Here is a 57,671-nt window from a genome sequence, read left to right as displayed (position 1 = left end):
TACCCGCGCGCCTCGACGATCAGCCACGACTACGACGCGCCGGTGGCCGACGAGGGCCTGCTCTCGATCGTCGCGGTACCGATCGTGGTCCGCCGCAACGTCCGGGGCGTCCTGTACGGGGCGCTGCGCGAGCCGCTCTCGCTCGCCGACCGGGTGGTGTCCATGGCCATGCAGGCGGCCCGCGACCTGGAACAGGACCTCGCCGTACGCGACGAGGCCGATCAGGCCCTCGCCCGCCTGCCCGTCCCGGCCGCAGGCCCTGCCTCGCGCTCCGGCTCGGCCCGCTGGGAGGAGGTCCGGGCCGTCCACGCCGAGCTGCGCGGCCTCGCCGACCAGATCACCGACCCCGGCGTACGGGCCCGGCTCCTGCACGCCTCGTCCCGCCTGGCCGCCGCCGGCCGCGAGGGCACCCCGGCTCCCTCAGGCCGCGAGGGCGCCCCGGCTCCTTCCGGGCCGCCGCTCTCCCCGCGCGAGCTGGACGTCCTCTCGTACGTGGCGATCGGCTGCACCAACGCCGAGGCCGCCCAGCGGCTCGGCCTGCTGCCCGCCACGGTGAAGAGCTACCTGAAGTCGGCCATGCGCAAGCTGAACAGCCACACCCGCATGGAAGCCGTTGCCGACGCCCGCCGAGCCGGCCTGCTCCCCTGAGCACTCCTAGACCATCGGCTGGACCATCAGAACCAGGTCCTGATGAGGTCGACCACGACCGGGCATTCCGCGTCCGCGTCGTCCACGACGGGGATCAGCGTCCATTTGTCGAAGGCCGTGCAGGGGTGGGACAGGCCGAGCCGCACGATGTCGCCTACCTCGACGTCCGCGTCCCTGAGGAACGCGTGCTGGTCGTTGAGGGCCGTCACGCGCGCGCTTGCGACAGGGCTCGGACCGGCACCGCGTACGAGTTGGGGCTCCGGCATCCCCTCGTCGAAGGGAAGGTCGCGTTTGCCCGCGTCCAGGAGCGCCAGCTTGGGCTCGGGCCTAGAGACCACACGCGCCCAGCCATGCATCGCGGACCGCAATCGCGCATCGTCGTCGCCACTGGGGGCGGCGCCACGGACGAAGGGGGAGATCTGCCGGTAGAAGCCGTCGTCATGCGCGATGTAGGCACCCGAGCGGAGCACCACCTGGCCGCCGAAGTCGCCCAGTATCTCGACGACCTGGTCGAAGAACGCGCTACCGCCCGCCGTCACGATCGGCTCGTCCGTCTCGTACGGGAGGCGGCCGTGCAGGTCCGCCAAGCGGCGCAGGTACGTGTCGACCGCCGCGAGCCCTTCCTTGGACGAGTCGTGCGCGAGCGCGCCCTCGTAACCTCCTGACCCCACCAGGCGTAGCGTCGGGGCCTTGCGGACGGCTTCGGCTACGGCTACGGCTTCGCTCTTGTCTCGGGCGCCCGTACGGCCATGGGGCCCACCGAGTTCTACGCAGACGTCCACCTGACGCTGCGCGCGCGCCGCCCGCAGTGCCTCGTCCATCAGTTCAGCGGAACGGACGGAGTCCACCCAGGAGATGAACTCGAATTCCGGGTGCTCTTCAAGCTCTGTGGACAGCCAGGCCAAACCGGCCGGGTCGAGCAGCGCGTTGGCGAGCAGTACGCGGCGTACACCGAAGGCACGCGCCACACGCAACTGCGGAAGGTTGGCCAGCGTGATGGCCCAGCACCCCGCCTCCAACTGCCGGCGCCACAACTGCGGGGCCATGGTGGTCTTGCCGTGCGGCGCGAGCCGTACACCGGCAGCCTCGGTCCACCCGGCCATCACGCGCAGGTTGTGTTCGAGCGCGCCCGCGTCGAGCGTCATCAGCGGCGTGCCGTACTCGTCGAGCGGCCGCCTGGCCCGCGCGTGCTCCCGTACGGTCGAGCCGTGCGCGGAAGCCGGGACGGACTTGAAGCGCCAGTCGAGGATCTCCTCGCCGAGCGCGTCGACGGCCTCGTCATCGATCACTGGAATGACCTCCTACGTTGCAGATGTGACTCACCAGACGATGGTCGGACTCACTAGGCGATGGTCACACGCGATCGCGGGTATCGGCCATCCGGCGATCGCGGCCTCAAGCCTCATCGGCCTCATGCGGGGGCGCCGCCGTTCAGCCGTCCGGTCGCCACCAGTTCCAGCGTGATGAGCGCGGCGGTCGACTGGATCGCCAGCAGCCCGACCAGGACCAGCAGCTGGGTCGCCCCCGCCTCGACCGGGTCGGCGCCGCCCAGCAGCACGCCCACGAACGCGCCGGGCAGCGTGACGAGCCCGACCGTACGGGTCTGGTCCACGATCGGGATCAGCGCCAGCGCGGCCGCCGGGCGGCACACCTCCAGCGCGGCGTCCCGGGGCATCAGGCCGAGCGCCAGACCGCCCTCGTACTCGCCGCGCCGCGTGCGCAGCTCGTCCAGCGCGCGGCGGCCGGTCAGCGCGGTCGCGGTCATCGCGCCGCCGATGAAGATCCCGGCGATCGGCAGCACCGCGACGGGACGCGCCGGGACGAGCGTCGTGGCCATCAGCAGAGCCATCACCGGTACCACCCCGGCGACGATCGGCGCCGCCGTCCACCAGGCGCGGCGCCGTACGGTACCGGTGATGCGGCGGCCGGACGTACCGGACGCGACCACGACCATCACGGCGATGAACGCGGCGGTCCAGCCCGCGCTGCGCAGCACCGCCGCGATGAGCAGCGACACCACCGCCAGCTGCACGGTCGCCCGCGCCGCCGCGACCAGCATCTCCCGCGACAGGCCGAACCCGCCGAGCCGTACGAGCAGGGCCGCGGCGGAGGCGAGGGCGAGCAGGACCAGGCCCAGCGTCGGGCCGACGGCGGGAGCCGCGTTCATGTCCTGGTTCTCCCCCGTTCCCTGTCGATCTCCCCGGATCCCCGCCGATCTCCCGGGTCCGTGTCGATCTTCCGGGCCGGCCCCTGTCGATCTTCGCGGGCCCCTGCCGGTCTCCCGGAACCCTGTGATCATCCCGGTTCACCGGATCAGCGACGACAATTCAACGGATTGTGATCGTTTTGGCCGCGTTGGCCCCGTCAGCCCCGATAGCGTGGGGCTTGTGGGGGAAATCGATTCGAGCCTCGCGTCCCGCCGCAAGGCTCTCTGGTTGATAGGCGCGGCCGGTCTCGTCGCGCTGGGCGCCGACAGCGCGGGTGCGGCGACCACGCCCCGTACGGCTCCTCCCGGGACGCCGCTGCGGCTGCGTCCCGCCGTGCTTCCGGCACCCAAGCCGACGCCCAAGCCCACACCGAAACCCCGTCCGGCGCCGTGGAGCCCGGCCCCCCTCACCGCGCTGAAGCCCGGCGAGCCCATCCGCCATCTAGCGGAACTCGTCCCGCCGGCGCCGCCGAACACGATCGCGCTGACGATCGACGACGGCCCGCACCCCGAGTACACGCCGAGGGTCCTGGACCTCCTGGCCGAGCACCAGGTGCACGCGACGTTCTTCATCATCGGCGAGCAGATCAAGGACAACGCCAAGCTCGTCGAGCGGATCGCGGCGGACGGCCACCAGATCTGCAACCACACGATGACGCATCCGATCGCGTTCGACGACGTGTCGAAGAAGCGGCTGAAGACGGAGATCGCCGAGCCGCACGACCTGATCGCGCAGACCACGCAGATCGTCCCGACGCTCTTCCGCGCGCCGGGCGGCGCCTGGTCGCCCGCCGTCCTGGACGCCGTCGCCGAGCACGACATGCTGCCCATCGACTGGGCGGTCGACCCGCGCGACTGGGCCCGGCCGGGCGCCGCCAGGATCCGCAAGGCGCTCACCAAGAGCAAGGCCGGCGACATCCTCCTCGTCCACGACGGCGGCGGCGACCGTGCCCAGACCGTCAGTGCCCTCCGCGCCGCCATCCCCAGGCTGAAGAAGAAGGGCCTGTCCTTCGTCGCCCTCTAGGGGCGCTCGCGGCCCTCGCCGGTGACATGGCGATGGTGTAGCCAGCTACACCCCCGTTCCGGGTTCCGGGCACACTGTGCTCGGCACGGATCCGCCGGAGACTGGAGTCCGTACGATGGACGAGGTACGGAGGCACCGGTGAATGGCGAACCGACCAGGCAGAACTGGCTGATGGAACGGGTCCGGGCACCCTGGCGCGGGCTGGGCCTGTGGCTGCTCTCGATCCCGGCGATCTTCGTGGCCGGGCTGCTCAACAGCACGCTGTCGATGGTCAGCATCGGTTTCGGCGTGCTGCTGGTGCCGATGGTGATGCCCCTGGTGCGGAAGATGACCGACGCGTACCGGAGCCGGATCACCGAGTGGACCGGCCACCGGATCGAGCGTCCCTACCTGCCGGAAGCACCGGAGGAGGCCACCGAGACAGGGTCGGCGCTGCAGTTGCGGCGGTTCCAGCGGCTCATCGCCGATCCGGCCACCTGGCGCGATCTCGGCTGGCTGGTGGCCGACCCGATCGTGTCGGTGTTCACCGCGGCGCTGCCCGGGCTAATGATCCTGTACGGATTCTGGGGCTGGAACCTGACTCTGTGGGCCGGCGGTGTCATCGGTGACCTCGGCGGTAACGAGTGGTACACGTTCATCCAAGTGAACGAGGACTACACGAGCCATCCGGCGCGGATGGTCGGGACCGCGGTGCTCGGCACGGTGTTCATGGTGGCCGGCTTCCTGCTCGGCCCGACGATGCTGGACGTGTACGGGAAATGGGGCCGTACGCTGCTCGGCCCCACCGAGAAGTCGCGGCTGGCACTGCGCGTCCGGCACCTCACCGAGAGCCGTTCCGAGGCCGTGGACGCGTCGGCCGCCGAGCTGCGCCGGATCGAGCGCGACCTGCACGACGGCGCGCAGGCCCGGCTGGTCGCGATGGGCATGAGCCTCGGCGCGATCGAGCACCTGCTGGACAAGGACCCGGCCAAGGCCCGGCTGCTGCTGGCCGAGACCCGCGCGTCGTCCGCCAAGGCACTGGCCGAGCTGCGCGACCTGGTCCGCGGCATCCACCCGCCGGTGCTCGCCGACCGCGGCATCGGCGACGCGGTACGGGCCCTCGCGCTCGACCATCCGCTTCCGGTCGAGGTGACCGTCGACCTGCCGAGCCGTCCCGAACCTCCGGTGGAGTCGGCCGTGTACTTCGCGGTGTGCGAGATGCTCACCAACACGGCCAAGCACTCCGGCGCGCAGCGGGTCTGGGTCGACCTCGGCCACCGCGGCGACATGATCCAGGTCAGCGTCACCGACGACGGGCAGGGCGGCGCCACCCTGGAAGGCGGTACGGGGCTGCGCGGGATCGAGCGGCGCATCGGTACATTCGACGGCGTGCTCGCCCTGAGCTCTCCCCCGGGCGGCCCGACCATCGTGACCATGGAGGTTCCGTGCCTGCTGCCCTCGTCCCCCCAGGTGTGAGTTCGGAACGGGCCCGCTGATGCGCGTCGTCTTGGCCGAGGACCTGGCCCTCCTTCGGGAGGGCCTGGTCAGTCTCCTGGAGGCGAACGACTTCCAGATCGCGGCGGCCGTCGACAACGGGCCCTCCCTGCTGAAGGCGTTGCTCGACCACCGCCCGGACGTGGCGGTGGTCGATGTACGTCTGCCGCCCTCGTTCACCGACGAGGGCCTGCAAGCGGCACTGGAGGCACGCCGCCAGGTGCCGGGGCTACCCGTACTGGTGCTGTCGCAGTACGTGGAGCAGCTGTACGCCCAGGAACTGCTGGCCGACGGCACCGGCGGGATCGGCTACCTGCTGAAGGACCGGGTCTTCGACGCCGCGCAGTTCGTGGACGCGATACGCCGGGTCGCGGCCGGCGGTACCGCGATGGACCCGGAGGTGATCTCGCGACTCGTGGCACGGAACACGAAACAGGAACCGCTGGGACGGCTCACCCCACGCGAACTGGAAGTGCTGGAGCTGATGGCCCAGGGACGTACCAACGCGGCCATCGCCCAGCAGCTCGTCGTCACCGAACGGGCGATCACCAAGCACACCGCCAACATCTTCGGAAAGCTCGGCTTGGCGGTCTCGGACGACGACAACCGCCGCGTTCTCGCCGTACTGGCCTACCTCAACCGCTGAGCCCCCAGAACGCGCCCTTGAGCCCCACCTCACGGAAGTACTCGGCGGCCTCGGCCGGCTCCCTGCGGCGGTAGCCATGGTCGAGACGTCCGGCGTACCAGTGCCGTGCCATGCGCCAGAGTGTGGGCAGGTCCATGACGTAGCCGCGCTCGTTGCCCGTACGCAGGAGCCAGCCCTCCACGCACGCCTCGTCGCAGAACAACCGCTGGTGCCCGCACGTGTGGACGACGTCGTCCCACATATGGGCGACCGGGACGAGGAAGTGCGCGACCTGCTTCCCATCTGGTGGCGCCTCCCGGGTGACGTTCCATGCGTGCGGGGTGCCGCAGCCAGGGCAACGCGTGGAAACGAGCACCTCGGGCTCGTCCGGCAACAGATGCGGTAGGGCGAAGGAGTCCCAAGCACACCCGCCCCACCACAGCGTGGACGCCCCCATGACCGCGAAGCCCAACGGCACGGACGTGAACGGATGCGCCATGAGCACCCGGTCGTCGTCATCGAGCGCGACATGCCGCTGCCGATGAAGCTCTCGCAGCCCGCCCCGAATGTCCCCGTCGCTCGCCCCGAACCGTTCCGTCAGCTCCGCCACATCGGGAGCCCGCCCCGTACGTGCGAACGACCCGTAGACCGCGACCCGAAGATCCTCAACGTCCATCTCAGAGTCCTTTCACACAACCCACCCCTCCACAAGCCTTCTTCGCGGAAAGTACTTGCCGAACTGGAAAGTAGTTGCCACACTCGCAAGAAGCACCTACGACGGAAGGCCACCATGGACAACACAAGCGCGGCGGCGGCGCTGGCCAGAGCAGCGAACCTGCGGGCCTCGGTGGAGCACGGCTCGCGCTGGCTGATCCGCTACCAGCTCGTGTACGGGGCCGCCGCGTTCATCAGCGTGCTGCTGCTCGGCCTCATCAGCGGCCCGGCCGGCGTCGCGGTCAGCACCGGAGTGTGGGTGGTCACGATCATCCTGCTGTCGGTCTACGCCGTACGGCAGCCGGTCGCGCACCGCGGCATGGGCCTCCGGCACGGCATCATGATCGGCTCCTGGGCCCTGATCTACTCGGCCGTGCTCGTCCCCGGCATCACCTGGTTCGAGGGCGAGCTCGCCTGGTGGCTCCCGGGAGCGGTGGCCGTCGCCGTACCGGCCCTGCTGATGGCCTACCTGACCGCACGCCGGGCGGCCCGGCGATGAACCACCCCCGCCATGGCCTGGACGAGGTCATCCACGCACCGGTCAGGTTCTCCATCATGGCGACGCTGGCCGCCGCCGAGAAGGCCGAGTTCGCCTACGTCCGCGACACCATCGAGGTCAGCGACTCGGTCCTGTCCAAGCAGACCGCCACGCTGGAGAAGGCCGGCTACGTCAAGGTGAGCAAGGGATACGTGGGCAAACGCCCCCGCACCTGGCTCTCACTCACCGCACCGGGACGCCGCGCGTTCGAGGCCCACTGCAATGCACTCCGCACCATCGCCGAGCAGGCCACCACGACCCGCGACACCGCCTGACGTCGGCCTGACACCGTCCTTGTCCCAGCCGTGGGCTTCGCCATCGTCCGCGATCCGCCCGCCGGCCCTGGCCCGAGTCATCGAAGCCCGAGTGATCGACCCCCGCTGCAGCCGGGGCGGCACCGTGGACAAGTCGCGGTATCACTCTTGCCAAAACGCGATTTCGGGCTATCACGGTCCGCAGATGGTGAATTATCTTGCCTGGCAAGATAAGCCCTTCTGGAGGGCCGCCATGACGTGGATCTTGGTTCTGCTGTGCCTGGCGATCGCGGGCCGGGAGCTCTACCTGGCGTTCGACCGCAAGCGCCCGGCCGGTTCGGCCCCCGAGCTCGACGACATCCGCACCCGGCTGAGCGCGCTGACGAGCACCCGCGACGAGCTCGAGCGATTCCGCTCCCTCCACCGCGAGCAGGCCGAGCGGCTCGCGACCACCCAGGCCGAGCAGGCCGAGTCGCTCGGCGAGACCGACGCCCGGATCCGGTCGCTGATCACGCAGATCAACGACCGGATGCTCCCCGAGGTCAACACCCGGCTCTCCCAGCAGCGCGAGGCCGCCGACCACCTGACCACCGAGGTCGCCCAACTCCGCGACCACCTCATCGGCCGGCTCGACCAGGCCGTCGCGACCTCCCTCGGCTCCGTCCCGGTCGACACCATCGCCGGCGCCCTCAGCCCCGGCCCCCTTACCCCGACCCCACCCAGCACAGGCACTCACAGCACAGGCTCGTCCAACACGGGCCGGCCCAACGCGGACCCGCCCAGCACAGGCTCGTTCACCACGGGCGACCGGACCGGCGAGCCGCGCACCGACCTCGCTTACGCGTACGAACTGTTCGCAGGCCGATACGGGCTACGCGTCGAACTGACCGACCCCGCCGCGTACAAGGTGGCCCCCAGTGACGAACCGGAGTCCGGCCAGCTGCGCTACTACCTCTCCGGCGCAAGCCCCCGAAGCCTCGAAAGCGACTTCCTCGCCCTGCTCCACCAGCTGAGCACGATCCGCCGGGACCACCCGGAGACCCGGCTGGACGACCTGGGTACCGAGATCGAGGCCGCCGGAGTCCTGCTGGACGCCCTCCACCAGACGGAACGAGCCGGCGCACAGATCGGCCCACTCGTCATCGTCCGTACAGCCGACGCCCTCCTCTGCGGCGTCCTGCCCCTTGCCGAACTACGCAAGACCGAACCCGCCGCCCTGGTAGCCGACCCCTCCAGCACAGCCGCCCGTCTGCGCACCCTCCCCCCAAGCCGCTTCCACGACGCGACCCGCCACGCCCCGCCCTGAAACAGGCTCGGAGTGCAGCAAAGGCCGAGCGGAAGGAACGCGTCGTCCATATGAAGTCGGAGTCGAGTTAGGGCCTGTCTCACAGCGGCCTCAGCCACCGCGCGAGCGCGTTACCTGGCCGGTGAGGCGATGCCGAAGGCGAGCCTCACCGGCCAGATCGCGAAGCGATGCCGCGCTCGCCAAGGCACGGTCAGGGGTGCGAGCCGCCAGGCGAGTGCCCCTGAGCCGGGTCTTAGAAACGAGGCGCCCGGCGTTCCAGGAAGGCGGTCACTCCCTCGTCCATGTCGCCGTCGGCGGCGTGCGCCTTGTCGAGCCAGGTGCGGATCTTCGGGTCCGCGTCGGCACCGGCCACGAGGGTGTCGACGATGTCCTTCGTGGCCTGCTGGGTGAGCAGCGAGCGGGTGGCCAGGGTCGCGGCGAAGGCGGTGACGCGGTCGGTCAGGTCGCCCGGCGGGACGATCTCGTCCAGCAGGCGAATCCGCAGTGCGTGGTGGGCATCGATGAGGTCTGCGGAGTAGAGAAGGTACTTGGCGGCCGACCCGCCGACCTGGCGGACCAGCCGCCGCGTGGCCGAGCCGGGGTAGACGATGCCGAGCCGGGCGGGGGTGATCCCGAAGCGGGCGTCCTCGGCGGCGAACCGCAGGTCGCAGGCCAGGGCGAGCTGGCAGCCGCCGCCGACGCAGAAGCCCTCGATCGCGGCGATGGTGGGCTTGGGGAACGCGGCCAGGGCCTCTTCCGCGATCGTGGAGGGGTGGCTCTGGCCGCGCCGGCGGATCTCCTCGAGTTCGCCGATGTCCGCCCCGGCGGAGAAGGTGCCGCCCGCGCCGGTGAGCACCACGGTCCGGACGCCGGGGTCGGCGGTGAACGTGTCGAGCAGCTCCGGAAGCCGCCGCCACATGGCCTCGCTCATGGCGTTGCGCTTGTCCGGCCGGTCGATCGTGATCGTTCCGACGCCGCCGGCGACCTCACCGCGCAGCCACTGCTCAGCGGCCATCCCGCCCCCTTATTGTCGATGCGCCGTCATCGTACGAGGGGCGTGCCCGGCGAACCGACGCCGCCCCGCCGGTCGATCGCCCCGAACCCTGGGATGGCGGCGTGGTTCCGGGCCCTGGGATGGCGGCGTGGTTCCGGCCGGACGGTTCGCCGGGTGGTGTCCGCGAGTGCAGGCTTCGTCGCGGTACGGGTCATCGGAGACCGTGCTGGATGTCGTACGGCGTCCGTACGATGCCGGTGATGTTCAAGGTCTCGGCCACCCCGGCGGGAACCCCGGCCGTCGATCGGGAGTCATACGGGGTGTCAGAGAACGGACCGGGGGCTCTTCGAGGGGGATCGTTCAATGGACGACCGGCGGGTACGGATCGCCGGACGGCGGGAATGCGGAACGGCCGTTGTGTGCTGTACTGTCGTGGTAGCGCCTTGTTGTTTCCGCCACCTATCGATTGGGCGGTGAGGGGCGTTTCTACCCCGCCCGGGCCATCTGAGCGCCCGGTGAATGTTCGAGTTCCCCCATTCGACCATGCCCGGGGGACGCGCGGATTCGCGTACCGGGCCATCGCACCAAGGGAGCCGTCGACAGCCCGGTGAGCGGAGCTGCATACCTCTCGTTCCTTCCACGTGCGTGCACGTATCGGCGAGCCGTACGCGGAAACCGACTCCCGGGCACCGCGCGACAGCGCGCGACCGCCTGAGAAGGGATCTTCATGACCACCACCACCCCCGAACGCGCGGCGCTGCCGAAGCAGGCCGCGCGCCGCCGGACGGCGCGGGCCTCGCGGCCGGCGCAGCAGCCGGAGCAGGAGGCTCCGGCCGGCCGTCCGGAACAGCGGGCCGCCGAACCGCCGGCCGTCCCGTTCCAGGGCGTCCTCTGCGTCCAGGACAAGCACGCGTTCGTCCGGACCGAGAGCTACCTGCCCGGTTCCTCGGACGTCTACCTGACGCTCGCCCAGGTGAAGGCGAGCCACCTGCGGCCCGGCGACATCGTGGCCGGCACCGCGCGGCCGCCCCGTTCCAACCGGGAGAAGCACAGCGCGCTCGACGCGATCGAGGCCGTCAACGGCGGCAAGCCCGAGGACGCGGCCGACCGGCCGGAGTTCGGCAAGCTGACCCCGCTGTTCCCGGAGGAGCGGCTGCGGCTCGACAGCGGCGCGCTCGCGCCCCGCATCATCGATCTGGTCGCCCCCATCGGCAAGGGCCAGCGCGGCCTCATCGTCTCCCCGCCCAAGGTCGGCAAGACGATGATCCTGCAGGCGCTCGCCAACGCGATCAGCATCAACAACCCCGAATGCCACCTCATGGTCGTGCTCATCGACGAGCGCCCCGAAGAGGTCACCGACATGCAGCGTTCGGTGAACGGCGAGGTCATCCACTCGACGTTCGACCGTCCCGCCGAGGAGCACATCACGCTGGCCGAGATGGCCATCGAGCGTGCCAAGCGGCTGGTCGAGCAGGGCCGCGACGTGGTCATCCTGCTGGACTCCATCACCCGGCTGGGCCGCGCGTACAACATCGCGGCGCCGTCCAGCAGCCGGATCCTGGCGGGCGGTGTGGCGACGACCGCGCTGTACCCGCCCAAGAAGTTCTTCGGTGCCGCGCGCAACATCGAGAACGGCGGTTCGCTGACGATCCTCGCCACCGCGCTGGTGGAGACCGGGTCCCGGATGGACGACGTGTTCTTCGAGGAGTTCAAGGGCACCGGCAACATGGAGCTCAAGCTCGACCGCGGCCTGGCCGACCGGCGGACGTTCCCCGCCGTCGACATCGAGGCTTCCGGTACGCGCCGCGAGGAACTGCTCATGTCGGACGAGGAACTGAAGCTCAACTGGCGGTTGCGCCGCGCCCTGCACGGCCTCGAGCGGCAGCAGGCCGTCGAGATGCTGCTCGAGCGGATGAAGGGCACCTCCTCCAACGCCGAGTTCCTGCTCAAGGTCCAGCAGACGACCTGAGTCTCACCATCACCGTCGCGCCGGCGCGCGGAACGACCCCCTCGGGACATTTAGACGACGTGAGCCGTCAAAGCATCGTTGCCATTGTGCCGATGCGCGCGATATCCCTCTCGGGACGACGAGTAGGCGGCCTCCAGTGCCGCCGCCGTGCCGGGGAGCCGATATGTACATGCGTGGCTCGATGACCTATCGGTAAGGCCGCGGTCGTTCAGAGCAGCGTCGCCACCGGGCCGATGTACGGGCGGGGATCGTCCAGCATCAGGCCGATACGTACGGGCCACGGCTTGGGCAGCAGCCGGCGGCGCCAGGGCGGGGAACGGGGATCGCCCGGAGGATCGGGCGGGCGTCCCGCCTCGCGCAGCAGCCGGGCCGCCTCGGCGGCGCGCAGCCGCTCGCCGGGATCCTGGCGCAGCAGGCCCTCGATCACCGGGGCCAGCCGGCCGGCACGGACGGGCGGATCGTACTCCCCCAGCAGAACGGCCACCATCGACGCCAGCGCATGGCAGCGCAGGAACGGCGACACGCCCTCGACCGCCGCGTAGATCGTGGCCCCCAGCGACCACAGGTCCGATTCCTGGCGGCCGGGCTCGCCGCGGACGCGTTCGGGCGAGAGGTACGCGGGCGAGCCCTCGATGCCGGCGATGAGCGTCTCCTCCGGTTCCTGGGCCTGGTCCATGTGCACGGCCAGGCCGAAGTCGGTGAGCAGGATCCGGCCGTCGTTGCAGAGCAGCACGTTGCTGGGCTTGACGTCGCGGTGCAGGATCCCGGCGTCGTGCGCGGCGGTCAGCACGGACAGGACGGATTGCCCGATGCGCGCGGCGCGTTCGACGCGGAGCGGTCCGTCCTCGGCGATCTCCTGGTGCAGCGAACGGGCGCGCAGCAACTCCATGACGATCCAGGGCCGCCCGTCCTCGATGACCACGTCGTGCACGTCGACCACGCCGGGATGGCGCAGCGCCGCGGTGGCGCGCGCCTCCTCGATGAGCCTGCGGCACAGGAGCCGGCGTTCGCCGCGCGTGCGCCGGTCGGGGAGGCGGACCTCCTTGACCGCCACGTCGCGGGCGAGCATGTCGTCGTGGGCCCGCCAGACGGTTCCCATGCCGCCGCGGCCGACCACCGAGAGCAGGTGATACCGCTCCGCCAGCGGAATCAGCCGATCTCTCCCCATGAGGTGGTTATGCGCGCGAACCACCCCAAGGCATGCTCGGGGACACCAAATGGATTCTTGACCGTGCCGGGAGGGTTACCGGGATCTGGCGATCCGGGCAGACTCTGGGGGGTGACAGGCTCTGGAGGGTTACGAGGCGAAGACCGCCTTGGCCCACTTGTAGTCGGACTTGCCCACGGCCGTGCGCTGGACCTCGTCCACGATCTGGATCTCGCGCGGCAGCTTGTAGCCGGCCAGCCGCCCGCGGCAGTGGTCGGTGAGGTCCTCCAGCGTGAGGCTCGCACCGGGACGGAGCGCGACGACCGCGGCGACGCGCTGTCCGAAACGCTCGTCCGGCAGCCCGATCACGACGACGTCGTACACGTCCGGGTGGTCCTTGAGGGCCACCTCGACCTCTTCGGGATAGACCTTCTCGCCGCCGGTGTTGATCATCAGGGAGCCGCGGCCGAGCAGCGTGATCGTGCCGTCCTCCTCCAGCGCCGCGAAGTCGCCGGGGACCGACCAGCGGACGCCGTCGGCGTCGGTGTAGAACGTGGTCGCGGTCTTCGCCGGGTCGTTGTAGTAGCCGATCGGGATGTGACCGCTGCGCGCGAGCTTGCCGACCTCGCCGGGCCGTACGACCTTGAGGTCGTCGTCCAGGACGGTGATGCCCGGCTTCATCATGAAGCGCGCGGTGCCCTCCCTGGAGTCGATCGAGGGGCCGCAGGTGCCTGTTTCGGACGCACCGTAATTGTCGAGGAACATGATGGCGGGCAGGTGCTTCTTGAGCCCGGCCTTGGCTCCCTCGGTCAGCGGCGCGCCACCCGACGCGATCGCGAACAGCGACGACATGTCGTACTCGCCGGAGGCCAGTTCCTTGGCGACCGGGCGGGCCATGACGTCACCGACCAGCATCATGACGTTGGCCTGCTCCTCCACCATGATCCTCAGCGCCTTGGCCGCGTCGAACCCGTGGTCGGTGTACAGGACGACCTTGGCGCCGCTGAACAGCCCCATGAACGCCACCCACTGGCCGGCCCCGTGCATGACGGGCGCGCAGTCCAGCACGCACATCGGCGCGGCGTCGGCGTTCACGGCGATGGCCTCGGGGCTCTCGATCGGGTCGCCCAGGACGTTCCCGCCGCCGAGCGCGGCGAAGAAGATGTCCTCGCAGCGCCATTCGACGCCCTTGGGATAGCCGGTCGTACCGCCGGTGTACATGATGTAGCGGTCGTCGCTGGAACGCTTCGGGAAGTCGTCGCCGGACGAGGCCGCTGCCAGCGCCTTCTCGTACTCGACGCCGCCGGGGATGTCGGCCTGGGCACCGTCCTCCAGGACGACCACGTGCCGCAGCTTCGGCAGGTCCGCCCGGACCTCCTCGACCTTCTCCAGCAGTGACCGTTCACCGATCAGCGCCACCGAGTCGGAGTCGGACAGCACGTGGTGCAGCTCGGCGGCCACGTACCGGAAGTTCACCGGGATCGGGACGGCCCGGATCTTGAAGACGCCGAGGATGCTCTCCAGCCACTCGGCCCGGTTGTAGGCCAGGATCGCCACGTGCTCGCCCGGCTCGACGCCCGCGGCGGCGAGGTGGTGGCCGACACGGCTCGCGCGCTCGTTCAGCTCGCGGTACGTGCGGCGCTCCTCCCCGGCGACCAGGGCCGGGCGGTCCGGACCGGCGGCGGCCAGGATTTCGAGCAGGTCGGCCAGGTTGTAGCTTCGCGCCATGCCACGTCCTCAGGTACGGGGGTGGAGGTTCCCCCGATCATCCCGGCCGGAGCGCGGCGGCTCAATCCTTGCTGACAGATCGTCCAATGAGATCGGTCACACGGCCCGGCCGGTGAGTGATCGGTCACAACCCTGTGAACCGACCCTACCCAACGGAGGGCGTTTCGTCCGACAAATCCCCTGATCAGGCGACTTGTGACTCGCAAACCCCCGGAAAGGCGTCTGCCGTTTCCGGCCACGGCCCGGCGTTCTTACACGGCTCTTATCTGGGTACCGGCATGCTTGGCCGTAACGATTTCGTATCAGACGGGGGTAGCGGTGAGCGCAGGCGCGATGGCGTGGACGCCTCCGACATGGGAAGAGATCGTCAGCGAGCACTCCACCAGGGTGTTCCGGCTGGCGTACCGCCTGACCGGCAACCGGCACGACGCCGAAGACCTGACCCAGGACGTCTTCGTGCGGGTCTTCCGGTCCTTGTCCTCTTACACACCCGGCACGTTCGAAGGCTGGCTGCATCGGATCACCACCAACCTGTTCCTTGACCGCGCCCGCCGCAAGCAGCGCATCCGGTTCGACTCGCTGGGCGACGACGCCGCCGACCGCCTGCAGGGCCGCGAACCGACGCCCGCGCAGCTGTACGACGACCGGCATCTCGACGCCGACATCCAGAAGGCCCTGGACGAGCTGGCACCCGAGTACCGCGCCGCCGTCGTGCTGTGCGACATCGAGGGCCTGACGTACGAGGAGATCGGCGCCACCCTCGGCGTCAAGCTCGGTACCGTCCGCAGCCGCATCCACCGCGGCCGCGCGCAACTCCGCGCCGCCCTGGAACACCGCCGCCCGGTGGACGCCGCCATCACTCTCTGACTCCGACCGCCCCGCCCGACGACCCGGCCACCCGGCGCGCGCCCCGACTACGCGGCCGAGGGTGGCGCCGCCTGGAGGCGTGGCCCCGGCGCACGCGACGGCCTGCCCGGCCTCGACCCCGGACTCGATGGGCGGGATTCGCTGTGATGACCATCACACGTGACTGGCCGGTAACTTGTGCCCTACTCTCGCGGCGTGGACATCGACTTCGAGCGCCGCGGCGACGGACCGCCGCTGGTGCTGCTGCACGGGATCGGACATCGCCGCCAGGGCTGGACGCCCGTCATGGACCGGCTGGCGGCCGAGCGCGATGTCATCGCCGTCGACCTGCCCGGGTTCGGTGCCTCCGCGCCACTGCCGCCCGGTACTCCCTACACGGTCGACGCCACCATCAAGGTCCTGGAGCGGCTCTTCACGGACCTCGGGATCGAGCGCCCGCACATCGCGGGGAACTCGCTCGGCGGGCTGTTCTCGCTGGTAGCCGCCGACCGCGGCCTGGTGAGCTCGGCCACCGTCTTCTCGCCGGCCGGCTTCTTCACCGCACGCGAGCTGACCTGGGCCGCCACGGTCCTGCGCGCCTCCCGGCTGGCCGCCGGCGTACCCGAGCAGTTCATGGCCCGGCTGGCCGCCAACCCCAAGCTCCGGATGGCCATGTTCGGCATGATCTACGGCCGTCCCGACCGGCTGGACTGGGCGGACCTGGCCGGCGACACCCGGGCCCTGCGCGGTGCCGTGGGCTTCGAGCCGACGCTGCGGGCCGGACGGAACGTACGGTTCCGCGGCTCCTGCGCCGACGTACCGGTGACCATCGCCTGGGGCACCAGGGACCGCCTGCTCCGTTCGAGCCAGGCCATCCGCGCCCAGCGCGCGCTGCCCAACGCTCGTTTCGTGTGGCTGGAGGGATGCGGTCACGTTCCGATGGGCGACGACCCCGAACTGGTGGCCAGGATCCTCCTCGAAGGCAGCGCCGAGACCGGCGCCCAGGCCGCGGAGACCAAGGCCAGCGCCTAGCGGCATCAGCGCCCAACGTGCCTGCACCGGACCACCGGAACCAGGGTCGGCGCCCACATTTGACAAGTGCTTGAATCCTCAACTAACCTGGCGCAGGTCTGGTTGTTGAAACTTCAAGCACTTGGAGACACCATGAGCATCGCCACCGCCGCTCCCGGCCTGACCGCCGGCACCTGGAACATCGACCCCGGGCACTCCGAGATCACGTTCACGATCCGGCACCTGATGACCAAGGTACGGGGCAGCTTCACCGAGTTCTCCGGCGCCGTGCAGATCGCCGAGGACGTCGCCGCCTCGACCGCCGTCGCCGAGATCACGATGGCCTCGCTGGACACCCGCAACGCCGACCGCGACGCCCACGTCCGCACGGCCGACGTGCTGGACGTCGAGAACCACCCCACCATGAGCTTCGCCACCAAGGGCGTCCGCGCCGAGGGCGGCGGCCACTTCCTGGACGGTGAGCTGACCATCAAGGGCGTCTCCCGCCCGATCAGCCTCGAGGTCGAGTTCAACGGCGTCGGCGACGACCCGTGGGGCGGCTTCCGCGCCGGTTTCTCCGCCTCCACCACGATCAACCGCAAGGACTGGGGCATCGAGTTCAACGTCCCGCTGAAGGGCGACAAGGCCCTGCTCGGCGACAAGGTCGACATCCAGCTCGAGATCCAGGCCGTCCGCGCCTGACACCTCCAGACCCCACGCGATGCCGAAGGGCCGCCCACCGACCAGGTGGGCGGCCCTTCGGCTTTCCCGTCCGGGACTGTGACGGTCCGCGGGCGTCCGGGCTCGCTGCGCGCCCTGTGGATGCGTACGGCGGAACCCGGCCACGCAGGCGGAACACACGCACATCCGATCACTCCCGTACCGCGAGGCCACCTCTCTGTGACCGCGGCAGCAGGCCGATGCATCCTCCGCTGTGTTGCCGTCCAGGCCTGCCGCACATAAAGATGATGACAAAGAGTAGTCAAACAAGCACAGAGAGGAGCCGTTCATGCGTCGGCTCGTGATCACGCTCGCCGCCCTTGCAGCAGGCCTGCTGCTGCCGGCCGGCGTCGCCCAGGCCGCCGTCCACTCGGCGAACGGCCTGGCCCCCCAGACCGTGACCACCCAGACCGGCGACGGCTGGGACGACGACGATGAGTGCGACGGCTGGTTCGACGAGTTCTTCGGCAACTGCGACGACGACTGGGACGAGGGAGGCCCGGACATCGAGGTCCTCAACGAGTTGCTGTAACCCCGCCACTTCCTGAGCTCAGCCAGGCGGCCGAAGCGCGATCGGCCGCCTGGCTTCGGCGTCGGCCGCATCAGCGTCGTTCCACCTCGCCGTCGGCCGCAGGCCGGCGAGCGCCGCAGAGGTCGGAGGCCCAGCGGGGTGAGGTCACGGAGGGGTGGTGGGGAGGGTCAGGGCGAAGCGGGCGCCTTGGGGGTGGTCTTCTATGGTCAGGGTGCCGCCGTGGGCGTGCGCTATCTCGCGGGCTATGGCCAGGCCCAGTCCGGTGCCGCCGGCGCCCCGGCTGCGGGCGGAGTCGAGGCGGGTGAAGCGCTGGAAGACGCGTTCGCGGTCGGCTTCGGGGATGCCGGTGCCGTCGTCGGTGACGGTCAGGCGGGCGCCGGTGCCGTTCTGGGAGACCGCTATCTCCACCTTGCCGCCCGCGTAGCGCTCGGCGTTGTCCAGGAGGTTGCCCAAAAGGCGGACCAGCTGCATGCGGACGCCCCGTACGAGAACGCCTTCGGACAGGCGGGTGTCGATCGCCAGGCGGGACGTCCGGCGCTGGATCTCGGCCTCGGCCAGCGCGCCCAGGTCGATGTCCTCCTCGGCGCCGGTGGAGCCGGTGCCGATGCGGGCCAGCAGGAGCAGATCGGTGACGATCGACTCCAGTCGGTCGGTGTCGCGCAGCGCCGAGTGGACCGTCCGCTCCAGGTCGGTGTCCTCGGGGTGCATCGAGGCGTCTTCGAGGTTGGCGCGCAGGCCCGCGATGGGCGTCCGCAGTTCGTGCGAGGCATCGGAGGCGAACTGGCGCTGGCGGGCGACGGCGCCTTCCAGCCGGTCCAGCGTGGCGTTGGCGGTACGGGCCAGCTGGGCGATCTCGTCCTCACCGGGAGGCTCGGGGACGCGGCGGCTCAGGTCGCTGGCGCTGATCTCGGCGAGCTGGGCGCGGATCTGCTCGACCGGGCGGAGCGTACGGCCGACGATCTGCCAGGTGATCCAGGCGACCAGGGCCGACAGCAGCAGCACCGTGACGGCGAGGAGGGCTTCCAGCAGCCCGGTCACCAGGATGGCGGGCATCGGCTTGCCCGCGTACACCACGACGGAGTCGGGGGCCGTGGTGGTACGGATGACCTCGACGGCCATGCACCGGCCGCCGGGGCCCCGGCCGTCGCACTCGACCAGGTCCTGGATGCGCTTGTCGCGGGACGGCCACAGGGTGCTCAGCGGGGGGCGGCCGGCGGCCGCGGGGGTCGCGCCGAGGACCTCGCCGCCCGGCCCCACCACCTGGATCAGTATCCGGCCGCGGGAGTCGTCGGGGATGACCGGGCCCCGGAGCGAGCCGTCCCGGACGTTGGCGCTGACCCGGCGGGCGGCGAGCTGGGTGTCCTCCAGCAGGCGGGCGCCGACGGCGGCGCGGACGGCGAGATCGACGCCGACGGCGATGCCGCCGAAGACCAGCGCGGCCAGCACCGCCGCGATCAGGGTGTCCCGTGCCCGGATCGACCGTGGTCGAAGCCGCATCGATCGTCCTCCTCGACGGACAGGTCGTGCTGAAGAGAATGAGGGGGGTCAGAGCGCAGGTGGGCGCTCGTGGCTCATGGCGCACCGTGTCATGACGCGCGGTGCGGCACCAAACTTACCCGCAGGTAATAAATAGGGTGCCGGGTTCATGCTGGTCATCCGGCATCGGACGGTCCGAAACCGGCCTGGGGGTTTCGCCGCCCGGCAGGAGGACATCCGTCCCATATGGGCAGAGATGTGACCCCCATCGCCATCAGTGGCGAGGACCGGCGCCGGTACCGGGAGAAGGTACGGCGCTGTCTGGACGTGCTCGCCCGGATGCTGGGCGAGTCGCAGTTCGATTTCGAGCGCCCGCACATCGGCCTGGAGATCGAGCTCAACCTGATCGACGCCATGGGCGATCCGCTGATGCGCAACGCGGACGTGCTCAAGGCGATCGCGGATCCGGCCTGGGCCACCGAGCTGGGCCAGTTCAATCTGGAGATCAACATCCCGCCCCGGGAGCTGGGCGGCGCCGGCACGGGCGAGCTGGAGGCGGAGATCCGCGACCATCTCAACCTGGCCGACGCGCGAGCCCGCGAGGTCGGGGCCCATCTGGTGATGATCGGCATCCTGCCCACGCTGCGCAGGGGCGACATCGGCGAGGAGTCGCTGTCGGCCAACGCCCGCTACAAGATGCTGAACGACCAGATCTTCGCGGCGCGCGGCGAGGAGATGAAGATCGCGGTGGACGGGCCCGAGCCGCTGCGGATGCACGCCGACACGATCCTGCCCGAGGCCGCCTGCACCAGCGTGCAGTTCCATCTGCAGGTCAGTCCCCATCACTTCGGGGACTACTGGAACGCCGCGCAGGCGATCGCCGGACCGCAGGTGGCGCTGGCCGCCAACTCCCCGTACCTGTTCGGGCACCGGCTCTGGCACGAGACCCGCATCCCGCTGTTCGAGCAGGCCACCGACACCCGGCCGGACGAGCTGAAGTCGCAGGGCGTACGGCCCCGGGTGTGGTTCGGCGAACGCTGGATCACCTCGGTGTTCGACCTTTTCGAGGAGAACACCCGGTACTTCCCGTCGCTGCTGCCGCTGTGCGACGACGAGGACCCGGTCGAGGAGCTGGAACGGGGCCGGATCCCGGAGCTGGGCGAGCTGAGCCTGCACAACGGAACGGTCTACCGCTGGAACCGTCCCATCTACGCCGTCGTGAACGGGCGGCCGCACCTGCGCGTGGAGAACCGCGTCCTGCCGGCAGGCCCGACGGTCGCCGATGTGGTGGCGAACGGCGCGTTCTACTACGGTCTCGTGCGCATGCTGGCCGAGGAGGACCGCCCGGTGTGGACGCGCATGTCGTTCGCGACCGCGGCCGAGAATCTGCACCGTTCCGCCAAGGACGGCCTAGGCGCCGTCTTGTACTGGCCAGGGATCGGTGAGGTCCCCGCCGCCGAACTGGTGCAGCGGACGCTCCTGCCCCTGGCGCACGAAGGCCTGGACCGCTGGGACGTCGATCCGGCCCGCCGCGACCGGCTGCTCGGCATCATCGAGCGCCGCTGCGCCACCGGGCAGACCGGCGCCGCCTGGCAGATCCAGACGGTCGAGGCGATCGAGGAGTCGTTCGGTACGGAACGGCACGAGGCGCTGCGGCTGATGACCCAGAGTTACACCCGCCAGATGCATTCCAACGAACCCGTACACACCTGGCCGATCGGCCCCTGACCTGGACACCGGCCTGGGTCTTGAACCGAGCCTGAGCCGGATCCTGAGCCGGGCGCCAGGAGCCGGGCTTCGAACTGAGCCTTGAGCCGGGCTCTTCACATAATCCGCACATATGCCTCGTACAGTCGGCTCGTGCAACGCATTCTGGTGGTGGAGGACGAGCCGACGATCGCGCGGGCGGTGGCGGACCGGCTGGCGGCCGAGGGCTTCGCGGTCGAGATCGCCGCCGATGGGCCCTCCGCGGTGGAACGGGCGCGCTCGTACGACCCGGAACTGATCGTGCTCGACGTCATGCTCCCCGGCTTCGACGGCCTCGAGGTCTGCCGGCGCGTCCAGGCGGAACGGCCCGTACCGGTCCTGATGCTCACCGCGCGCGACGACGAGACCGACATGCTCGTGGGCCTCGGTGTGGGCGCCGACGACTACATCACCAAGCCGTTCAGCATGCGGGAACTGGCCGCGCGCGTACGAGCCGTACTGCGCCGGGTGGAGCGTTCCGCCGCGCTGCCGGAGACGATGCTGCGGGTGGGGCCGCTGGAGATCGACCACGCCTCGCGGCGGGTACGGCGGGACGGCACCGAGGTGCATCTGACGCCGACCGAGTTCGAGTTGCTCGGCTGCCTGGCGCGCAACCGGGGGACGGTGCTGACCCGTGCCGTACTGCTCGAACAGGTGTGGGACTGGGCCGGCGCCTCGGGCACCCGGGCCGTGGACACCCACGTCAAGGCGCTGCGGCGCAAGCTGGGCTCCGACCTGATCCGTACGGTGCACGGCGTCGGCTACAGCCTGGAGGTACGAGCGTGACCGAACGGCCTCGCCCCGTCGGCCCGACCCGCCCGGTTGCCGAAACCGGCCCTGACCCCCGAACCCGCCCAGCGGCCAAGGCCCGTCCTGTTATCCACAGGGTGTGGATAAAGTTGCCGAGGCCACTCGATCCGCTGCGTTCGATCAAGGTGAAGTTCGGGATCGTGGCGGCGGTGATGGCCTGCACGGCCATCCTCATGGTGCTGTGGGGGTACGTCCTGGACTTCCGGGCCCGGCAGACGCTTCCGGTCGCGGTGCTCGGGTCGCTGGTCGTGGCGCAGCTGCTCGCGCACGGGATGACGGCGCCACTGCGGGAGATGACCGCCGCCGCGAAAGCGATGGCGCGCGGCGACTACAGCCGCCGCGTACGGGCCACATCACGGGACGAAGTGGGCGAGCTGGCACACGCGTTCAACCGGATGGCGACCGACCTGGCCGAGGTGGAACGGCAGCGCCGGGAGTTCGTGGCGAACGTGTCGCACGAGCTGCGGACGCCGATCAGCGCGCTGCGGGCCGTCCTGGAGAACGTGGCGGACGGCGTCACCCCGGCGACCCCGCAGGTACTGGAGTCGGCGCTCGAGCAGACCGAACGGCTCGGCCGGCTGATCACCCAGCTGCTGGACCTGTCGCGGGTGGACGCCGGCGCGGCACGGCTGGACGTCAGCGAGATCGATGTCGCGGCGTTCATCGGCGATGTCACGGCCGAGGCGGGCGCGGGCCGTCCCGGCTGCGAGATCCGGGCCGACGTGATCCCCGGCCTGCACGCGGTCGCCGATCGCGACCGGCTGCACCAGGTGGTGGCGAACCTCCTGGACAACGCGGTCCGGCACAGCCCGCCCGGCGCTCCGGTCACGGTGACCGCGCGCCCGTCCGACGAGGGACTCGTCCTGGAGGTCGCCGACGAGGGCCCCGGCATACCGCCGAGCGAGCGGGCCCGGGTCTTCGAGCGCTTCTCCATGGGGACGGCCACGCAGGCCGCCCGGATCGGTACACCGGGCGGCGGTACGGGCCTCGGGCTCGCCATCGCCCGGTGGGCGGTCGATCTGCACGACGGCGACATCCGCGTACTGAACACGGTCCGGGGCTGCCGGATCCGCGTGACGATCCCGAGAAGACCGTCCACCGAGGCGGACGATCTCCCACAGCCCTGACGCGGCCCCGGGAGGCCGGCCTCCCGTACGACCGGCTCAGCGCCCGGCTCAGCGGCGGAAGGTCACCACCTCGGCCGAGTCGCCGACGGCCTCGCGGGCCGTGGGCAGGACGCGCTCGCCGGCCTGGTCGGTGAGCAGGGCGCGGGCCCGCAGCACGATCTCCAGGTCGAACCGCAGGTCCGGGTCCATCAGCTGGTCGCCGAACAGCTCCTCCAGCTGCCGCAACCGGTAGCGCACGGTCTGCGGGTGCACGTGCAACCGCAGCGCCACCTCGTTGGCGTTGCGGCCGGACTGCAGCCAGGCCAGCAGCGTCTCGGCCAGCCGGTCCTGCTGGCCGGCCCGCAGGTGGCCCAGCGGGGCCAGCCGCAGCTCGGCCAGCGAGGTGATCAGGTCCTCGTCCTGGAACAGGATGAGCGTGGACATGTGCTCGACGCTGCGGATCACTCCGGAGGTGGCCTCGATCACGCCGCGTTCGACCAGGCCGAGGGTCTTGCGGGCCCACTGGATCGAACGGGCCGCCTCCGCGACCGGCACGGTCGGCCCGACGACCGCCAGGCAGCCGCTCAGGGAGCGGTCCACCACGTTGGCCCGGCCGGGGCCGTCCGGGTCGGGGATGATGAGGCTGGGCGTACGGCGGGTGAGGTCGACGAGCACGTCGGGTGGGAACGCGGGCTGCCGGGCGCGCGCGCCCCGGTGGTCACGGCCCAGCGCCACCGCGGCGACCGTACGGGGCACCGGCCACTGCGCCGCCGCGGCCAGATCGGCGATCGCCTCGGAACCGACCGGCGGATCGGCGAACAGCAGGTCCAGCAGCCGCTTGCGGCGGCGCTGCATCTCCCCGGCCACCGCGGCCTTGGCCTGCGCGAAGCCCTCGGCGGCGGCCGAGGCCAGCTCGTCCTGGAACTGCATCATGATCTCGCCGACCGCGCCCAGCGTGCGCGGTGACACCTCGAGCACCATGGCGCCCTCGGTGATCCGCCGCCAGGAGACCATCCCGCCGACCCGGATCGCGGTCTGCACCGCGTCCAGGCTGCGCCCCTCGCCCGCCTCGCCGCGCCCGATCGCGCGGAAGAAGTCGGTCACCGGGCCGGAGTCCTGGCCGGCGTCGCCGACCCGGTCGACGAAGTAGTGCAGTACGCGTTCGACGGCCTGCCGCATGGTGCCGGAGTACGCGCCGTCGCTCGGCCGGTCATACTCGCTGACCCGCGTCCTGATCTCCTGGATCATGTCGTCCGCCACCTCGTCGAGGTGCGGCCGCATGTGATCGGCGAGCTCCCGTGGCAGGTCGTTCCAGGGCCGCCCGTATGGACCGGCGCCGTCTTCGGCCACGCGTTCCTCCCCTCCCCGGCTCCCTCCCGCGTTGTCGCAGGTCGGACACGCGGGGTAATTGCTCACTTATGCGGCTTATGTGGTGAAAATCATGTCCCCTTAGAGCGCTGGACGCAAAGTCCAGTTGGAGATTCGACCAGATTCGGACTGCCCGGATGCAGGGATGTCACACCGGACGCCCCTGGCCCGTCCTGAGGGTGAGTGCGACATTGGAAGGCGCACCACCGATGCGAAGGGTGGTCCGGACAAGGCCACCCGTGTGGGAGGTCCACGTGGCCACACACCAGGACGGCGGCCGGCGTCCGCCGAAGGCTCTGGCCGGCGCCGGCAAGGCGATCGACGACCGGTTCGGCTCCGCCGGCTTCGCCCGCAAGGCTATCCGAAAAGCCTTCCCCGACCACTGGAGCTTCCTGCTGGGCGAGATCGCGATGTACTCGTTCGTGATCATCCTGCTCACCGGGGTGTTCCTCACCCTCTTCTTCAAACCCAGCATGGCCGAGGTCATCTACGACGGCCCGTACGAGCCCCTCCAGGGCCTGAAGATGAGCGAGGCGTACGCCTCCACCCTGCACATCACCTTCGAGGTGCGCGGCGGCCTGCTGATGCGGCAGATCCATCACTGGTCGACGATCATCTTCATGGCGGCGATCACCATCCACCTCCTGCGCAACTTCTTCACCGGAGCGTTCCGCAAGCCGCGCGAGCTCAACTGGCTCATCGGCATCGTGCTGTTCATGCTCGTGATGCTGAACGGGCTGTTCGGCTACTCCCTCCCCGACGACCTGCTGTCGGGCACGGGCCTGCGGATCCTGGAGGGCGTGCTGCTGTCGCTCCCCCTCATCGGTACGTACGCGCAGATGTTCCTGTTCGGCGGGGAGTTCCCGGGCGACCTGATCATCCCCCGGCTCTACGTCATCCACATCCTGCTGATCCCCGGCATCCTGCTGGCGCTGATCCCGCTGCACGCCGTCATCCTGACCTGGCGGCAGACCCACACCCAGTTCCCCGGCAAGGGCAGCGGCAACCGGACCGTGTACGGCTACCAGTTCTTCCCGGTCTTCATCGCCAAGACCACCGCGTTCTTCCTCTGGGTCTTCGGCGTCACCGCCCTGCTGGCGGCGTTCTTCCAGATCAACCCCATCTGGCTGTTCGGCCCCTACGACCCGGGCGCGATCAGTTCCGGCTCCCAGCCCGACTGGTACATGGGCTGGCTGGAGGGCTCGCTGCGGATCATGCCCGCCTGGGAGATCAGCGCGTGGGGCCACACCCTGCCGATGAACGTGATCGTCCCAGCGCTGGTCGTCCCCGGCGTGCTGTTCACCGGCCTGGCCGCCTACCCGTTCCTGGAACGCTGGATCACCGGCGACAGGGAGATCCACCATCTCCTCGACCGCCCCCGCGACGTTCCCGCCCGTACCGGCATCGGCATGGGCGGCGTCGTCTTCTACGGCGTCCTGTGGGCCGCCGGCGGCAACGACGTCATCGCCTTCACGTTCAACATCCCGCTGTTCTGGACGACCTGGTTCTTCCGCGCGGCCATCATCCTCGGGCCAGTACTCGCGTACGTCATCGCGTACCGCGTCTGCCTGGGCCTCCAGCGCCGCGACGCCGGCCTCATCGAGCACGGCCTGGAAACGGGCGTCATCGTCCAATCCCCGGACGGCGAATTCACCGAGGTCGAACGTCCCCTCTCCGCCGAGGACGCCGCCCCGATCACCGACCCCCGCCCGCCCGCCGCCATAGCCCTGGCCCGCCCGTCCCGCGAAGGCGTCGACGCCCCCGAATCCCGTACCCGCCTAGGCAAGGCCCGCCTGGTCCTCAACCGCCGCTTCATGGCCGACCTGGCCGACCGCCCCCACCCCCACAACGGCCACGAAGACCAGAAATCCATCGACCCCTGAACGAACCACTCCATCATTCATTCGGATGCCGAAGACAGGGCGACGAGAAGATCACCGTGACCCGCGGCCGCCCCGCCGGCCCGAGAATCCCGCCGATCTTCCCGCCGTACCCTCGAACCGGTGCCTCGACCATCAGTTCCGGCCCACCGCCCGAGCCGCTTTCCGGCTCGTACACCCGCCATCCACCGGCGGCGAGACGAGCGCCCAGCTCCGCCAAGAACGAAGCGAACCGAATGGGCGCGGCGATGTCGGCATAACCGATGTACATCATGTTGTACGGGCTGTAGTCGACGTACCACGGATCCAGGTAGGGATTTCCGCCTGACGAGGCATACGTGGCCGATACGCTGCGCGACTCGGCCACGTGGTCGCAAGGCTGGGGACTCACATCACCGGGCGCGCGGCTCAACTCACCTCTCCCGGCGAGACCGGCGCCGATGGCCGACACGAACTCCGTGACCCGTTCGGCCGCGGTCCTCGGATGCTCCATCCGCATGGCCATCACTCTCCGCTGCGCCGATCAAGCATTGGGATGCCGATAGCAGCCGCTCTCCACGTCCACGTACACGCTCACACCGGACGGGCGTTCAGGAAAATCATAGGCGTGCAACCTCACGTCACCCTTGCGCCCCTGAATGCCGCCCAAGACCCCATTCTTGGAACGCAGTTCCGTCACCTCCCAGCCACCGACGAGGCGTAGGTGACGCTGCAAGCCCTGATAGATGGGTCGAGCCTTATCGTGCGATTCCACCTTCAAGCCCACACTCGCCCTGAATCTGAAGGGACTGTGCACCACCTTCCAGCGGTCGCCCTCCAGTGGAGCGATCTTCACCGACTCCTCCGAATCTTCACCGCAATATTCATGGTAGGTCCCGGATGCGCCCACCGTGGGGCCGTTGATCCCCCTGGCGACTTCACCACGAAGACGCTCGACCGCATCGCCCACAGGCTGTGGATCTCTCGGCCGTACTCCTGACCACGGGCCGCCACAGGCACACAGACAGCAACTGAAGGCAGCCAGGACAATGCCCCTACTGATCAGAGAAGTCGCTGCCACCATGTTTCCTTGCTCTCTTGCGGTCCGCCCTGCCCATAGCGTATTGGATCATTCGAAAGGTCACCGTCGGCGTGAGTGCCCGCGATGACTCGAGCCTGCTGTTCCAGACTGAGCGAGGGCCTGCCGAAGGTATATCGATCATCCGCGGGATGGCGTGGGTCAGCGTGGTCGACTCTGGGTTTGTCCTTCCAGTAGTCGCTGTGGCCTTGGCCGTCAGTGGCAAGGCGTTGGGCGCCGAAGTCCTCGTCCGACGGCGCGTTCGGCGGCCCGGGAAAGTATCCACCGCCATGCCCCAGGCGGCCTAGCGAAATCGCTTCTCCGCGAGCCTCCTGGACCCATACATGGTCAGAGCCGATCCCCAGATCCGCAGCCTTTTCGACCCGCATACCGGGACTGCCGGCCACGACGATGTCGTCAACGGACAGCCGATCGACCTCGTGACGGGCGGCCTCTCCGATGACCGTAGAACCGTAACTGTGGCCGACCGCCGTCATGTGAGCTCCGCCATTGCCGGCTTCGGACTGCGTTTCGCGGATTCCGTCGACGAAGTCGTTCAGCTTTGCGCCGCCGGCATCCGCGTAGTTTCCGAACGGAGCATCCTTGACCATGTCGTCCGGGGTGTCGTATCCCAGCCACGCGACCGTGGAAACCGATCCGTCTGTGAACATCCCGGTCGCCTCATTGAGATTGAAGGCACGGTTGAGAACGCCACCGAGCTTGTCGATATTGTCCGCCGTTCCAGGCACATACACAGCACTGTGCTTGGCCGTATCGGGGTTTCCGAAGGCAACGATCGCGCGGCCGTCAGAACCCTGGCCATCACGGAGTTCCGCCGGATCCATGGTGGTGATGTCCAAGCCGAGGACGTACATGTCCTTACCTTTGGCCTCGTAGGCGGAGATGGCTTTATCAAGGTCGGTCAGGCGTTTGAGATCTCTCTGTTCGGCCTTACTCAGATAGTCTTCTTTCGCCTGAAGTTCCGCGATCCGAGTGTTCACATGAGTCCTGTTGGCCTCATCACGGTCTTCGGAGGGAATACCGTTCAGCCATCCGATCTTCTCTGGAAACGCGTTCATCAGCAGGTGCCGCTGCTCTTCCGGGAGGCCCTTCCACCAGGACGCGATCGCGCTGGGATCCTTAGCGTTCACCGGTGGAACGTTCGATGCCTCGAAGCCCGCCATCTTCGCCGCCAGTAGGGCGTCCTTATGGACGCCGGCCTGCGGATTCTTGCTGTCGAGGACGTTGGGGCCGAGGTCGCGAAGCGTGTGGGCGATCTGGGTATCGGCCTCAGTCGCCTCCTTGATGGCGAGCTCGAACCGTCCCTGGATCCTGCGAGCCGCCTGCTGAAGCTCCTGCCAACTGGAGTACCGGGGCGGAAGGGCGTCCGGGAAGGAGATGGAGCCGTCGTCGCCGACCCTCAGGTACTCGCTCTGGGCGGAGCTGATCGCGAACGTGAGTTTGAGCTGGGCCCTCTTGAACCTGCGCTGCCCCGTATTGATCACACTCGCGATCGCGGCGGCCTCGGCTGCGGCGACCCTGATGCGGGTCTTCGCGGGAACGAGCGTGCGCAGCGCGGCCTGCGCGTCCTGTCCCTGCCACCCGGAGCCACGTATCCCTTGGAGGAACTTGCCGTTGTAGGCGTCCTCAGCCTGCTCGAGGCGTTCCACGGTCTTCCGCCAGCCTCGCCAGGCGGCATCGAGGTCATCGAGTTTCGCGTCGCGCAACTGGGCGAAGGACACCATCGTCAGCGTGCCCCCGTGCGGATCCTGGAGACCCTTTGTTTGATCTCGTCTTCAGCCCACCTGTTGTTGTCGACACACTTGCGAACCGCGTCGCCGTAGTAGTCGACTTCATCCGCGAGCCGTTTCAGCGCGCAAGACCAGGCGGTCACCGTCTGGTTCAGCGCCGCGGCCGTGGCCCAGCCGCGGCCGAGTGCGGCGGCGGCCCTGTCCGTATCAGCGGGAAACGCCCGTGCTCCGGCGTGAACATGACCCTCCACCTCGACGGTCGACTTCGCGGCATTGCGGAGGGGCGTTCGGCTCATGGCCGCCACGCCTGTCCCGCCGCCTCCCGCTTTTCCGGGCGTAGGTGACGGCGCCGGGGAAGGTCCTGGAGGCGACGAGGGCTGTGGCGGTGGGGTTCCGGGTAGAAGGGGCAGGCCAGGTGCCGGCGCAGAAGGCTGCCTCTGGTTGAGATCAGGATTCAGCAGCCGCTCAAGGTCGTCTTGGCCCATGCTTCCGACCGTCCATCCCGGTAGCGCGAAATCGACGAATATGATGGCGGAGAGTTAATGCATGAGTCAAACACGCCATGGGGATATAAAAGCCCCAAGGCCGCACAAGTATCAGAATCCCGTATCACACATTATCGATCATCGGCTTTATGGCGAGGCCGACAATGAGGTTTGGGAAATCCCAAAAGCGGCACCGAAGGTGCGTGCGCCGACCAGGCAGATGGGGTGATCGGCCCCGACTCCCGGCCTGACCGGCGCCTGGGCTGGCTAGAGTGCTGCGGATCCCGCCTGTCTGGAGGTTGCCCGGTATGGACGAGCCCCCCGGTATGGACGAGCCAGAAGCCCTCGCGGCCGGAATGACGGTCAGTGTCCGCAGCCGCCACGACGTGGTCGTGGTGGACCCCGACCGTTTCCTCGCCGCTGCGCGGCAGGCCTTCCGCGAGTTGAACCCAGAGGTGACCGAAGATGAGGCGGCTCGGACGATCGTGGACCTCTACGATGCCGCGCACGCTCTCCTCGAACGCCACGGCCGTCTCGGGCCGATCCAGCCCGCACCCAGCGTGGGCAGCGGCGCCCGGTCGCCGGGGGAACGCGTCCTGGACGCTCCAGACGGGCTCTCGCCGGCCGGTGAGATCTTCCAGGTCGTCCTCAACGAAGCGATGCCTTTGCAGGATCACGGATGCTTTCTGCCCGAAGACCCGTTCGCCCTGCCGAGGAAACAATCCGGTTCGTGAACATTGCGTGGCGGCACATTGAACGATCTTGACGAGGCGATGCCCGGCCTCTTTTGCGACAGGCGGCTTCGTCGCTGGTCAGGGCCCGCTTTTCAGATACCACTCGGTCTCTTTTGACGCGACATCTGACGGCGAGTCGCCCGGACATCGAAAAAGTTTACGCCACCGCGAAGAGTGTCCGAATCCGGTCACGCCTGCTCTATTTCATTACGTTCCACTTGTGCCGCAATAGGACGTCGCTAGGCTGCGGGCTCATCCTTCTCGTCCGTCCCAACGGTTCTCGTACGGCGAGCGCATCCCATGTCCGCCGCGCCGATGCGCGGCTCCCCCGCCATGGCACAGGCACGCCTCGTACCAGCCGCGAACACGGACAGCCCCGAACAGAGGAAAAAGGAATGCGCGCAACTCGTCTGGCCGCGACAGGACTCGCCGCGGGGGCCATGGTCCTCGGGATGGCGGCACCCGCACTCGCGGCCACGCCCAAGCCGGTCACCCCAGGTGCGTTCTGCTCGCCTGTCGGTGCGACGGGCAAGACCGAAGCCGGCAAGGCCATGGTGTGCTTGAAGAAGGCCGGAGAGGAGCAGGCCCGCTGGCGCGCTGCCGAGCCCGGCGGCGGCACCCCCGACCCCACCCCGACGCCGACGCCGACGCCGACGTTCAAGTTCGGGAACGACAAGGTGCACCTGTCCACCAGCCGCGTCGTTCCCGGCGGTACGACGACCTTCACGGTGACCTGCCCGAGCACGGTGAGCATCACGAGCAACGGCTACACCCGCAACCCGCTGGCGGTGACGAAGGCGGGCAAGAACCGCTGGACCGCCACGGGCAAGTTCCGCAGCAGCCTGCCCAACCCGACGACCGCCACGGTGGTCTGCAAGGGCTACGGCTCGGTGAAGCTCAGCACCAGCCCCGAAAAGGGCGACAACATGACCCCCAAGCAGCCGAAGCTCCCCACCGGGCGGATCGACACCGGTGACGGCAGCATGAGCGAGGGCTCGGCGTCGGCGCTGCCGGCGGCCGGTCTGAGCGCCCTCCTGGCCGCGGGGCTCGGCGCCGTCGCGCTGCGTCGCAGGACCGTGCGGGGGCGGTCGTAAGTTGCCCGGGATCACAGCATCCGCCACCGGTCGCCGCGTCGTCGGCGCGGCGACCGGCGCGCTCCTCACCGGACTGCTGCTCGGCGGCTGCGGAGGTGGTGAGGCCACCGTCAAGGGCACGCCGAAGCCGGCGGCGACCGGCACCACCGCGGCCGTGGCGGCCGTCACGCCGCTGTCCGAGTCCCTGCCGACGAAGATCACCATCTCCAAGATCGGTGTGTCGGCCCCGGTGGGGCAGATCGGGCTGCGGCCCGACGGGCGCATCGAGGAGCCGCCGCTGAGCCGGCCCAACCTGACCGGTTGGTACAAGGAGGGCGTCACGCCGGGCGAGGTGGGCCCGTCGGTCCTGCTCGGGCATGTCGACGCCAAGGGCAAGGCGGCGGTCTTCTACCGGCTGAAGGAGCTGAAGTCCGGCGACAAGATCCAGGTGAGCCGCCAGGACGGTTCTACCGCCACGTTCGCCGTGGAAGGGGCGCAGCGCGTGGACAAGAACGCCTTCCCGCACAAGAAGGTCTTCGGCGAGACGCTGGATCACGCGTCACTCCGGCTCGTCACCTGCGGCGGAGCCTTCGACCCCGCATCCGGCCACTACAAGGACAATCTGATCATCTACGCCCGGCTGGTCAGTTCCTGATCGTCGCCGGTCAGTTGCCGATCCGTCCGAACCCGCCGCCGGTCCGTGGCCCCGACCACGGACCGGCGGCGCCGGATCGGTCGGCGGCCGCCTGCCGTCTCCCGTGGTCGTCAATATGATCGTTCGGTGCTCAGACCTGACTATCCGCTCGAATCGGCTCGGTTGGTACTCCGCCCCTACACCCTCGGCGATTTCGACGTTCTGTACGACCTGCACTCCCGGCCTGAGGTGACGCGCTACCTCCTCTTCGACGTCCGCGATCGTGGTCAGGTGCGGGAATCGCTGCAGGCGAAGATCCAGGCGGCGACGCTGGACGAAGAGGGCGGCAACCTGAACCTGGTGGTGGCCCTGCGGGAGACCGGCGCGATGGTCGGCGACGTCGTGCTCTTCTGGAGGAGTCGAGAGCACCGGCAGGGCGAGATCGGCTACGTCTTCCATCCGGACCATGGCGGTAAGGGGTACGCCACGGAGGCGGCCGAGGTGATGCTGCGCCTGGGGTTCGAGGAACTCGGGCTCCACCGCATCGTCGGGCGTATCGACGCCCGCAACGCCGCGTCCGCGCGAGTTCTGGAACGTCTCGGGATGCGCCGCGAAGCCCACCTCAAGCACAACGAGATCATCAAAGGCGAGTGGGTGGACGGGGTCGTCTACGCAATGCTCGAGGACGAGTGGCGAGCGCGCTGAAGAACGAAACGCCGCCGCCCTCCCACCGTGCCGCCCGCCCCCGTTGACTCGTGGCGTGTTCGCCTCTGAGCCAGGCGTTTTCAGGCGAACACGCCACGAGTCAACACCGCTGGCACGCCGGTGAACGCATGTGGACACTGCACTGGAGCCCGTACTAGAGGAGACCGTCGATACGGCGCGTTCAGGTGGTCGCGGAGGCGACGTCAAGTTTGGACAGGGCGACGTCAACGTGACGCTTGACGTGACGTCGCATTGACGTCATAGTTACGGCATGGATCTGATGCCGTACGTGGAGAACCTGCGCCGCCAGCTCGCCGTCGCCGCCGAGGCGGGCGGGCCGGATGCCCGTGCGCTGGCCGAGCGCCTCAGCAGCGCCCTGGAAGCGGCCACGCGGCTCACCCTGCTGGAAGCGCTGTCGGCCGCGGCGGACGAGATCACCAGCGATCTCGCACCGGGTTCGGTCGATGTGCGGCTGCGCGGCGGGGACCCGGAGTTCGTGGTGACGCCGCCGCAGACCGCGCCGTCCCCCGGAGGCGCGGACGGCGGCAGGGCTGGCGGCGGGGCGGAGACCGCGCTGCCTGCCGGGACGTCGCCCGCCGGGGCGCCGCCTGCCGGACTGCCGTCCGTCGAGGACGGCGGCACTGCGCGCATGACCCTGCGGTTGCCCGAGCACCTCAAGGTGCGTGTGGAGGAGGCGGCCGGCCTGCAGGGGATCTCGGTCAACGCCTGGCTGGTCCGCGCCATCTCCGGCGCGTTCGAGCCGGGCGCCGGGGTTCGTGCCACCGACCGGCAGCAGCCCCAGAGCGGCCGTAGTTACACCGGCTGGGTGCGCTAGCCCCGCTCGGCCCCATCCCTCGTCACCCGCATCGCCCGGCCCCGAGGCCTGGATGTTCCACCGACCCATGAGGAGGGCTCCGCCATGCCTGCTTTCGACACTCCCGAACCGATCACCGCCGACATCGACATCTTCATCGGCCAGGTCCGCATGCACGCCGGCGACCGCGCCGACACGGTGGTGGAGGTACGTCCCAGCGACCCGTCCAACGAGGTGAGCGTGCAGGCCGCCGAGCAGACGATCGTCGAACTCTCCGGCGGACGGCTGCTGGTCAGGGGCCCCAAGCCCAAGGCCCTGGGGTACCTGCGGAACTGGCGCGGCTCCATCGAGGTGACCGTCGACCTGCCAGCCGGATCCCGCGTCGAGGCCAAGGGTGCCGCGGAGTTCATCGCCACCGGCTCGCTCGGCGAGACCGTCCTGCACAGCTCGAACGGCGACCTGCGCCTGGAGGAGACCGGCGCGCTGGAAGCCAAGGCCTCCAACGGCGAGGTCTGGGTGGACCGGGTGACCGGATCCGCCGAGGTGACCGCCTCCACCGGGGCGATCCGGATCGGGGCGATCAACGGCCGCGGCACGGTGAAGAACTCCACCGGTGACATCATCCTCGGCACGGCGACCGGCGACCTGCAGGTGAAGACCGGTACCGGGAGCGTCACCGTCGGCAGCACGTCGGCCGGCCTCAGCGTCAAGTCCGCGCACGGCCGGGTCCGGATCGGCGCGGCGGTGAGCGGCACCGTCCACCTGGAAGGCGGCCACGGCAAGGTCGCCATCGGTATCCCCGAGGGCACGGCCGCCCGGCTGAACCTGCACTCCAAGAACGGCGTGGTGCGCAACACCCTGACCGCCGCCGAAGGTCCCGAGGCCACCGACGCGGTCGTCGAGGTGCACGCGCACACCAACTGGGGCGACATCGACGTCCACCGGTCCTGACCCCGAACACCCCCAGACACCGGCCCCCCGAACACCGGCCCCGGACACCGGCAAGGAGACCCTCATGAGCGACGCGATCACAGCCCAAGGACTGGTCAAGAGATACGGCGAGGTGACCGCCCTGGACGAGCTGAGCTTCTCCGTCCCGCAAGGCACGGTGCTCGCCCTGCTCGGCCCCAACGGCGCAGGAAAGACCACGACGGTACGGGTCCTGACCACGCTGCTGCACCCCGACGGCGGCCGGGCCACCGTCGCCGGATGCGACGTCGTACGGGACGCCCGGCGGCTGCGCGCGCACATCGGCGTCTCCGGCCAGTACGCCGCGGTCGACGAGCACCTGACCGGCGCCGAGAACCTGGAGATGGTCGGGCGCCTCTACCACCTGGGCGCCAAGCGCAGTAAGGCCCGCGCCCGCGAGCTGATCGAACGCTTCGATCTCACCGACGCCGCCGACCGTCCGGTGAAGGGCTACTCCGGTGGCATGCGCCGCCGCATCGACCTGGCCGGGGCGCTGGTCGCCGACCCGCCGGTGCTGTTCCTGGACGAACCCACCACAGGCTTGGACCCCCGCGCCCGTACGGCGCTGTGGGACACCATCTCCGAACTCGTCGCGGCCGGCAGCACGCTGCTGCTGACCACCCAGTACATGGAGGAGGCCGACCGCCTCGCCGACCAGATCATGGTGGTCGACCAGGGCCGCGCCATCGCCCGCGGCACCGCCGACGAGCTCAAGGACCGGGTCGGCGGCAACCGCATCGAGCTGACCGTGTCCGACGCCGCCGAACTGGAGACCGCCCGGCAGGCACTCGCCTGGGTCGCCGTCGGCGCCATGCGGACCGTGCCGGAGTCGCTCCAGATCACCGTTCCGGTCACCGACGGCCCCGAGTCGCTCCGCCACATCCTCGGCCGGCTGGCCGACAGCGGGGTCCGGGTACGGGACGCCGGGCTGCGGCGGCCGACCCTCGACGACGTCTACCTCACCCTGACCGGGCACAAGGCGTCCGGCACCGAGCCGCAGGCCCAGGAGGCCGTCCGATGAACGCGCTCACCATGCCCGTCGCCGACGGCTGGACCATCGCCAAGCGCAACACCCTGAAGATCAGGCGGTCGCCGGACCTGCTCGGTGCCGCGGTCATGTTCCCGATCGTGTTCGTGCTGATGTTCGCCTACGTCTTCGGCAGCGTCATCGAGATCCCGGGGATGTCCTACAAGGAGTTCCTGATCCCGGGCATCTTCGTCCAGGCCGTGATCATCAGCGCGCAGACCACCGGCTACACGCTGACCCTGGACCTGCAGAAGGGCATCTTCGACCGGTTCCGCTCGCTGCCCATGGCCCCGTCCGGCGTGCTGATCGGCCAGACCGTCAGCGATCTGCTGATGAACCTCGCCAGCCTGGTGGTGATGGCGGGAATGGGACTGATCGTCGGCTGGCGCGTGCACACTTCGCCTCTTGAGGCCGTCCTCGGCTTCGGGCTGCTGCTGCTGTTCGCCTACGCGTTCTCCTGGTTCACCGCGACCGTCGCGCTGGCCCTGCGCACCCCGGAGAGCTTCAACAACATCGCCACCATGGTCTCCTTCCCGGTGATGTTCATCTCCAACGCCTTCCTCGACAGCTCCAAGCTGCCCACGCCGCTGCGCGTCATCGCCGAGTGGAACCCCGTCTCGGCCTTCACCCAGGCCGCACGCGAACTCTTCGGCAACACCAGCAGCGCGATGAAGACCTCCGACGCGTGGCCCCTCCAGCACGCCATCCCGGCGTCACTGCTCTGGGTCGCCATCATCCTGATCGTGTTCGTCCCGCTGGCGACCCGCCTCTACAAGAAGGCAGTCAGCTCCTGAACCACCGGCGCGACGCAAGGCGTCCCCTGGCGATCCACGCCGGAGGGACGCCTTCTGCGCGTCGGCGATGACCCGCCCCGCATCCGGCCGTCGACGACCGTGAACGCGACGACCAAGCGCCCAGGAGAGTACGGATCGCCCCGCGCGACCACGCCGGCGGGAGTACATGCACTTGCGCCCAGTGGCGGACGACGACGCCGGAAATCGGCACGGATGATGCCGGTCCCGGTCGTCGACACAGGGAATGCGGTCATGGACGTGATCAGTACCGGCGAGGTCCCGGCGCCCGAGCGGTTCGCCTTCTGGCGTGAGGTGACCTCCAAGACCTGGGTGGCTCTGGACGCACGCTGCGAACCACATCTCGAAGACCGGTTCCAGGCTCAGGTCGGTATCTGCGGACTCGGCCCCGTGCAGGCGACCCTGATGACCGCCACGCCGCACTCGGTCCGCCGCACCCCCAAGCTGATCCGCCAGGCCGACCCCGAAGCGTTCTTGCTCACCTGCGCCGTACGCGGCCTCGGCATGAACGGCGAGCAGGACGGCCGGCGCGCCTACTGCCGCGTCGGAGATCTCAGCCTGTACGACAGCTCGCGTCCCTACCTGGCCGGGCTCGCGCCCGGACTTCCAGCGAGCCGGCTGCTGGTCCTGCAGTTCCCGCGCTCATCGCTGCAACTGCCGGATCGGGACCTGCGGCGCCTGACCGCGGTCCGCATCCCCGGCGACCACGGGGTCGGTGCGCTTTCCTCGCAGTTCCTGCTGCAACTCGCCCATCGCATGGGCGAGCTGACCCCGTCCGACACCATCAGGTTGTCGAGCCTGGCGCTCGACGTACTGACCGTCGCCCTCGCCGGCACGCTGGACGCCCAGAGCACGTTGCCGCCCCAGACCCGGCGGCGGGCGCTGATGGCCCGGATCCACGCCTTCATCCAGGAGAACCTGGGCGATGCGCAACTGACCCCGGGCGCGATCGCCGCGGCGCACCACATCTCCCTGCGTTACCTGCACCGGCTGTTCCACACCGAGGGGCACACGGTCGCCGGCTGGATCCGCGAGCGCCGCCTGGAGCAGTGCCGCCGCGACCTGGCCGACCCTCGGCTGGCCACCCGCCCCATCACCGCGATCGCCGCCCGGTGGGGGTTCACCAGCCCCGCGCACTTCAGCCAGATCTTCCGCAGTACCTACGGCCTCTCACCGCGCCAGTTCCGCCAGCAGTGCACAGGGGCTAAAGACCTGTGCACTCCTGCGTAAGACCCGCCTGGGCCGCGGCTTGCACCCTTGAGCGGAAGGCGAACAAAGCGGGGGATCGACCGCCGGCGCAGCGTCGGCCGTAGGAGCCCCGGCCCCGCTGGCGGCCAGAAGCCGGCGCGGCCGTGCTCTCGCCTCGCGCTCCAGGCTCTGCCCGACCGGGTAGGGCCGCAAGCGAACGGAGAAGCGCTATGTCCAGTACCAGTCCCGGCTTCGCGGACGCTCGGTCGCAGCCGTCCCAGCGTGGAAGGCTCCAGCAGCAGCGGGCGACGGCCGCTCTGGTCGCCCTGCTCGGGTTCCTCGTCGCCCTCGCCCTCGTCGCGACGCCGGGCACCGCGCGCGCATCCCAAGCCGCGAACGGCACGCAGGCCGGCGCGGCCATGACCGCCGCCGAGTTGCAGGCCACCTGCGACTACATGGCGAAGGAGGCGGTCAACGTGCACGTCCGGCCCGACCGGTCGTCCGGCATCATCCGCAGCTACCCGCGAGGCCACCGGTTCACCAACGCCTCGTGCGGCAACACCACAGGAGGCAATTACGCCTCCTGCGGTGGGGGCAACCTGTGGAAGCCGCTGGCCGGAGGCTGGGTCGCAACGAAATGCCTCGTTCGTCTCTGACCCTGCCTAGCAGGGATGGTCGGGACTGCCCCATGCGCCGCGTCGAGCGCGCCGAGTGCAGCCCGGACGACGTCGAGGGCTGACGTACGTTCACCGCCACCGACGGCGACCACCGAGAAGAAAGCCCCGCACCCGGCTCTCCCACGGGTGCGGGGCTTTCGCGATCCCCCGAACGGCATGGCCAGCGACCCTGACGTCAGGACGGCAGACCGTCACCGGCAGGCGCGGGCGGCACTCGGCGACCGCCCCTGCAGGAGGGACGTCAACCCGGGGGGTGAGAGCGGAAAAGGCCCAGGCCAACAACCCTGGGGAGGCTCAGTAGTCCAGCCGGCCGGCCTTGATGGTGCTGACCAGGCTGATCAGCGCCCGGGATAGGCCGGTTGGGGCGGCCATGTCGCTGATTCGGTCGTACCTATCCGCTGAGTTGCCCGGGCTACGGAACCACCCCGACCGCATCTACGTGGTTCCGGCTTCGCGCGCCGTGGTCGTGCGGCTCCGTTCCGGCCCTCGACGGCCGGGGCGGAACATGCTCCACTGAGAGCCCGATCGGACGCCTGGAGGCCGCATGCGTTTCAGCCACTCGCTCTGCGCCGCCGCCCTTCTCGCGGCCGCGTGTTCCGGGCCACCGGTCACGGCGCCGCCGCCCACGGCGACCACCTCGCCGGCGGCCGCCCCCTCGGCCCCTGCCGTCCAGGCTGAGACGCCCTTCTTCGGCTGCCTCCGCTCGCACGGTGTCCGGCTCTCCGAGAAGAACCATGAACCGGTGGGCGACACCGACCACATCAGGAAGGCCATCGAACGGTGCGCCTCCCTCCTCCAGGGACAGGACGTGCGCATTCCGGTGGCCAAGGGCAGCCGTTTCCAGGTCTGCCTGGCGGAACACGGGGTGAAGTTGCCACCCGTCGGCGAATGGCTCAGCATCCATCCGCGCGAGCCCACGATGGCGCAGGCACTCAGCGCCTGTGCGTGACCTCCAGCGAGTCGAGCACGGCACGGTCGGCGTCCCGCCCGAGTCCCAGGCGTCGGTATTCGTCCACCCCGAGGACAGCGATGTCGCCTGCTGCACGGAAGGCCATGGGACGTTCCGGCCTTGTCGGGATCATGCGGGGGACGCGAACGAGCGCACTGGGCTCGTGTCCTACCGACCGTGGCCCGTGCCTAGTGCGTCAGTTGAAGAGATCCTCTGCCGCGTCGATGGTGGCGGCGCGCTGGACGAGGCGTTCGAGCTGGTCGAGGTCCGCACAGTCGGTGACACGGTCACGGATGTCGTTGGGAACCGAGATGCCACGGGCATGCAGGACGAGGAGCACCGACTTGGCCTCGCCCTTGGCCTCGCCCAGGGCCTGGCCTTCTGCCCTGTGACGGATGGCGAACTCCGACTGCCACTCGTAGTCGTCGAGCTTCAAGGTCTCCTCCAGGAGCTTCCGTGCGGCGTCAGAGAACCGCGACATCACATAGTCATGGTACAGAGTGCCGATGTCGTCGCTGAGGGTGTCGAGGGCGGTCGAGAGGCTGTGGATGACCGCTTCGGCGTGCGGTCCGTCGGCGTGAGCGGGGGCACTGAGAACCGCGAGTTCGGGTAGCCGGCGCGCACTGGCCGGGTCGGTGATCGGGGGCAGGCTCTCGGGGGACACGGTCAGGGGCTGGAGGACCCAGCCGGGGTGGCCCATATCGATCGGAGCGGCACAGCCTTTCGCCGTGGCCATGTCGGGACAGAACACCAGAAGGATCACCGGGCACCTGCGGCGCAGGCGCAGCGAGGCCAGGTAGGCGGGCCAGCTGTAGGTCTTCTCCTCTCGCGACCGCAGTTGCGACTCCGCGACTACGCCAAGGGCAGGAGAGTCGGGATCGCCCAGCAGGACGGTGGCGTCGCAGCGCAGTTCGGCCGGGTGCGTATCGGCGTAGGACTCCGATGCCAAGGTGACCTGGCCATGGCCTGACACGTCGACACCGAAGACGCTCCGCAAGAGTTCGGGGACGAGCTGCGGCCGGTTGCGGACCATCTCCAACGGCAGCTCATGATTGCTCGTGGGCATGAACTTAAACTAAGGGTAATCGATTGACCACGTAGTGTTTAAACGAGAATCGAAAACAGAACGCCCTGGTGTCAGTGGGGAGGCCTGGCCAGTAGGCGTTTGCGGTCGGGGGTGTAGTGCCACCAGGGTCGGGCGGGCTTTCCTTCGGCCTGGTCGACGGCGGACATGACGGTGTCGAGGAGGCACGGATCCAGGCGCTCGCCATAGGCGGCTGACATTCGCTCGTACAGCTCCATCGGGTCCTGGTCCACCAGCTGCTCGATCCTGGTGATCCCGATGCGTTCGAAGTAGCGGGCCACGGATCTGCCGACGTTGACCAAGGCGGTGAGGTTCGAGCCTTCGTTCGGGGTCATGACGCGGCTCCCGGCGGGATATTGAAGTTGATCTTGAACATGTTGGCGGGGTCGTAGCGGGCCTTGAGGGTTCTCAGGCGTGCGAAGTCCGATGGGGTGTAGGCGGTACGTACGGTGTCCGGGGCGGTGTCCTCGACGCCGGCGAAGTTGAGGTTCATTCCGCCGGTGCTCCAGGGGCGCAGGGTGTGGGGCCCAGGTCGCGCAGGGGGCGCAGGGGGCGCTCGCCTTCTGCGGCGTCGCCGCTGTAGGCGATGCGGAGGTGCGTGACGAATCGGCCGCGCAGGGGTTCTGGTACGTCGGGGATGTCGGGGATCTGGGCCATGAGGATCGAGGAGGCCATCTCCTCGGGGACGTTCCGGGCCCAGTCGGCGTAAGCGTGCAGTACCTCGGTGGTGGCCTCGGCCGGGAAGTACAGCCCGCCGCCGTACAGGCGTGAGACCGGGAACAGGTCGATTTCCATGCCGACGACCAGGCCGAAGTTGTCGTTGCCGCCGCGTACCGACCAGTACGGCGGCGTCGGCCGGTACGGAGGGGCCGTGGCCGGTGGCCATCACTCCGACGGGGCGTCCTTGGTCTGCCGCGAGCCTCACTGCGGCGACCACGTCTTGGTCTGTGGCCGCGGCGACCACGTAGGCCGGGCGCGATTCGGCCGCCCGGTTCAGTCCCAGCCGCTCTTCGTCGTATCCGGGTTGGCCTGGCCGGGGGATGTTTCCGTTCATGCAGGTCAACGTACGAGAGCCGGGTGGGCTGTGGCTTGCAGGAAACGGCCGTGCACGCGGCGTGCCGTCCTGGACGGCACGCCGCGTACCGGTCAGCGGCGGAAGAGGTTGAGGCGCTTCTCGCCGACCTTGTCCCGGAGGGCCTGGTCGGTGACGCCCTGGCCTTCGGCGGTGGCGCCGCAGAGGACGGCGACCTTGCCGACGTGCTGGTTGGTCTGTACGGCGCGGGTGGCCTCGCCGGCCTCGTCCAGGGGGAAGACGGCCGACAGGGTCGGGTGCAGCATGCCGAGGCTGAACAGGCGGTTGACCTCGACGGCCTCGTGGTAGTTGAAGCCGTGCGAGCCGAGGATGCTCTTGAGGCGCATCCACAGGAAGCGGTTGTCGTACTCGTGCTTGTAGCCCGTGGAGGAGCCGCAGGTGATGATGGTGCCGCCGCGCTTGGCGACGTAGACGGAGGCACCGAACGTCTCGCGGCCGAGGTACTCGAACACGATGCCCGGGTCCTCGCCGACCAGGTTGCGGATGGCCTCGCCGAGGATCCGGCCCGCCTTGCGGTTCAGCATGCCCTCTTCGCCGAGGTTGAGCTCGTTGCGGTTGATGATGTGCTCGCAGCCCTGGGCGCGGGCGAGGGCGGCCTTCTCCTCGGAGGAGACCACGGCGACGGGGATGCCGCCGCCGTTCTTGACCAGCTGGGTCGCGAACGCGCCGAGGCCGCCGGTGGCGCCCCAGATCAGGACGACGTCGCCCTGCTTCATCCGGGCGCCGTGCCGGCCGACGAGCATCCGGTACGCGGTGGCGGCGCAGAGGGTGTTGGAGCCCGCCTCCTCCCAGGTGAGGTGGGCCGGCTTGCGGATCAGCTGGTTGGCCTTGGCGATGCAGAACTCGCCGAGTGAGCCGAAGTTGGTCTCGAAGCCCCAGGCGAGCTGGGTCTCGCTCATCATGCCGTCGTCGTACGAGCCGTGGTCCTCCTCGTCCACGTAGGACGGGGAGATGACGACGCGGTCACCGGGCTTCCAGCTCTTCACCCCGGAGCCGGTACGGACGACGACGCCCGAGCCGTCCGAGCCGAGGATGTGGTACGGCAGGTCGTGCCGGGCGCCGTGCCAGCCCTGCCGGCCGAACTTCTCCAGGAACGCGAACGTCGGGACGGGCTCGAAGATGGCCGACCAGACGGTGTTGAAGTTGATGGCCGCGGACATCACCGCGACGACCACCTCGTCCGGGGCCAGCTCGGGCATGTCGACGTCGCCGACGTGCAGTGAGCGCCGCACGTCCTTGTCGGTCTGGCCGTCGAAGATGCCGACCTCGTCCTTGCGCGTGTACGCGGCGCGGAAGCGGGCCGGCAGTTCGATGTCCAGCAGTTCCTGTCCGGTCGCGCCGGAACGCGCGGCTTCGAGCAGGTCACTGGACGGGGCGGGCAGAGCCATGGATCTCCTCCGGGGGGCGCGGGTCACTGAGCGGGGCGGGCCACTGGAAGACCACGTGCGGCGAGCTGTGCCTCCAGGTGCGCGGCCATCCTCCCGACCCCTGGCGGGTCGAGGAGGTTGAGGTGGTGCACTCCGGGAATCGTGACGATCTCCAGGCCGGAGCAGAGCTCGCCGAAACCGTTGGTCCCGTCGAGCACGTAGCGGGCGTCCTTCACCGACCAGGGCGTCTCCTCCGGCGCGTGGTAGAGGATCACGCGGCCGTCGTACGGGCGCGGCTCGTACGCCTCCAGGGATCGGGTGTCCTGGTGGGAGGTGAGCTGGTGGCTGAGGGCGGCGGGCGGGATGTGGTCGACGAGGGGCGCCGCCCGTTCCATGACCAGGGCGAACTGGGCCTCCTCGTCCAGGCCGGCGAGTTCGTCGTAGGTGAGCGTGACGCCGAGGTCGTACGTCTGGTTGATGTAGTCGGCGAACGCGGCGAAGCGGCGCGCGAGGGTGTCGGACTCGTCCTCCACGGGGAGGGGAAGCCCGGCGTCGAAGAGGGCGACGAACTCGACCTCGCGGCCCGCGGCGGTGAGCTGGCGGGCCGTCTCGTACGCGAGGACTCCGCCGAACGACCAGCCGCCCAGGCGGAACGCGCCTTCTGGCTGGACCTCCAGCAGGTGCTGGACGTAGCGCGCGGCTCGTTCCTCGACCGGGGGCGCGTCCTCGAAGCGTTCGAGGCCGTAGACCGGCTGGTCACCGGACAGGAGATCGGTGAGCTGGCGGTAGCAGGCGGTGGTGCCGCCGGCGGGGTGCGCGATGAAGATCGGCGGGCGGGTGCCGGCCGAGCGCAGGGGGCGGACGGTCTGCCGCGCCGCTTCCTCGTCGGCCGCTCGGATGAAGTCGGCGACGTGTTCGGCGGTGGCGACCTCGAAGAGTTCGCCCCGAGTGATTTCTCTGTTTTCCCCGACCAACCGACCCCGACCGACCTCCCGGCCTAGTTCTGCGGTGATCTTGGCGACGACCTGGTCGGCCTGGTGTTCCTGGCCGCCCAGTTCGGCGAAGAAGTCGGCCGTGACGCCGACGCGGTCGAGGCCCAGGACGTCCTCGAAGATGCGGACGGCGAGGCGTTCGGCGGCATCGCGCGGCATCACGTAGCCGGCTTCGGCGTTCGAGACGGCGGAGACGGGCTCGCCGGCGAGGCCGAGTTCGTTGGACGCCCATTCCTCGAACGCGTTGACGCTGGCGCCCTGCAGCAGCACGGACGCGGGGACGGTGAGCCCGAGGTCGTGCTCGACACCGCTCTTGATCCGTACCGCGACCAGGGAGTCGAGACCGAGGTCGGTGAGCGGGACGGCGGGGTCGAGCCGGTCGGGATCGAAGCCCAGCACCGAGGCGATCCGGAGCCGGATCTGGTTGCCGATCATGCGTCGGGCGGTGACCGGGTCCAGGTCCTTGACCGCGTCGACGCCGGGCCAGTCGCCCGCGTCGCCGAGCGTTCCGGCGGCCTCGGTGAGCGCGGCGAAGTACGGGATGTTCTGGATCTCGGGGAACAGGCCGACGGCGGCGGCCGGGTCGAACCGCAGCACGCCGGTCGAGGGCCGGTCGAAGGCCAGCAGCGCTTCGAGGGCCTCGGCGCCCTCGGCCGGGCTGATCGGGTCGATCACCGCGAGGTCGAGATCGGCGGCGCCGCCGATCTGGGACCAGGCGCCCCAGTTGATCGTCGTACCGGTACGGCCGTGCGCCCGCCGGTGCGTGATCAGCGCGTCGATCGCGGCGTTGGCGGCGGCGTACGCGGCCTGGCCGGGGGAGCCGAGCAGGACGGCGGCCGAGGAGTGCATGACGAACCAGTCGAGTTCGGTGTCCCAGGTGGCCTCGCTCAGCCGCCGGGCGCCCTCGACCTTCGCCCACCAGACCCGGTGCAGGTCGTCCGGGCCCAGGTCGGCGATCAGCCGGTCGTCGATCCCGCCGGCGCCGTGCAGGACGCCGCGCAGCCGGGTACCGCCCTCGCGGGCGACGCCGAGGAGCCGTTCGGCCATGCCGGGGGCGGCGATGTCACCGAGCACGATCCCGACGTCCACGCCGCTCTCGCGGAGCTTGGCGATCACCTTCTCGGCGTCGGGGCCGGGGCCCGAGCGGCCGGACAGCACGATCCGCGCAGCGCCGCGAGCGGCCAGCAGGCGGGCGGTGACCAGGCCGATCCCGCCGTAGCCACCGGTGATCACGTACGCGCCGCCGCGCCGCACGATCCGGCGAGGGGATCCCGCGGCGTGCCGACCCTTGGCAGCGGTCGTACGGGGCGGCACGCCGGGGGGCAGGTGAGCCTGGGACAGCCGGGCCACATGGCGGGCGCCGTCGCGCCAGGCGACCTCGCGCGCGGCGCCGTCGCCCAGGACCTCGGCGATCAGGCCGGCGGGACGGTCGGCGTCCACGAGAGTGGCGCGCTGGGCGGTCCGTTCGAAGGCGAGCACGCGGGTCAGCGCGCGGACGAAGCCCTGGCCGGGCTCGCCAGCCTCGCCGTCGCGTACGGGCAGTACGGCCCGGGTCGCGACCCACAGGCGGGGACCGTCGGGCAGCGAACGGCTGACGCCCGCGACGGTGAGCACGAGCGCCTCGTCCACCAGGTCCGGGGGCGGGACGAGGACGACGGCGTCCGGCGGGTCGCCCATCGGCGGGTGCGCGTCCGGCGGGCGCTCGCTCAGCCGGTGCCGGAAGACGCGGTGGCCGCCGGCTTCGAGGCCGGTGCCGATCTCGATCGCGAACGGGTCGTCGTCCTCGGCGAGCAGCAGGAACGCGCCGCCGGTGATGGACGGTTCCGGTGTTTCGGTCTCGTCCCAGACGACCTCGACGAGCTTGTCGGCGAGCGGGACGGGGACGTCGGAACGCTCGACGTGGCGCAGCACGATCCCGGTGGCCTCGGCAAGGACCGCGCCGTCGGCGCCGACCAGCTGGACCGATCCCAGGGTGCCCTCGTCATCGTGGACGACGCCGACCCTGGCGTGGCCGCCGCGATGCGTCGGCCCGTACACGCGGAGGCTGCCGATCGTGTCGGCCAGCCAGACGCCGGGCTCGCCCGTGACCGCCTCGGCCTCTGTGGACAGCACGTCCAGGCAGCGGCCGAAGACCTCGGGGTGGAAGCGGTAGTGGCGGCTGCCGCGCTCGGCGGCGGCGACCTCGGTGAGGGCGGTGCCGGACGGGACGGCCGGTCCGCGGCGATCTTCGCCCACGTCGGCGCCGGCCAGCCGGATCCAGGTGCCGGCGGGGGTCTGCGCGTGGATCTCGGCGCGCTGCTCGTCCTCGTCGTAGGTGGTCGTGACGACGGTGTGCTCGGCCAGCGCGAGCGGCCGCTCTATCCACAGGCTGTTGACACGGACCGTGTCCGTGCCGAAGACCTCGGAACCTGCGGCGAGGGCCATCTCGGCGAACGCGGCGACCGGCAGCGCGCGGAGCCCGTGGATCCGGGCGTCGGCGGGCCACTCCCACATGGCGGTGCCGAGATCGGCGCGCCAGGCGTGCCGGTCCTCACCGGGCAGTTCGACGTGCGCGCCGAGCAGCGGGTGCTCGTCGCGGCTGCCGGACGGGCGCTTGGAGTGGTCCACCCAGTACGACTCGTGCTGCCAGGGCGCCGGGGGAACGTCGATGACGCCGCCGTCGGCGGGGGTCGCGACCGGGAAGCCGTGCGCTTCCATGACGCCGAGCTGGGCGTGGAACGTGAGGGCGTCGTCGGTCTCCTCGCCCTTGCGCGCCTTCTTCAGCGTGTGGGTGACGAACGCGCCGGTGCCCTCCAGGGTCTCGCCGACGCCGTGCGACAGGATCGGGTGCGCGTTGACCTCGACGAATGTCCGGAAGCCGTCTTCGGCCGCGGCCGAAACAGCGTCGGCGAGCCGGACCGGGTTGCGCAGGTTGGCCGCCCAGTAGTCCGCGTCGAACCGTTCCGGCTCGGCGCGCGGGTCCTCCAGCGCGGTCGTGTAGAGGCGGATGCCGTCGGCGAGCGGCGTGCCCGGCTCGACGCCGACCTCGGCCAGCTCCGCGCGCAGATCGTCCAGGAGGGGGTCGACCTGCGGCGAGTGCCCGGCACCTTCGGCCTGGACCATGCGGGCCAGGCGGCCCTCGGCCTCGGCCCGTTCCACGACGGTCGCGACCTGTGCGGCGTCGCCGGTGACGACGGTCTGCTTCGGCGAGGAGTGCACCGCCGCGTACACCTCGGGCAGGTCGTGCGCGAGCCGCTCGACCTCGGCGGCGGACGCGCCGAGCACGGCCATGGAACCGCCGCCGACCAGCCTGTTCATCAGCCGCGAGCGGCGGCAGATGACCTTGACGCCGTCCTCGGGGTTGAGCGCGCCGGCCACGACGGCGGCGGCGACCTCGCCCATCGAGTGGCCGATCACGGCACCGGGCGTGATGCCGTGCGCCTTCCAGGTACGGGCCAGCGCGAGCTGCACGGCGAACAGCACCGGCATCGTCTCGCCCGGTCCGTCCGGCTTGCGGCCCTGTTCCAGCATGTCCCAGAGCGCCGGGCCGCCTTCCTCCTGGAACAGCGCGTCCAGATCGTCGATGGCCTCGGCGAAAGCGGGCTCCTCCTCCAGCAGGCGCTGCGCCATGCCGGCGCGCTGCGCCCCGTACCCGGAGAAGACCCAGACCGGACGGCCGGGCGCGCCCAGCGCCGTACCGGTGACGACGCCCGGGTGCGGGCGGCCCTCGGCCAGCGCCGTGAAGCCGTCCACGAGCCCGGCGCGGTCGCGTGCCGCCACGGCCGCGCGGGCGCGGCCTCGCGCGCCGCGCCGGTGCAGCGTGAGGGCGAGGTCGGAGAGCCGTACGTCGTCGTTCTCGGCGAGCCAGCGGGCCAGGACCCCGGCATGGTCGCGGACCCGGTCCTCGCTGGTGTCGGACAGCGCGTACGTGCGGACCGACACCGGCTCGTCGGCGACCTTCTGCGGAGGCGCCTCTTCCAGGACGACGTGCGCGTTCGTACCGCCGAAGCCGAACCCGGAGACACCGGCACGGGCCGGGTGGCCGCGATCGGGCCAGGCGATCTCCTCCGCCACGACCTCGAGCCGCAACTCCTCGAACGGGATGTGCGGGTTGGGCTCCTTGTAGTGCGCGCTCGGCGGGATCGTCCTGTGGTGCAGGGCCAGCACGGTCTTGATCAGACCGGCGATGCCCGCCGCCGACTCCATGTGGCCGAGATTGGACTTGGCGGAGCCGAGCAGCAGCGGGGCATCGGGCTCGCGCCCCGCGCCGAGCACCTCGCCGACCGCCTTGGCCTCGATCGGATCGCCCAGGAACGTCCCGGTGCCGTGCGCCTCCACGTAATCGACATCGTGCGGGTCGATACCGGCCGATGAATACACATCGCGCAGGAGTGATTTCTGAGCGTCAGAATTCGGCGCCACCAGGCCATTGGAACGACCATCGGAATTGACGCCCGAACCTCGGACAACGGCCAGTACGCGATCACCGTCGCGCAGCGCGTCCGAAAGGCGCTTGAGCACCACGGCGCCGCAGCCTTCGGCCCGTACCATGCCGTCGGCGGAGGCGTCGAACGCCTTGCAGTGGCCGTCGGGGGACGTACCGCCCGCCTGGTCGAACGTCACGGTGATCGTCGGGGACAGCAGCACGTTGACGCCGCCGGCCAGCGCCACGTCCGCCTCGCCCGCGCGCAGCGCCTGGACGGCCAGATGGGTCGAGACCAGCGAGGACGAGCACGCGGTGTCCACGATCATGCTCGGCCCGCGCAGGTCCAGCAGGTAGGAGAGCCGGTTGGCGATGATGCTCAGCGCGGCACCGGTGGCGGTGAACGCCTCCAGCGAGGCCAGGTCGGCGGCGGTGAACGCCGCGTACTCGGGCGCCGAGACGCCGACGAACACGCCCGTACGGCTGCCGCGCAAGGAGGTCGGCGCCAGGCCGGCGTGCTCGAACGCCTCCCACGCGACCTCCAGGACGAGCCGCTGCTGCGGGTCCATCACCGCCGCCTCGCGCGGCGTGATGCCGAAGAACCGGGCGTCGAACAGCGACACGTCGTCCAGGAAGCCGCCGAGCCGGGTGGTCCGCGCCAGCAGGTCGCCGACCTCGGGGGATCCGTCGTCGAACGCGTCCCAGCGGCCCTCGGGGACCTCGCGGATCGCGTCGCCGACCCCGGTCAGGAAGCGCCAGTAGTCGCCCGGCCCGGACAGGTCGCGGTCGCCGCCGGGAAACCGGCAGCCGACGCCGATCACCGCGATCGGCTCGTCCGCCTCGGGGCGGGCGGCGTGCACGGCGGGCGCGGGGACGGCCGCGGGCTTGGCGCCGGAGGCCAGCTCGCCCAGCGCGACCGAGAGCTTGTTGATCGTCGGGTATTCCCAGACCAGGGTCGCCGGCAGCGCGCGGCCGAGCATCTGCTCCAGCTCGCCGGCCACGGCGACGGCGTCACGGGATCCGAGCCCGAACTCCTCCAGCGGGCGGTCCGGGTCGATTTCGGCGGGCGTGATCCGGGAGCGGCGTGCGATCTGCTCGATCAGGTGCCGACGAATCGAATCCTCGCTGATCCGCGTCTGGTCCTGTGCGGCTCCCGAACGATCGCTGCTGTGCATGCGCGTGGTTCTCCGATCGTTCGAGCGGAGGGACCACTTTGTCCCACGGTGACCGGCTCATGATGCGCATCCAGACCACTTTTCTGGCGGACGCCTTGTCACGGTGATGACAAGACTCGGAAGTAACCAATGTGGCCTGATGGGATACTTGAACGGCCCTCGCCAAAGATGGGCGACTGTAACCGGTTGCAAGCGAAAAGTAACGTTACCACTCACATCAAATAGGGGGTAGCGGCGAATTCCCGGGGCCCGCCGGGAGCGACCGCCGCGCGAACAGGTGACCCGGGGCCGATACCGATGGGCGCTGGCGGTGGTCGCCACCAGCGCGTTCATGATCACCATGGACAACACGGTGGTCGCCAACGCGCTGCCCACCATGATGCGCGAACTCGGCATGTCCAACGCGGCCAAGGACTGGGTCGCGACCGGCTACATCCTGATGTTCTCCTGCCTCATGATCGCGGGCGGCCGGCTCGCCGACGTCTACGGCTGCCGGCTCACGTTCATCACCGGAATGGCCATCTTCACCGGCGCCTCCGCCGTGTGCGGGCTCGCCCCCGACGTCAGCGTCCTGATCATCGGACGGATCGTGCAGGGCGCCGGCGCCGCCCTCGCGCTGCCGGCCACGCTCGTGATGGTCACCGTCGGCCGTACCGACAAGCAGCGCTCGCTCGGCACGATCGTCTGGGTGGGCGCCGCCGGCGGCGCCACCGCGCTCGGCCCCACGATCGGCGGGATCATCGTCTCGCACTGGCCCTGGGGCTGGATCTTCCTGATCAACATCCCGGCCGGGATCATGGTGATCGCGCTCGGCACCGTCGTGCTGACCTCCAAGGGCGAGAACCGCACCGCCCGGATCGACATGCCCGGCGTGCTGATCTCCGCCACGATGCTGTTCGCGCTGACCTACGGGCTGGAGACCGGCCGCCAGATGGGCTGGACCGACCCCGCCGTGCTCAGCGTGTTCGCCCTCGCGGGCATCGCCCTGCTGTGCTTCATCGTGGTCGAGAGCTGGGCCCCCGACCCGATGATGGACATGCGGTTCTTCCGGAACCGGGTCTTCGTCGGCGGGCTGCTGTCGCAGATGATGTGGGGCATCGGCTTCAACGGGATGATCTTCTATTCGGCGACCTTCCTGCAGCGCTACCTCGGCTTCTCGCCCCCCGAGGCCGGCCTGGTGATGCTCCCCTCGGCCATCGCGGTGATGGTGCTGACCCCCGTCTCGTTCTGGGTCGCCGCCCGGCTCGGCCCCCGCGTCGCCGTCGGCGGCGGGATGGCCGCGATGGCCCTCGGCATGGTGATGTTCTCGCTGCTGCGGCGCGACGACGGCTTCGCCGAACTGATGCCCGGCGTCCTGGTCGTCGGCATCGGCTCCGCCATGTGCATGCCGCTGGCGATGTACGTCCTGAAGTCCGTGCCCGACGAGCAGGCGGGCCTGGCCAGCGGCATCCTCAACGTCATCCGCGAGGCCTCCGGCGCGTTCGGCATCGCCATCGTCGGCCTGCTCATCCACGAGATCCCGCACGAGGACGCCAGCGACGCCGCCCTGGAGTCGTTCCGCCACGGCACCGCCTCCGGCCTCGTACTCGGCGCGACGCTCGTCCTGATCGGCGGGGTGATCAGCGCCCTGACCCTGCCCAGCCGCCGGGGCTGGTTCGGCCCCAAGCACGGCCGCCGGGCCTTCCCCAACCCGGCCAGTCCCGAACCTGCCCGCAAGCCCGTCCGCAAGGCGGTCCGAGAGCCGGTCCGCGAACCCGTGCCCGTGGCCGTCGCCGAGCCGGTCTCCGTACCCGCAGGCCCCGGCCCCCCGAACGGCAGGCCGCACGGCCTCGATCCCTTCCCCGACAGCCCGGAACCGGGCGGGAACGGAGCGGTCTCGCCCCTGGAAGCGCTCGGGATGACCCCCCGCGACGGCCTGTCCGTGATCACCACCGGGCCGACGCACACCGCACCACCCCGCTACCCCGCGTACCCGCCGGCAGAGGAACCCCCGCCCGCCGCCACACCGGTCGCGCCCATTCCGGCGATGCCGCCTCCTCATGCCGCACCCCCGAATGCTGCTCCTCCCAGGGCCAGTCCGCCTCAGGCTCCGCACGTTCCACCACCTCAGGCTTGGCCACTGCAGCCCACACCGCCCGACGCCACGCCTCCGAAGGTTTGGTCCGCACCTGCAGGGCCGGTCCCCACGGCTGTGCCTGAGCCCGAACTTGTGCCCGAACCCGTAACCGAACCCGTGCCGGAGGGCGACGAGGGGCAGTGGCCTCCGCCGCCACCCACGGGCTGGTACCAGCCGTACGTACCGGAAGAGCCCGCCGATCCCTCGTCGGGGTCGCCACGGCGGGACGTCTGGTGAGGGGAGAGCCGTGAGTCGCACCATCGTCATCGTGGCCGCCGGCTCGCGTGGCGACATCCAGCCCTGCGTGGCCCTCGGGCAGGCCCTGGTGGCCCGCGGCGATCGCGTACGGCTGGTGGCGAGCGCCCGCTATGCCTCCATGGTGCAGGCGGCGGGCCCGATGGAGCTGGCGTCGCTCACGGCCGATCCGACCGAGATCCTCGACTCCGAGGCCGGGCAGGAACTGCTCGCCGGAGGCCGCAACCCGGTCAAGTTCCTGGGCGGATTCAGGCGGATCCTTGGGCCGATGGCCGAACAACTCCTAGCGGAATGCCTGGACGCGTGCAAGGGAGCCGATCTGATCCTCGGGCCTACGCTCGGCATGCTGTCCCAGCATCTCGGGGAGCATCTCGGGGTTCCGTGGGGACTCATCCACTTCCAGCCGAGCGAGCCTACGGGGGCGTTCCCGCATCCGTTCCTGCCGCAGACGCGAAGGCTCGGCCCCTTGGGCAACAAGGCCGGCTACCTGGCCATCGAGCAGGTCGCCTGGCAGCTCGGACGGCCCTTCATCAACCCGTGGCGCCGCAATGAGTTGGGGCTGCCCTCACTTCCGCTGCGCGGACCTATGCGGCAGGCACGTCGCGACCGTCGGCCTGTGCTCGCGTGCTTCAGCCCCACTGTGGTGCCGCGTCCACGCGATTGGGCACCGTACGTCCACCTGACCGGTTACTGGTTCCTGGACGAGGTCGCCTGGGAGCCGCCTACCGAACTGTCCGCGTTCCTTGAGGCGGGCCCTCCCCCTGTGTACGTGGGGTTCGGCAGCATGCGGCCCAAGGATCTGGAAGCAACGGACGTTCTCGTACGGGCAGCCTTGCGCAAGGCAGGCGTACGAGGCGTCGTCCAAGGGGACCCCGACTCCTCCACCGATGACGTGCTCGCCGTACGGGACGTACCGCACTCCTGGCTGTTCCCGCGCATGGCGGCGGTGGTCCACCACGGAGGAGCGGGCACGACATCCGCGGGGTTGCGTGCGGGTGTCCCCACGGTCGTCTGCCCGTTCTTTGGTGACCAGCCGTACTGGGGCGAACGCATCGCCGCCCTAGGAGCAGGCCCCGCGCCGCTCCCGTTCAGCAAACTGAACGCCGCGCAACTGGCCTCGTCCATACAGAAGGCCGTCCAGACGCCCCACATGGCCACGCGCGCCCAACAGCTAGGACGCCGCATCACAGCAGAAGACGGAGTAACCCGCGCCTGCGAAATCCTCGACACCCTCTGCTGATCCCGACCCCCGCACCGCTCCGGTGGGTCGTCCGGTGAACGTTGGCGGTCACCGCGCTAGGAGCGTGTGGGGGTGGCCAGGAGTTCGCCGCTGGAGTTGGCGTGGTAGAGGGTGCCGCCCGAGGCGTACAGGTTCTCGGCGAAAATCAGGCGGGACCGGTGGTCGGCGCGGATCTGCTTGACCAGCCGGCCGGTCGCCGGGTCGAACGAGGACAGGCCCCGGTCGCCGATGTGCAGCAGGCCGTCCGCGAGTACGGGACCGCCGTGGCTGTCGGGGTGCAGCCGCTGCTGCCACAGCCCGCGGCCTGTGGCGGTGTCCACGGCGACGAGCAGGCCGTTGCGCGTGTTCACGAAGAGCCGGCCCGGGGTGACGATCATGGGGGGCGGGCCGGCGAAGCCCTTGTCCATGCCGAGAGGGTACGTCCAGCGGAGTCGCCCGGAGCGGCGGTCGAGCGCGTGCAGCACCGCCGCCCACCACACCATGAAGATCGTCCTGCCGTCGGCCAGTGTCAGCGTCCCGTCATTGGTGATGGGGGTGGCGAGTTCCGCCTGCCAGCGCGGCCTGCCGTCCGAGGCGGTGAAGGCGAGCACCGTGTACGACCGTGCCTGGAGCGCGCCGGTGATCGCCAGGACCAGATCCCCGGCCTTCTGCAGCGGCACGGCCACGGGCTGCGGGAGTTCGGCGGACCACCGGCGGCGGCCGGTCGCGGCGTCGATGCCCACCAGCAGGTCACCGGCGTCCAGATGGCACACCGTCCGTCCGGAGGCGACCGGCCCGAACCCCGACAGGCGGCCGTGGCTCCACCGCGCCCTGCCGGTACGGGCGTCGAAGGCCGTCAGCGTGTTCTCGCGGTTGTCCGGGACGCACACCACGCCGCCCGTCGCCGCCGAAGGCGGGCTGGAGGGGTTCAGGCCGAGCTGGTGCGACCATGCCTCCCGGCCGGTGGCGATGTCGTACGCGGCAAGCCGGCCATCCCTGAGCTGCAGGAACAACCGGTCCGCCGATCTCGCCAGGCCCTCCAAGGTGTCGGTGAGGACGTCCGGGACGCTCCACCTGACCCGGCCGGCGAGCGGGTCCACGGCGGCGAACGTGGTCCCGCCGGCGACGAGCAGCACCCCGTTGACGATCACCAGGCCGCGCGCCTTCAGCACTTTCTCACCTGGAAGTCGCACCATCCAGCGCACCGGTCCCGGCGGGGTACCAGGCCGGCCGCGCATGTCGTCGATCGCGAGGAACGTGGCCACTCCGGTGACCACCCCGCCGGCGATCAGCGCCCGGCGCGGTATCCGCCGCCGGCGGCGGACCGGCAGCGGCGGCGGTACCGGTTCACTGCTCCGGCCGGCGATCCCGGCGCCCACCTGGTACGGCAGCCACCGCGTGCCGTGCAGGTCCATGGTCGCGGCGTCGGCCAGCCGCGCGGTCACCTGTTCGGGGCCGGGCCGTTCAGCGGGGTTCTTGGCCAGACAGGCGGCGGCGATGTCGCGGAGCACGGGGTCGGGCACCGCCTCCAACCGCGCCGGCTCGTGCACGGTCCGGTGCAGGATCACGTGAACGAGGCCGTCGCCGAACGGGCCGGTCCCGGTGACGGCGAAGACCAGCACCGCCCCGAGGGAGAACATGTCGGAGGCGGGCTCCGCCGTGCCGCGCGCGACATGCTCGGGCGCCATGAAACCCGGCGAGCCGATCACCTCGCCGCTCTGCGTGATCGCGGCGGAGTCGGCCGCCCGCGCGATACCGAAGTCGATCACTCGCGGACCGTCCCGGCCGAGCAGCACGTTGGCCGGCTTGAGATCGCGATGGACGACGCGCGCCCGGTGGATCGACCGGACCGCCTCCGCCAGCCCCACCGCGAGCGCCCGAACACTGGCCGGTGGCAGCGGACCGTACGACCGGACCGCCTCTTCCAGGGACAGGCCGGGTAGGTAGGACGTCGCCAGCCAGGGCCGTTCCGCTTCGGGATCGGCGCGCAGCACCGGGGCGGTGAAGACACCGCTGACCGTTTGCGCGATCTCCGCCTCCCGGCGGAACCGGGCGCGGAACCCGGGGTCGTCGGCGAGCTCGCGATGGATCAGCTTGATGGCCACCGGCCGCCCGCCGGGGGACGTGCCGAGGAAGACCTCGCCCATACCGCCCTGGCCCAGCCTGGCGAGCACCTTGAACTGGGCGATCTGTCTCGGGTCGCTGGGACGCAGGGGCTCCATCGGTCCTCCAGGGGGTCAGGGGGCGGTGACGGCGACCAGGTCACCGGTCGAGCAGATGGCGGCTCCGTCCGCCGCGGCGAGCCCGTCGATCTCGGCGTCGAGGCGGATGCGCCACATCAGGCGCCCGCGATCCAGGTCGACGGCGTGCACGGTGGCGCCGCCGGGCGCGTAGAGCGCGCCGCCGATGCGGGCCAGCGGAGCCGTCGCCGTCTCGGAGCCGCCGGCCTGGACGGGCACGGCGAACCGCTGCTTGCCCGTACCTCGGTCGAACGCGCGCACGAAGCCGGCCATGTCCAGTACGACGACGGTGTCGTCGTACACCAGAGGCGGCCTGACGACCTTCCCGGCGGGGACGCTCCAGCGGGCCTTGCCCTGCTGTACGGCGTGGAGCCGGTTCCCCTGGTCGGTGACGTAGACCGTGCCCGCGTCCAGCACGGTCGCCGCCCGGCCCTCGACACGATGGCTCCACACGGTCGCGCCCGACGCCGTGTCGAGCACCCGGAATTCCTCCTTGGTCAGGACGCAGAGCGCCCCGCCACCGGCGGTCAGCACGGGGTAGCTCGCGATCCAGTCGAGCGAACGCCGCCACCGCTCGGTTCCGGTACGGAGATCGAACGCACTCAGCGCGTCCCCTGCCACGATCACCAGCCCGTCCGCCGCGATCGGCGGCTGTACCGGAGCGGTCAGCGGCGCCGACCACCGCCTCTTCCCATCCGCGGCGTTGAAGGCGGTGAGCTCCCAACGCGACCCGCGGGCCGCATTGCGCAGGCCGCCCTCCTCAAGTGCGACGGCCGTTCCCCCCGCGACCGCCACCCGTTCGGAGGAGCGCTTGATACCGCGCTTCCAGCGCTGCTTCCCGGACCGGACGTCGACGGCCAGGAGCCACCCTTCGGCGCCCATCAGGTCACCGGTCGAGGTCACCACGTAGGCCGTCCGCGCGTCGATGACGGGAGCCGCCTCCGTACGCGGATCCCGCAGCCGCCACCGCACCCGTCCCTCCGCCGGACCGCCGCCGGCCGGGCTGCTTCCTGCCGCGGCGGGCGTCTCCGGCGGCCGCGGCGACGTCTCGGTCCCGGACCGCAGCCTTGCGGTCAACTCGCCCAGCCCCGCGCCCGCCACCCCAACCGCCGCGAGCCCACCGGCGATCAGCAACCGTCTCCGGCGGACCCGCCCCGGCAGCGCCATGGTGGCCGGTGTCGGCTGCGCCTGCCTGGCCCGTACCGCCTCGGCCAGTGCCGCCGGTAGCCATCCGACCCCCTCCGGTGCCGTGCCGGCCCAGCTCAGCCGGTCCAGCAGCATCGCCGACGTCGGACGCAGCGCGGGATTGCGGGCCAGGCAGTCGGCGACGAGGCCGCGCAGGAACGCATCGGGTATCCCGTCCAGGTCCGGGTCCTCGTTCAGCACCCGATGGATCATGACCGGAACCGGGCCGTCGCCGAACACCCTGCGTCCGACGACGGTGAACCCCAGCACCGCGCCCAGCGCGAAGACATCGCCCGCCGGGCCCACCTCCTGACCGGCCGCCTGCTCGGGCGCCATGTAACCGGCCGTGCCCAGGACCCCGCCCGGACGGGTCAGCACGTGATCGTCGGCCGCCCTGGCGATCCCGAAGTCGATGATCCGCGGGCCCTCGCCGCTGAGCAGCACGTTGGACGGCTTGAGGTCGCGGTGCACCACACCGGCCCGGTGGATGGAGTCCAGCCCCTCCGCCAGCCCGGCCGCCAGCGCCAGCGCCGCCTGGACCGGGAACGGCCCGTGCGTCCGGACCGCCTCCTGCAGCGACAGGCCCGGCAGATAGGCCGTGGCCAGCCACGGCGTGGCCGCCTCGGGATCGGCCTCCAGCACGGGCGCGGTGAACGCGCCGCTCACCAGCCGGGCGTTGGCGACCTCCCGCAGGAACCGCGCCCGGAACCGCGGGTCCCGCGCCAGATGCTCGTGGATCACCTTGATGGCGATCGGCGTCCCGGCCGGTGTGCGGCCGAGATAGACCCGCCCCATGCCCCCGGCGCCCAGCCGGGCGACCAGCACATGATCCCCGATGCGCACCGGATCTTCCGGAGTCAGCCGTTCCATGGCACCAATGACGCACACCCGCCCCCGGAGATCGACCCCTTCGCCGAAAAAACATCAAGGAAACGGCGGCTATGGCCTCGATACAAGATCGAACAGGGAGACACCGGCCCGACCTACGTGTGCAGGTACTACCTGTCGCAATGACCGCGCGACCTTAATCCACGTCGCGAATGGCTCCTGGCCCGAGCCCCTACGTGGCTGCCGGCGCCGCTCCTACGCCTTGAGTCCGGCACTGACGGTCAGCCCTGGATGGCTACCGTCGAAGTATCGCTGAAATCAATCTCGCCGGTGCGCTCTGGATTCTTCTCACGAGCCCGCTCGCGATGAAGGGAGCATTTTTCGGCTCAGATGGTTCAGTCGGAATGTTGCTGATCGCGCTCAGTGTCAATGCCGTGGCGATCACCGTCGCGACGGTTTCGCGACACACGTCCAAGCCACTGAGTTGGGGCGTGGCCTTTCCGGGGGTCGTGGCGGCAATTCTTGTAGCGGCCATAGGCCTAGGAAGCCTGGCATCCGGGTTCGCTTTTCTCCTGCTGCCCGCGGCCATCGGCATGTACATCGTGCCGATGTACGTTGCGACGCACAAGACCCCACTATCTGGCGGTAAGTCGCCCAATGGCATGCCGTTACCCCCGCCCCGGTCGGCGTCCGACGGTTGACTCGTGGGGTGTTGGCCTTTGCGTGGGTGTGTTATTGGG

49 protein-coding genes and 1 pseudogene (1 of these 50 running past the window's edge) are annotated in these 57,671 nt (G+C 70.2%); 30 read left to right on the top strand and 20 right to left on the bottom strand.

Annotated elements, in window-relative coordinates; genetic code table 11:
• On the top strand, positions 1–648 hold the 3' portion of the coding sequence (locus tag ACH34Q_RS42275; RefSeq protein ID WP_395988854.1) for a LuxR C-terminal-related transcriptional regulator. 222 nt of this gene lie to the left of the window's left edge; the window shows 648 of its 870 coding nt (coding positions 223–870); its start codon lies beyond the left edge, outside the window; it ends in the stop codon at positions 646–648.
• A 26-nt stretch (positions 649–674) separates the two neighbouring features.
• Here ACH34Q_RS42275 and ACH34Q_RS42270 read toward each other — a convergent pair whose 3' ends face one another.
• Both ACH34Q_RS42270 and ACH34Q_RS42265 read right to left on the bottom strand, forming a co-directional pair.
• Positions 675–1,937, bottom strand: a complete 1,263-nt coding sequence (locus ACH34Q_RS42270; RefSeq protein WP_395988853.1) for an amino acid deaminase — start codon at positions 1,935–1,937, stop codon at positions 675–677.
• Positions 1,938–2,059: 122 nt separating this feature from the next.
• A complete protein-coding gene (locus tag ACH34Q_RS42265; protein WP_395988852.1) occupies positions 2,060–2,815 on the bottom strand; it encodes an ABC transporter permease in 756 nt (251 codons plus the stop codon).
• A 220-nt stretch (positions 2,816–3,035) separates the two neighbouring features.
• On the opposite strand from ACH34Q_RS42265, the gene ACH34Q_RS42260 reads away from it, so the two are divergent.
• The 3 genes from ACH34Q_RS42260 to ACH34Q_RS42250 all read left to right on the top strand — a co-directional run bounded on the left by ACH34Q_RS42260 (position 3,036) and on the right by ACH34Q_RS42250 (position 5,997).
• On the top strand, positions 3,036–3,878 hold the full coding sequence (locus ACH34Q_RS42260) for a polysaccharide deacetylase family protein (protein WP_395988851.1): 843 nt from the start codon (positions 3,036–3,038) through the stop codon (positions 3,876–3,878).
• Positions 3,879–4,016: 138 nt separating this feature from the next.
• On the top strand, positions 4,017–5,333 hold the full coding sequence (locus ACH34Q_RS42255) for a sensor domain-containing protein (protein ID WP_395988850.1): 1,317 nt from the start codon (positions 4,017–4,019) through the stop codon (positions 5,331–5,333).
• A 19-nt stretch (positions 5,334–5,352) separates the two neighbouring features.
• Entirely contained in the window at positions 5,353–5,997 is a 645-nt protein-coding gene (locus ACH34Q_RS42250; protein WP_395988849.1) for a LuxR C-terminal-related transcriptional regulator, read from the top strand.
• Here ACH34Q_RS42250 and merB read toward each other — a convergent pair.
• Positions 5,987–6,652, bottom strand: coding sequence for an organomercurial lyase (merB, locus tag ACH34Q_RS42245; protein ID WP_395988848.1), 666 nt, complete (start codon positions 6,650–6,652; stop codon positions 5,987–5,989). The two genes, ACH34Q_RS42250 and merB, sit on opposite strands and share 11 nt — an antisense overlap.
• Before the next feature lie 114 nt (positions 6,653–6,766).
• Here merB and ACH34Q_RS42240 point away from each other — a divergent pair, with 114 nt between their 5' ends.
• From ACH34Q_RS42240 to ACH34Q_RS42230, 3 genes are all read left to right on the top strand, one after another.
• A complete protein-coding gene (locus ACH34Q_RS42240) occupies positions 6,767–7,189 on the top strand; it encodes a hypothetical protein (protein WP_395988847.1) in 423 nt (140 codons plus the stop codon).
• Positions 7,186–7,503 (top strand): winged helix-turn-helix domain-containing protein, encoded by a 318-nt coding sequence (locus tag ACH34Q_RS42235; RefSeq protein WP_395988846.1) that lies wholly within the window; start codon positions 7,186–7,188, stop codon positions 7,501–7,503. The genes ACH34Q_RS42240 and ACH34Q_RS42235 overlap by 4 nt, the downstream gene beginning before the upstream one ends.
• Positions 7,504–7,735: 232 nt before the next feature.
• Positions 7,736–8,788, top strand: coding sequence for a hypothetical protein (locus ACH34Q_RS42230; RefSeq protein ID WP_395988845.1), 1,053 nt, complete (start codon positions 7,736–7,738; stop codon positions 8,786–8,788).
• A gap of 232 nt (positions 8,789–9,020) precedes the next feature.
• Here ACH34Q_RS42230 and ACH34Q_RS42225 read toward each other — a convergent pair whose 3' ends face one another.
• A complete protein-coding gene (locus tag ACH34Q_RS42225) occupies positions 9,021–9,782 on the bottom strand; it encodes an enoyl-CoA hydratase/isomerase family protein (protein WP_395988844.1) in 762 nt (253 codons plus the stop codon).
• Positions 9,783–10,524: 742 nt separating this feature from the next.
• Between ACH34Q_RS42225 and rho the strand changes: the two are divergent.
• Positions 10,525–11,730: pseudogene (gene rho, locus ACH34Q_RS42220) on the top strand (transcription termination factor Rho); the annotation flags it as partial.
• A gap of 208 nt (positions 11,731–11,938) precedes the next feature.
• Here rho and ACH34Q_RS42215 read toward each other — a convergent pair.
• Both ACH34Q_RS42215 and ACH34Q_RS42210 read right to left on the bottom strand, forming a co-directional pair.
• Positions 11,939–12,898: a serine/threonine-protein kinase gene (locus ACH34Q_RS42215; protein ID WP_395988843.1), complete on the bottom strand. Its 960-nt coding sequence runs from the start codon at positions 12,896–12,898 to the stop codon at positions 11,939–11,941.
• A 129-nt stretch (positions 12,899–13,027) separates the two neighbouring features.
• On the bottom strand, positions 13,028–14,605 hold the full coding sequence (locus ACH34Q_RS42210) for an acyl-CoA synthetase (RefSeq protein ID WP_395988842.1): 1,578 nt from the start codon (positions 14,603–14,605) through the stop codon (positions 13,028–13,030).
• A gap of 333 nt (positions 14,606–14,938) precedes the next feature.
• On the opposite strand from ACH34Q_RS42210, the gene sigE reads away from it, so the two are divergent.
• The 4 genes from sigE (at position 14,939) to ACH34Q_RS42190 (ending at position 17,714) form a co-directional block, all read left to right on the top strand.
• Entirely contained in the window at positions 14,939–15,472 is a 534-nt protein-coding gene (gene sigE, locus ACH34Q_RS42205) for an RNA polymerase sigma factor SigE (protein WP_395988873.1), read from the top strand.
• Between the two features lie 195 nt (positions 15,473–15,667).
• Entirely contained in the window at positions 15,668–16,483 is an 816-nt protein-coding gene (locus ACH34Q_RS42200; protein ID WP_395988841.1) for an alpha/beta fold hydrolase, read from the top strand.
• 132 nt (positions 16,484–16,615) lie between these two features.
• Positions 16,616–17,164: a YceI family protein gene (locus ACH34Q_RS42195; protein ID WP_395988840.1), complete on the top strand. Its 549-nt coding sequence runs from the start codon at positions 16,616–16,618 to the stop codon at positions 17,162–17,164.
• 307 nt (positions 17,165–17,471) lie between these two features.
• The gene (locus tag ACH34Q_RS42190) at positions 17,472–17,714 is read left to right on the top strand and encodes a hypothetical protein (RefSeq protein ID WP_395988839.1); all 243 of its coding nucleotides are present in this window, start codon (positions 17,472–17,474) and stop codon (positions 17,712–17,714) included.
• A gap of 144 nt (positions 17,715–17,858) precedes the next feature.
• Here ACH34Q_RS42190 and ACH34Q_RS42185 read toward each other — a convergent pair whose 3' ends face one another.
• Positions 17,859–19,211 carry a sensor histidine kinase gene (locus ACH34Q_RS42185; RefSeq protein WP_395988838.1) on the bottom strand — a complete coding sequence of 451 codons (1,353 nt, stop codon included), beginning with the start codon at positions 19,209–19,211 and terminating at the stop codon, positions 17,859–17,861.
• Positions 19,212–19,436: 225 nt separating this feature from the next.
• Between ACH34Q_RS42185 and ACH34Q_RS42180 the strand changes: the two genes are divergently transcribed.
• The 3 genes from ACH34Q_RS42180 (at position 19,437) to ACH34Q_RS42170 (ending at position 22,873) form a co-directional block, all read left to right on the top strand.
• Positions 19,437–20,918 carry a glutamate--cysteine ligase gene (locus tag ACH34Q_RS42180; RefSeq protein ID WP_395988837.1) on the top strand — a complete coding sequence of 494 codons (1,482 nt, stop codon included), beginning with the start codon at positions 19,437–19,439 and terminating at the stop codon, positions 20,916–20,918.
• Positions 20,919–21,050: 132 nt separating this feature from the next.
• A complete protein-coding gene (locus ACH34Q_RS42175; RefSeq protein WP_395988836.1) occupies positions 21,051–21,722 on the top strand; it encodes a response regulator transcription factor in 672 nt (223 codons plus the stop codon).
• Between the two features lie 113 nt (positions 21,723–21,835).
• Positions 21,836–22,873: a sensor histidine kinase gene (locus ACH34Q_RS42170; protein ID WP_395988835.1), complete on the top strand. Its 1,038-nt coding sequence runs from the start codon at positions 21,836–21,838 to the stop codon at positions 22,871–22,873.
• Positions 22,874–22,921: 48 nt separating this feature from the next.
• On the opposite strand, the gene ACH34Q_RS42165 is transcribed toward ACH34Q_RS42170, so the two are convergent.
• Complete coding sequence (locus ACH34Q_RS42165; protein WP_395988834.1) at positions 22,922–24,202, bottom strand: helix-turn-helix domain-containing protein; 1,281 nt, start codon at positions 24,200–24,202, stop codon at positions 22,922–22,924.
• Between the two features lie 272 nt (positions 24,203–24,474).
• Here ACH34Q_RS42165 and ACH34Q_RS42160 point away from each other — a divergent pair, with 272 nt between their 5' ends.
• Positions 24,475–26,103, top strand: a complete 1,629-nt coding sequence (locus ACH34Q_RS42160; RefSeq protein WP_395988833.1) for a cytochrome bc complex cytochrome b subunit — start codon at positions 24,475–24,477, stop codon at positions 26,101–26,103.
• A 13-nt stretch (positions 26,104–26,116) separates the two neighbouring features.
• On the opposite strand, the gene ACH34Q_RS42155 is transcribed toward ACH34Q_RS42160, so the two are convergent.
• The 4 genes from ACH34Q_RS42155 to ACH34Q_RS42140 all read right to left on the bottom strand — a co-directional run bounded on the left by ACH34Q_RS42155 (position 26,117) and on the right by ACH34Q_RS42140 (position 29,204).
• A complete protein-coding gene (locus ACH34Q_RS42155; RefSeq protein WP_395988832.1) occupies positions 26,117–26,599 on the bottom strand; it encodes a hypothetical protein in 483 nt (160 codons plus the stop codon).
• Between the two features lie 24 nt (positions 26,600–26,623).
• Positions 26,624–27,049, bottom strand: coding sequence for a hypothetical protein (locus tag ACH34Q_RS42150; protein ID WP_395988831.1), 426 nt, complete (start codon positions 27,047–27,049; stop codon positions 26,624–26,626).
• A 92-nt stretch (positions 27,050–27,141) separates the two neighbouring features.
• Positions 27,142–28,899, bottom strand: a complete 1,758-nt coding sequence (locus tag ACH34Q_RS42145) for an alpha/beta hydrolase (RefSeq protein ID WP_395988830.1) — start codon at positions 28,897–28,899, stop codon at positions 27,142–27,144.
• 5 nt (positions 28,900–28,904) lie between these two features.
• Positions 28,905–29,204, bottom strand: coding sequence for a hypothetical protein (locus ACH34Q_RS42140; protein WP_395988829.1), 300 nt, complete (start codon positions 29,202–29,204; stop codon positions 28,905–28,907).
• Between the two features lie 497 nt (positions 29,205–29,701).
• Here ACH34Q_RS42140 and ACH34Q_RS42135 point away from each other — a divergent pair, with 497 nt between their 5' ends.
• The 11 genes from ACH34Q_RS42135 (at position 29,702) to ACH34Q_RS42085 (ending at position 38,975) form a co-directional block, all read left to right on the top strand.
• A complete protein-coding gene (locus ACH34Q_RS42135; protein ID WP_395988828.1) occupies positions 29,702–30,127 on the top strand; it encodes a hypothetical protein in 426 nt (141 codons plus the stop codon).
• A 395-nt stretch (positions 30,128–30,522) separates the two neighbouring features.
• Positions 30,523–31,221: a hypothetical protein gene (locus tag ACH34Q_RS42130; protein WP_395988827.1), complete on the top strand. Its 699-nt coding sequence runs from the start codon at positions 30,523–30,525 to the stop codon at positions 31,219–31,221.
• A gap of 1 nt (position 31,222) precedes the next feature.
• Positions 31,223–31,855, top strand: a complete 633-nt coding sequence (locus tag ACH34Q_RS42125; protein ID WP_395988826.1) for a class F sortase — start codon at positions 31,223–31,225, stop codon at positions 31,853–31,855.
• Positions 31,856–31,981: 126 nt separating this feature from the next.
• Positions 31,982–32,539: a GNAT family N-acetyltransferase gene (locus ACH34Q_RS42120; RefSeq protein ID WP_395988825.1), complete on the top strand. Its 558-nt coding sequence runs from the start codon at positions 31,982–31,984 to the stop codon at positions 32,537–32,539.
• Between the two features lie 271 nt (positions 32,540–32,810).
• Positions 32,811–33,374: a toxin-antitoxin system HicB family antitoxin gene (locus ACH34Q_RS42115; protein ID WP_395988824.1), complete on the top strand. Its 564-nt coding sequence runs from the start codon at positions 32,811–32,813 to the stop codon at positions 33,372–33,374.
• An 84-nt stretch (positions 33,375–33,458) separates the two neighbouring features.
• A complete protein-coding gene (locus tag ACH34Q_RS42110) occupies positions 33,459–34,304 on the top strand; it encodes a DUF4097 family beta strand repeat-containing protein (protein WP_395988823.1) in 846 nt (281 codons plus the stop codon).
• Positions 34,305–34,368: 64 nt separating this feature from the next.
• Complete coding sequence (locus ACH34Q_RS42105; RefSeq protein WP_395988822.1) at positions 34,369–35,343, top strand: ATP-binding cassette domain-containing protein; 975 nt, start codon at positions 34,369–34,371, stop codon at positions 35,341–35,343.
• Positions 35,340–36,143, top strand: a complete 804-nt coding sequence (locus ACH34Q_RS42100) for an ABC transporter permease (RefSeq protein ID WP_395988821.1) — start codon at positions 35,340–35,342, stop codon at positions 36,141–36,143. Before ACH34Q_RS42105 ends, ACH34Q_RS42100 begins: the two co-directional genes overlap by 4 nt.
• A gap of 252 nt (positions 36,144–36,395) precedes the next feature.
• Complete coding sequence (locus ACH34Q_RS42095) at positions 36,396–37,391, top strand: helix-turn-helix domain-containing protein (RefSeq protein ID WP_395988820.1); 996 nt, start codon at positions 36,396–36,398, stop codon at positions 37,389–37,391.
• Between the two features lie 188 nt (positions 37,392–37,579).
• Entirely contained in the window at positions 37,580–38,005 is a 426-nt protein-coding gene (locus ACH34Q_RS42090; protein ID WP_395988819.1) for a hypothetical protein, read from the top strand.
• Between the two features lie 565 nt (positions 38,006–38,570).
• Entirely contained in the window at positions 38,571–38,975 is a 405-nt protein-coding gene (locus ACH34Q_RS42085) for a hypothetical protein (protein ID WP_395988818.1), read from the top strand.
• Between the two features lie 196 nt (positions 38,976–39,171).
• On the opposite strand, the gene ACH34Q_RS42080 is transcribed toward ACH34Q_RS42085, so the two are convergent.
• The 6 genes from ACH34Q_RS42080 to ACH34Q_RS42055 form a co-directional block, all read right to left on the bottom strand.
• Positions 39,172–40,041, bottom strand: coding sequence for a hypothetical protein (locus ACH34Q_RS42080; RefSeq protein ID WP_395988817.1), 870 nt, complete (start codon positions 40,039–40,041; stop codon positions 39,172–39,174).
• A gap of 71 nt (positions 40,042–40,112) precedes the next feature.
• Entirely contained in the window at positions 40,113–40,394 is a 282-nt protein-coding gene (locus ACH34Q_RS42075; RefSeq protein WP_395988816.1) for a helix-hairpin-helix domain-containing protein, read from the bottom strand.
• Positions 40,391–40,552, bottom strand: coding sequence for a BBE domain-containing protein (locus ACH34Q_RS42070; RefSeq protein ID WP_395988815.1), 162 nt, complete (start codon positions 40,550–40,552; stop codon positions 40,391–40,393). The genes ACH34Q_RS42075 and ACH34Q_RS42070 overlap by 4 nt, the downstream gene beginning before the upstream one ends.
• The gene (locus tag ACH34Q_RS42065; protein WP_395988814.1) at positions 40,549–40,854 is read right to left on the bottom strand and encodes a hypothetical protein; all 306 of its coding nucleotides are present in this window, start codon (positions 40,852–40,854) and stop codon (positions 40,549–40,551) included. The genes ACH34Q_RS42070 and ACH34Q_RS42065 overlap by 4 nt, the downstream gene beginning before the upstream one ends.
• A 351-nt stretch (positions 40,855–41,205) precedes the next feature.
• Complete coding sequence (gene ccrA, locus ACH34Q_RS42060) at positions 41,206–42,540, bottom strand: crotonyl-CoA carboxylase/reductase (RefSeq protein ID WP_395988813.1); 1,335 nt, start codon at positions 42,538–42,540, stop codon at positions 41,206–41,208.
• A gap of 23 nt (positions 42,541–42,563) precedes the next feature.
• Positions 42,564–49,088 (bottom strand): SDR family NAD(P)-dependent oxidoreductase, encoded by a 6,525-nt coding sequence (locus tag ACH34Q_RS42055; protein WP_395988812.1) that lies wholly within the window; start codon positions 49,086–49,088, stop codon positions 42,564–42,566.
• A gap of 277 nt (positions 49,089–49,365) precedes the next feature.
• Here ACH34Q_RS42055 and ACH34Q_RS42050 point away from each other — a divergent pair, with 277 nt between their 5' ends.
• Both ACH34Q_RS42050 and ACH34Q_RS42045 read left to right on the top strand, forming a co-directional pair.
• Positions 49,366–51,441 (top strand): DHA2 family efflux MFS transporter permease subunit, encoded by a 2,076-nt coding sequence (locus tag ACH34Q_RS42050; protein WP_395988811.1) that lies wholly within the window; start codon positions 49,366–49,368, stop codon positions 51,439–51,441.
• A gap of 10 nt (positions 51,442–51,451) precedes the next feature.
• The gene (locus ACH34Q_RS42045; protein WP_395988810.1) at positions 51,452–52,699 is read left to right on the top strand and encodes a glycosyltransferase; all 1,248 of its coding nucleotides are present in this window, start codon (positions 51,452–51,454) and stop codon (positions 52,697–52,699) included.
• A 56-nt stretch (positions 52,700–52,755) separates the two neighbouring features.
• On the opposite strand, the gene ACH34Q_RS42040 is transcribed toward ACH34Q_RS42045, so the two are convergent.
• Both ACH34Q_RS42040 and ACH34Q_RS42035 read right to left on the bottom strand, forming a co-directional pair.
• On the bottom strand, positions 52,756–54,900 hold the full coding sequence (locus tag ACH34Q_RS42040; protein WP_395988809.1) for a PQQ-binding-like beta-propeller repeat protein: 2,145 nt from the start codon (positions 54,898–54,900) through the stop codon (positions 52,756–52,758).
• 15 nt (positions 54,901–54,915) lie between these two features.
• The gene (locus tag ACH34Q_RS42035; RefSeq protein WP_395988808.1) at positions 54,916–56,946 is read right to left on the bottom strand and encodes a PQQ-binding-like beta-propeller repeat protein; all 2,031 of its coding nucleotides are present in this window, start codon (positions 56,944–56,946) and stop codon (positions 54,916–54,918) included.
• A gap of 389 nt (positions 56,947–57,335) precedes the next feature.
• Here ACH34Q_RS42035 and ACH34Q_RS42030 point away from each other — a divergent pair, with 389 nt between their 5' ends.
• Entirely contained in the window at positions 57,336–57,632 is a 297-nt protein-coding gene (locus ACH34Q_RS42030) for a hypothetical protein (RefSeq protein ID WP_395988807.1), read from the top strand.
• Positions 57,633–57,671: the final 39 nt, after the last annotated feature.

This window comes from Actinomadura sp. 9N407 (assembly GCF_044326315.1).
Classification (GTDB): Bacteria; Actinomycetota; Actinomycetes; order Streptosporangiales; family Streptosporangiaceae; genus Spirillospora.
Note: the sequence above shows the minus strand (reverse complement) of the source record. Positions and strands in the feature narration are given on the sequence as shown.

Coding starts and splice junctions, on each gene's coding strand:
- ACH34Q_RS42105 (WP_395988822.1), top strand. CDS start 34,369: ATGAGCGACGCGATCACAGCCCAAGGACTGGTCAAGAGATACGGCGAG.
- ACH34Q_RS42110 (WP_395988823.1), top strand. CDS start 33,459: ATGCCTGCTTTCGACACTCCCGAACCGATCACCGCCGACATCGACATC.
- ACH34Q_RS42055 (WP_395988812.1), bottom strand. CDS start 49,088: ATGCACAGCAGCGATCGTTCGGGAGCCGCACAGGACCAGACGCGGATC.
- ACH34Q_RS42130 (WP_395988827.1), top strand. CDS start 30,523: ATGCGCGCAACTCGTCTGGCCGCGACAGGACTCGCCGCGGGGGCCATG.
- sigE (WP_395988873.1), top strand. CDS start 14,939: ATGGCGTGGACGCCTCCGACATGGGAAGAGATCGTCAGCGAGCACTCC.
- ACH34Q_RS42070 (WP_395988815.1), bottom strand. CDS start 40,552: ATGAACCTCAACTTCGCCGGCGTCGAGGACACCGCCCCGGACACCGTA.
- ACH34Q_RS42065 (WP_395988814.1), bottom strand. CDS start 40,854: ATGGAAATCGACCTGTTCCCGGTCTCACGCCTGTACGGCGGCGGGCTG.
- ccrA (WP_395988813.1), bottom strand. CDS start 42,540: ATGGCTCTGCCCGCCCCGTCCAGTGACCTGCTCGAAGCCGCGCGTTCC.
- ACH34Q_RS42075 (WP_395988816.1), bottom strand. CDS start 40,394: ATGACCCCGAACGAAGGCTCGAACCTCACCGCCTTGGTCAACGTCGGC.
- ACH34Q_RS42090 (WP_395988819.1), top strand. CDS start 37,580: ATGTCCAGTACCAGTCCCGGCTTCGCGGACGCTCGGTCGCAGCCGTCC.
- ACH34Q_RS42265 (WP_395988852.1), bottom strand. CDS start 2,815: ATGAACGCGGCTCCCGCCGTCGGCCCGACGCTGGGCCTGGTCCTGCTC.
- ACH34Q_RS42230 (WP_395988845.1), top strand. CDS start 7,736: ATGACGTGGATCTTGGTTCTGCTGTGCCTGGCGATCGCGGGCCGGGAG.
- ACH34Q_RS42250 (WP_395988849.1), top strand. CDS start 5,353: ATGCGCGTCGTCTTGGCCGAGGACCTGGCCCTCCTTCGGGAGGGCCTG.
- ACH34Q_RS42235 (WP_395988846.1), top strand. CDS start 7,186: ATGAACCACCCCCGCCATGGCCTGGACGAGGTCATCCACGCACCGGTC.
- ACH34Q_RS42085 (WP_395988818.1), top strand. CDS start 38,571: ATGCGTTTCAGCCACTCGCTCTGCGCCGCCGCCCTTCTCGCGGCCGCG.
- ACH34Q_RS42155 (WP_395988832.1), bottom strand. CDS start 26,599: ATGCGGATGGAGCATCCGAGGACCGCGGCCGAACGGGTCACGGAGTTC.
- ACH34Q_RS42040 (WP_395988809.1), bottom strand. CDS start 54,900: ATGGAGCCCCTGCGTCCCAGCGACCCGAGACAGATCGCCCAGTTCAAG.
- ACH34Q_RS42215 (WP_395988843.1), bottom strand. CDS start 12,898: ATGGGGAGAGATCGGCTGATTCCGCTGGCGGAGCGGTATCACCTGCTC.
- ACH34Q_RS42225 (WP_395988844.1), bottom strand. CDS start 9,782: ATGGCCGCTGAGCAGTGGCTGCGCGGTGAGGTCGCCGGCGGCGTCGGA.
- ACH34Q_RS42185 (WP_395988838.1), bottom strand. CDS start 19,211: ATGCGGCTTCGACCACGGTCGATCCGGGCACGGGACACCCTGATCGCG.
- ACH34Q_RS42080 (WP_395988817.1), bottom strand. CDS start 40,041: ATGCCCACGAGCAATCATGAGCTGCCGTTGGAGATGGTCCGCAACCGG.
- ACH34Q_RS42210 (WP_395988842.1), bottom strand. CDS start 14,605: ATGGCGCGAAGCTACAACCTGGCCGACCTGCTCGAAATCCTGGCCGCC.
- ACH34Q_RS42140 (WP_395988829.1), bottom strand. CDS start 29,204: ATGAGCCGAACGCCCCTCCGCAATGCCGCGAAGTCGACCGTCGAGGTG.
- ACH34Q_RS42180 (WP_395988837.1), top strand. CDS start 19,437: ATGGGCAGAGATGTGACCCCCATCGCCATCAGTGGCGAGGACCGGCGC.
- ACH34Q_RS42195 (WP_395988840.1), top strand. CDS start 16,616: ATGAGCATCGCCACCGCCGCTCCCGGCCTGACCGCCGGCACCTGGAAC.
- ACH34Q_RS42240 (WP_395988847.1), top strand. CDS start 6,767: ATGGACAACACAAGCGCGGCGGCGGCGCTGGCCAGAGCAGCGAACCTG.
- merB (WP_395988848.1), bottom strand. CDS start 6,652: ATGGACGTTGAGGATCTTCGGGTCGCGGTCTACGGGTCGTTCGCACGT.
- ACH34Q_RS42135 (WP_395988828.1), top strand. CDS start 29,702: ATGGACGAGCCCCCCGGTATGGACGAGCCAGAAGCCCTCGCGGCCGGA.
- ACH34Q_RS42100 (WP_395988821.1), top strand. CDS start 35,340: ATGAACGCGCTCACCATGCCCGTCGCCGACGGCTGGACCATCGCCAAG.
- ACH34Q_RS42190 (WP_395988839.1), top strand. CDS start 17,472: ATGCGTCGGCTCGTGATCACGCTCGCCGCCCTTGCAGCAGGCCTGCTG.
- ACH34Q_RS42115 (WP_395988824.1), top strand. CDS start 32,811: ATGGATCTGATGCCGTACGTGGAGAACCTGCGCCGCCAGCTCGCCGTC.
- ACH34Q_RS42030 (WP_395988807.1), top strand. CDS start 57,336: ATGTTGCTGATCGCGCTCAGTGTCAATGCCGTGGCGATCACCGTCGCG.
- ACH34Q_RS42095 (WP_395988820.1), top strand. CDS start 36,396: ATGGACGTGATCAGTACCGGCGAGGTCCCGGCGCCCGAGCGGTTCGCC.